52 protein-coding genes, 1 tRNA gene and 2 pseudogenes (2 of these 55 only partly in view) are annotated in these 57115 nt (G+C 62.2%); 24 read left to right on the top strand and 31 right to left on the bottom strand.

Annotation, left to right across the window (positions count from 1 at the left end):
* From FSO04_RS07060 to FSO04_RS07035, 6 genes are all read right to left on the bottom strand, one after another.
* Positions 1–282 carry the start of an FUSC family protein gene (locus FSO04_RS07060; RefSeq protein ID WP_171925008.1) on the bottom strand. Its footprint begins 843 nt before the window's first position, so the window shows 282 of its 1125 coding nt (coding positions 1–282); its start codon is at positions 280–282; its stop codon lies off the left edge, out of view.
* A 124-nt stretch (positions 283–406) separates the two neighbouring features.
* Complete coding sequence (gene mctP, locus FSO04_RS07055; protein ID WP_154558996.1) at positions 407–1957, bottom strand: monocarboxylate uptake permease MctP; 1551 nt, start codon at positions 1955–1957, stop codon at positions 407–409.
* Positions 1954–2196, bottom strand: a complete 243-nt coding sequence (locus FSO04_RS07050) for a DUF3311 domain-containing protein (protein ID WP_154558995.1) — start codon at positions 2194–2196, stop codon at positions 1954–1956. The genes mctP and FSO04_RS07050 overlap by 4 nt, the downstream gene beginning before the upstream one ends.
* Before the next feature lie 395 nt (positions 2197–2591).
* Positions 2592–3515: a class I SAM-dependent methyltransferase gene (locus FSO04_RS07045; protein ID WP_154558994.1), complete on the bottom strand. Its 924-nt coding sequence runs from the start codon at positions 3513–3515 to the stop codon at positions 2592–2594.
* The gene (locus FSO04_RS07040) at positions 3512–3985 is read right to left on the bottom strand and encodes a DNA-deoxyinosine glycosylase (RefSeq protein WP_154558993.1); all 474 of its coding nucleotides are present in this window, start codon (positions 3983–3985) and stop codon (positions 3512–3514) included. The genes FSO04_RS07045 and FSO04_RS07040 overlap by 4 nt, the downstream gene beginning before the upstream one ends.
* Entirely contained in the window at positions 3985–4743 is a 759-nt protein-coding gene (locus FSO04_RS07035; RefSeq protein WP_154558992.1) for a chorismate--pyruvate lyase family protein, read from the bottom strand. Before FSO04_RS07035 ends, FSO04_RS07040 begins: the two co-directional genes overlap by 1 nt.
* Positions 4744–4985: 242 nt before the next feature.
* Between FSO04_RS07035 and FSO04_RS07030 the strand changes: the two genes are divergently transcribed.
* A complete protein-coding gene (locus FSO04_RS07030) occupies positions 4986–5492 on the top strand; it encodes an OmpA family protein (protein ID WP_154558991.1) in 507 nt (168 codons plus the stop codon).
* Between the two features lie 124 nt (positions 5493–5616).
* On the opposite strand, the gene FSO04_RS07025 is transcribed toward FSO04_RS07030, so the two are convergent.
* The 3 genes from FSO04_RS07025 to FSO04_RS07015 all read right to left on the bottom strand — a co-directional run bounded on the left by FSO04_RS07025 (position 5617) and on the right by FSO04_RS07015 (position 11216).
* Positions 5617–7413 carry a hypothetical protein gene (locus FSO04_RS07025; protein ID WP_154558990.1) on the bottom strand — a complete coding sequence of 599 codons (1797 nt, stop codon included), beginning with the start codon at positions 7411–7413 and terminating at the stop codon, positions 5617–5619.
* A 288-nt stretch (positions 7414–7701) separates the two neighbouring features.
* Positions 7702–9600 carry a molecular chaperone HtpG gene (htpG, locus tag FSO04_RS07020; protein ID WP_154558989.1) on the bottom strand — a complete coding sequence of 633 codons (1899 nt, stop codon included), beginning with the start codon at positions 9598–9600 and terminating at the stop codon, positions 7702–7704.
* Positions 9601–9761: 161 nt separating this feature from the next.
* Positions 9762–11216: an aminotransferase-like domain-containing protein gene (locus FSO04_RS07015; protein WP_154558988.1), complete on the bottom strand. Its 1455-nt coding sequence runs from the start codon at positions 11214–11216 to the stop codon at positions 9762–9764.
* Between the two features lie 277 nt (positions 11217–11493).
* Between FSO04_RS07015 and FSO04_RS07010 the strand changes: the two genes are divergently transcribed.
* The 7 genes and pseudogenes from FSO04_RS07010 to FSO04_RS06985 all read left to right on the top strand — a co-directional run bounded on the left by FSO04_RS07010 (position 11494) and on the right by FSO04_RS06985 (position 18655).
* Positions 11494–12183: a VOC family protein gene (locus FSO04_RS07010; protein ID WP_154558987.1), complete on the top strand. Its 690-nt coding sequence runs from the start codon at positions 11494–11496 to the stop codon at positions 12181–12183.
* A gap of 75 nt (positions 12184–12258) precedes the next feature.
* Positions 12259–13455, top strand: a complete 1197-nt coding sequence (locus tag FSO04_RS07005; RefSeq protein ID WP_154558986.1) for an aminotransferase-like domain-containing protein — start codon at positions 12259–12261, stop codon at positions 13453–13455.
* Between the two features lie 53 nt (positions 13456–13508).
* Positions 13509–13973 carry a RidA family protein gene (locus tag FSO04_RS07000; protein ID WP_154558985.1) on the top strand — a complete coding sequence of 155 codons (465 nt, stop codon included), beginning with the start codon at positions 13509–13511 and terminating at the stop codon, positions 13971–13973.
* A 181-nt stretch (positions 13974–14154) separates the two neighbouring features.
* Positions 14155–14229: pseudogene (locus FSO04_RS48705) on the top strand (PhzF family phenazine biosynthesis protein); the annotation flags it as partial.
* A gap of 3 nt (positions 14230–14232) precedes the next feature.
* Positions 14233–14382 (top strand): annotated as a pseudogene (locus FSO04_RS06995) (PhzF family phenazine biosynthesis protein); the annotation flags it as partial.
* A gap of 469 nt (positions 14383–14851) precedes the next feature.
* A complete protein-coding gene (locus FSO04_RS06990; protein WP_154558984.1) occupies positions 14852–17224 on the top strand; it encodes a bifunctional diguanylate cyclase/phosphodiesterase in 2373 nt (790 codons plus the stop codon).
* 222 nt (positions 17225–17446) lie between these two features.
* A complete protein-coding gene (locus FSO04_RS06985) occupies positions 17447–18655 on the top strand; it encodes a chromate transporter (RefSeq protein WP_154558983.1) in 1209 nt (402 codons plus the stop codon).
* 9 nt (positions 18656–18664) lie between these two features.
* Here FSO04_RS06985 and FSO04_RS06980 read toward each other — a convergent pair whose 3' ends face one another.
* The 5 genes from FSO04_RS06980 to FSO04_RS06955 form a co-directional block, all read right to left on the bottom strand.
* On the bottom strand, positions 18665–19123 hold the full coding sequence (locus FSO04_RS06980; protein ID WP_028196844.1) for a CopD family protein: 459 nt from the start codon (positions 19121–19123) through the stop codon (positions 18665–18667).
* Between the two features lie 299 nt (positions 19124–19422).
* On the bottom strand, positions 19423–21747 hold the full coding sequence (gene parC, locus FSO04_RS06975; RefSeq protein WP_154558982.1) for a DNA topoisomerase IV subunit A: 2325 nt from the start codon (positions 21745–21747) through the stop codon (positions 19423–19425).
* Positions 21748–21814: 67 nt separating this feature from the next.
* Entirely contained in the window at positions 21815–23800 is a 1986-nt protein-coding gene (locus FSO04_RS06970; protein ID WP_154558981.1) for a DNA topoisomerase IV subunit B, read from the bottom strand.
* 441 nt (positions 23801–24241) lie between these two features.
* On the bottom strand, positions 24242–26170 hold the full coding sequence (locus FSO04_RS06960) for an ATP-binding cassette domain-containing protein (RefSeq protein ID WP_154558979.1): 1929 nt from the start codon (positions 26168–26170) through the stop codon (positions 24242–24244).
* 238 nt (positions 26171–26408) lie between these two features.
* Positions 26409–26810: a DUF4399 domain-containing protein gene (locus FSO04_RS06955; RefSeq protein ID WP_154558978.1), complete on the bottom strand. Its 402-nt coding sequence runs from the start codon at positions 26808–26810 to the stop codon at positions 26409–26411.
* Between the two features lie 325 nt (positions 26811–27135).
* On the opposite strand from FSO04_RS06955, the gene FSO04_RS06950 reads away from it, so the two are divergent.
* A complete protein-coding gene (locus FSO04_RS06950) occupies positions 27136–27327 on the top strand; it encodes a rubredoxin (RefSeq protein WP_097391768.1) in 192 nt (63 codons plus the stop codon).
* A gap of 1190 nt (positions 27328–28517) precedes the next feature.
* On the opposite strand, the gene FSO04_RS06945 is transcribed toward FSO04_RS06950, so the two are convergent.
* Genes FSO04_RS06945 through FSO04_RS06935 form a run of 3 tightly spaced genes read right to left on the bottom strand, consistent with a single transcriptional unit; the run spans position 28518 to position 31206 of the window.
* A complete protein-coding gene (locus tag FSO04_RS06945) occupies positions 28518–29900 on the bottom strand; it encodes an MATE family efflux transporter (RefSeq protein WP_154558976.1) in 1383 nt (460 codons plus the stop codon).
* An 18-nt stretch (positions 29901–29918) separates the two neighbouring features.
* The gene (locus FSO04_RS06940; protein ID WP_154558975.1) at positions 29919–30275 is read right to left on the bottom strand and encodes a YciI family protein; all 357 of its coding nucleotides are present in this window, start codon (positions 30273–30275) and stop codon (positions 29919–29921) included.
* 25 nt (positions 30276–30300) lie between these two features.
* Positions 30301–31206, bottom strand: a complete 906-nt coding sequence (locus FSO04_RS06935; protein WP_154558974.1) for an NmrA family NAD(P)-binding protein — start codon at positions 31204–31206, stop codon at positions 30301–30303.
* Here FSO04_RS06935 and FSO04_RS06930 point away from each other — a divergent pair.
* Positions 31114–31881, top strand: coding sequence for a PadR family transcriptional regulator (locus FSO04_RS06930; protein WP_233464763.1), 768 nt, complete (start codon positions 31114–31116; stop codon positions 31879–31881). The two genes, FSO04_RS06935 and FSO04_RS06930, sit on opposite strands and share 93 nt — an antisense overlap.
* A 469-nt stretch (positions 31882–32350) precedes the next feature.
* On the opposite strand, the gene FSO04_RS06925 is transcribed toward FSO04_RS06930, so the two are convergent.
* Together FSO04_RS06925 and FSO04_RS06920 are read right to left on the bottom strand one after the other, a co-directional pair.
* A complete protein-coding gene (locus FSO04_RS06925) occupies positions 32351–32524 on the bottom strand; it encodes a hypothetical protein (RefSeq protein WP_171925007.1) in 174 nt (57 codons plus the stop codon).
* A 92-nt stretch (positions 32525–32616) separates the two neighbouring features.
* Positions 32617–32979, bottom strand: a complete 363-nt coding sequence (locus tag FSO04_RS06920) for a hypothetical protein (RefSeq protein WP_325063515.1) — start codon at positions 32977–32979, stop codon at positions 32617–32619.
* A 347-nt stretch (positions 32980–33326) separates the two neighbouring features.
* On the opposite strand from FSO04_RS06920, the gene FSO04_RS06915 reads away from it, so the two are divergent.
* Positions 33327–33401: transfer RNA gene (locus FSO04_RS06915), tRNA-Arg, on the top strand.
* Between the two features lie 308 nt (positions 33402–33709).
* Here FSO04_RS06915 and FSO04_RS06910 read toward each other — a convergent pair.
* Positions 33710–34579 (bottom strand): LysR family transcriptional regulator, encoded by an 870-nt coding sequence (locus FSO04_RS06910; RefSeq protein ID WP_154558972.1) that lies wholly within the window; start codon positions 34577–34579, stop codon positions 33710–33712.
* A 93-nt stretch (positions 34580–34672) separates the two neighbouring features.
* Here FSO04_RS06910 and FSO04_RS06905 point away from each other — a divergent pair, with 93 nt between their 5' ends.
* From FSO04_RS06905 to FSO04_RS06895, 3 genes are all read left to right on the top strand, one after another.
* The gene (locus tag FSO04_RS06905) at positions 34673–35458 is read left to right on the top strand and encodes an SDR family NAD(P)-dependent oxidoreductase (protein ID WP_154558971.1); all 786 of its coding nucleotides are present in this window, start codon (positions 34673–34675) and stop codon (positions 35456–35458) included.
* Between the two features lie 196 nt (positions 35459–35654).
* Positions 35655–36038: a VOC family protein gene (locus FSO04_RS06900; RefSeq protein ID WP_154558970.1), complete on the top strand. Its 384-nt coding sequence runs from the start codon at positions 35655–35657 to the stop codon at positions 36036–36038.
* A gap of 250 nt (positions 36039–36288) precedes the next feature.
* Positions 36289–36498 carry a hypothetical protein gene (locus FSO04_RS06895; protein WP_154558969.1) on the top strand — a complete coding sequence of 70 codons (210 nt, stop codon included), beginning with the start codon at positions 36289–36291 and terminating at the stop codon, positions 36496–36498.
* Positions 36499–36546: 48 nt separating this feature from the next.
* Here FSO04_RS06895 and FSO04_RS06890 read toward each other — a convergent pair whose 3' ends face one another.
* The 3 genes from FSO04_RS06890 to FSO04_RS06880 all read right to left on the bottom strand — a co-directional run bounded on the left by FSO04_RS06890 (position 36547) and on the right by FSO04_RS06880 (position 38125).
* Entirely contained in the window at positions 36547–37254 is a 708-nt protein-coding gene (locus FSO04_RS06890; protein ID WP_154558968.1) for a glutathione S-transferase N-terminal domain-containing protein, read from the bottom strand.
* A gap of 230 nt (positions 37255–37484) precedes the next feature.
* Complete coding sequence (locus FSO04_RS06885; RefSeq protein ID WP_154558967.1) at positions 37485–37706, bottom strand: hypothetical protein; 222 nt, start codon at positions 37704–37706, stop codon at positions 37485–37487.
* 227 nt (positions 37707–37933) lie between these two features.
* Positions 37934–38125 carry a CsbD family protein gene (locus FSO04_RS06880; protein WP_154558966.1) on the bottom strand — a complete coding sequence of 64 codons (192 nt, stop codon included), beginning with the start codon at positions 38123–38125 and terminating at the stop codon, positions 37934–37936.
* Positions 38126–38302: 177 nt separating this feature from the next.
* On the opposite strand from FSO04_RS06880, the gene FSO04_RS06875 reads away from it, so the two are divergent.
* From FSO04_RS06875 to FSO04_RS06860, 5 genes are all read left to right on the top strand, one after another.
* Positions 38303–38626 carry a hypothetical protein gene (locus tag FSO04_RS06875; protein ID WP_154558965.1) on the top strand — a complete coding sequence of 108 codons (324 nt, stop codon included), beginning with the start codon at positions 38303–38305 and terminating at the stop codon, positions 38624–38626.
* 276 nt (positions 38627–38902) lie between these two features.
* A complete protein-coding gene (gene dcm / locus FSO04_RS46875; RefSeq protein ID WP_171925006.1) occupies positions 38903–40186 on the top strand; it encodes a DNA (cytosine-5-)-methyltransferase in 1284 nt (427 codons plus the stop codon).
* Between the two features lie 30 nt (positions 40187–40216).
* Entirely contained in the window at positions 40217–40663 is a 447-nt protein-coding gene (locus FSO04_RS46870; RefSeq protein WP_171925005.1) for a very short patch repair endonuclease, read from the top strand.
* 195 nt (positions 40664–40858) lie between these two features.
* Positions 40859–41362 (top strand): YbhB/YbcL family Raf kinase inhibitor-like protein, encoded by a 504-nt coding sequence (locus FSO04_RS06865; RefSeq protein ID WP_154558964.1) that lies wholly within the window; start codon positions 40859–40861, stop codon positions 41360–41362.
* Positions 41363–41500: 138 nt separating this feature from the next.
* Positions 41501–42943, top strand: coding sequence for an MFS transporter (locus FSO04_RS06860; RefSeq protein WP_154558963.1), 1443 nt, complete (start codon positions 41501–41503; stop codon positions 42941–42943).
* Between the two features lie 46 nt (positions 42944–42989).
* On the opposite strand, the gene otsA is transcribed toward FSO04_RS06860, so the two are convergent.
* The 5 genes from otsA to FSO04_RS06840 all read right to left on the bottom strand — a co-directional run bounded on the left by otsA (position 42990) and on the right by FSO04_RS06840 (position 47589).
* Complete coding sequence (gene otsA, locus FSO04_RS06855) at positions 42990–44420, bottom strand: alpha,alpha-trehalose-phosphate synthase (UDP-forming) (protein WP_154558962.1); 1431 nt, start codon at positions 44418–44420, stop codon at positions 42990–42992.
* 211 nt (positions 44421–44631) lie between these two features.
* The gene (locus FSO04_RS06850; protein WP_154558961.1) at positions 44632–44841 is read right to left on the bottom strand and encodes a hypothetical protein; all 210 of its coding nucleotides are present in this window, start codon (positions 44839–44841) and stop codon (positions 44632–44634) included.
* 153 nt (positions 44842–44994) lie between these two features.
* The gene (locus FSO04_RS47410; protein WP_166618154.1) at positions 44995–45219 is read right to left on the bottom strand and encodes a hypothetical protein; all 225 of its coding nucleotides are present in this window, start codon (positions 45217–45219) and stop codon (positions 44995–44997) included.
* A 376-nt stretch (positions 45220–45595) separates the two neighbouring features.
* Positions 45596–46996: a sigma-54-dependent transcriptional regulator gene (locus tag FSO04_RS06845; protein WP_154558960.1), complete on the bottom strand. Its 1401-nt coding sequence runs from the start codon at positions 46994–46996 to the stop codon at positions 45596–45598.
* A 314-nt stretch (positions 46997–47310) separates the two neighbouring features.
* Complete coding sequence (locus FSO04_RS06840; protein WP_154558959.1) at positions 47311–47589, bottom strand: hypothetical protein; 279 nt, start codon at positions 47587–47589, stop codon at positions 47311–47313.
* Between the two features lie 470 nt (positions 47590–48059).
* On the opposite strand from FSO04_RS06840, the gene FSO04_RS06835 reads away from it, so the two are divergent.
* The 3 genes from FSO04_RS06835 to FSO04_RS06825 all read left to right on the top strand — a co-directional run bounded on the left by FSO04_RS06835 (position 48060) and on the right by FSO04_RS06825 (position 50726).
* Positions 48060–49121: a sigma-54 interaction domain-containing protein gene (locus FSO04_RS06835; protein ID WP_154558958.1), complete on the top strand. Its 1062-nt coding sequence runs from the start codon at positions 48060–48062 to the stop codon at positions 49119–49121.
* 391 nt (positions 49122–49512) lie between these two features.
* Positions 49513–50109, top strand: coding sequence for a hypothetical protein (locus tag FSO04_RS06830; RefSeq protein ID WP_171925004.1), 597 nt, complete (start codon positions 49513–49515; stop codon positions 50107–50109).
* A gap of 8 nt (positions 50110–50117) precedes the next feature.
* Positions 50118–50726 (top strand): hypothetical protein, encoded by a 609-nt coding sequence (locus FSO04_RS06825; protein WP_233464762.1) that lies wholly within the window; start codon positions 50118–50120, stop codon positions 50724–50726.
* Between the two features lie 61 nt (positions 50727–50787).
* On the opposite strand, the gene FSO04_RS06820 is transcribed toward FSO04_RS06825, so the two are convergent.
* A complete protein-coding gene (locus FSO04_RS06820; RefSeq protein WP_093643836.1) occupies positions 50788–52134 on the bottom strand; it encodes an ABC transporter ATP-binding protein in 1347 nt (448 codons plus the stop codon).
* Positions 52135–52153: 19 nt separating this feature from the next.
* A complete protein-coding gene (locus FSO04_RS06815) occupies positions 52154–53905 on the bottom strand; it encodes an ABC transporter permease (protein ID WP_154558957.1) in 1752 nt (583 codons plus the stop codon).
* Positions 53906–54627: 722 nt separating this feature from the next.
* Here FSO04_RS06815 and FSO04_RS06810 point away from each other — a divergent pair.
* Together FSO04_RS06810 and FSO04_RS06805 are read left to right on the top strand one after the other, a co-directional pair.
* Positions 54628–56319, top strand: coding sequence for a sensor domain-containing diguanylate cyclase (locus FSO04_RS06810; RefSeq protein WP_154558956.1), 1692 nt, complete (start codon positions 54628–54630; stop codon positions 56317–56319).
* Between the two features lie 185 nt (positions 56320–56504).
* Entirely contained in the window at positions 56505–56771 is a 267-nt protein-coding gene (locus FSO04_RS06805) for a hypothetical protein (protein ID WP_054035057.1), read from the top strand.
* 136 nt (positions 56772–56907) lie between these two features.
* On the opposite strand, the gene FSO04_RS06800 is transcribed toward FSO04_RS06805, so the two are convergent.
* A protein-coding gene (locus FSO04_RS06800) for an ATP-binding protein (protein ID WP_154558955.1) crosses the window boundary here: on the bottom strand, positions 56908–57115 show its 3' portion. The gene runs 1112 nt beyond the window's last position; the window shows 208 of its 1320 coding nt (coding positions 1113–1320); the start codon falls outside the window, past its right edge; it ends in the stop codon at positions 56908–56910.

The following is a 57115-nucleotide window of genomic DNA, read 5'->3' as shown; positions in this document are numbered from 1 at the left end:
GCCGAGCAGCGTTCCCGCCGCCCGGTCGGCAGCCTTCTTGCGGATATTGCCGTGATGTTGCAAGCCGCCGATCACCACCAGCAGGGTCACCGACGACCAGATGCCGTGAGGAATGTTGATACCGGTGGTCGCGAGAATCGACACCAGCATCGCGACGCCGACGCGCAGGCTATGCAGCACCTTCGCGTGGCGATAGCGGTAGTACGGCGACGTGATCGTGCGCACCATGCGGCTAATGGCCGAGCGGCGGACAACTACACGGGGGGAATCGGCAGAAGCCATGGCTCGCGCGAAGGACGCTTTGAAGGACGGTTCCGCTATCGTGCCCTGGAGTGCTCCGGAAAGACAAACGCCCGCAAACTTTTGTCTGCGGGCGTTGCTTTTCCGGCGAACTGGAACGGCTGACTTAGCCTTCGACCACGTCCAGATAATCTTCGGGACGGGTACGGTCCTCGGCGCGCTGCATGCCGAACATGCGCACCAGCAGGCTCACCACGACCGACACCACCAGGTTGACGATCAGCGACCACACCGCCGCGTAGCCCGGAATCGCCATGCCGAACAGGTGAATCGTGAAGATCGAACTCGCCAGCTTCAGCGAAATCGCCATCCACGTGCCGGTTGCGATGCCGACCGCCCAGCCGATCAGGAGGCCGCGGTAGTCGAGCACACGCGTGTAGAGACCCAGCACGATCGCCGGCAGTGTCTGGATGATCCAGATGCCGCCCAGCAGTTGCAGCTGAATCGCGTACGTGAGCGGCAGACCGAGAATGAACGCGACGGCGCCGACCTTGACGATCAGCGACACCAACTTCGCGACGTTGGTCTCCTGCTCATGCGACATATTGCGGTTCACGAACTCCTTGTGGATGTTGCGCGTGTACAGGTTCGCTGCCGCAATCGACATGATTGCCGCCGGCACCAGCGCGCCGATACCGATCGCCGCGAAGGCCACGCCGACGAACCACGACGGGAAGAAGTGCAGGAACAGCGCCGGCACCGCGAAGTTCGGGCCGAACGCCTTGAAGTACGGCGCGAATTCCGGCATGTCCTTCACGCCCGAAGCCAGAGCCATGAAGCCCAGCAGCGCGAGCAGACCGAGCACCAGCGAGTAGGCCGGCAGCATCGCCATGTTGCGGCGGATCGTGTTACCCGATTTCGACGACAGCACCGCGGTGATCGAGTGCGGATACAGGAACAGCGCGAGCGCCGAGCCCACCGCAAGCGTCGCGTACGCGCTGTAGCCGTTCAGGCTCGACACGTCCGGTGCCTTCAGCAGCAGCTTGGCCGGCGGCACCACGCTGAAGATATGACCGAAGCCGCCCAGTTGCGGCGGAATCACGATGACCGCGGCAAAGATCACGACATAGATCAGCACGTCCTTGACGACCGCGATCATGGCCGGCGCGCGCAGGCCCGACGTGTACGTGTAAGCCGCCAGAATCGCGAACGCGATGATCAGCGGCAGATCGCCGACGAAGCCCTTGGTGTCGAAACCCAGCGCGCCGATCACCACTTCGATACCGACCAGTTGCAGCGCGATGTACGGCATCGTCGCGACAATGCCGGTCACGGCGATCGCCAGTGCCAACATGCGGCTGCCATAGCGAGCCGAGACGAAGTCGGCCGATGTCACATAACCCTGACGTTTGGCGATGCTCCACAGTTTCGGGAACACGACGAACGCGAACGGATAGATCAGGATCGTGTACGGCAGCGCGAAGAAACCCGTTGCGCCCGCACCGAACACCAGGGCCGGCACGGCGATGAAGGTGTAAGCGGTGTACAGGTCGCCGCCCAGCAGGAACCACGTGACGATGGTGCCGAAGCGCCGGCCGCCGAGGCCCCACTCTTCCAGATGGGCCAGGTCGCCCTTGCGCCAGTGGGCCGCGACAAAGCCGAGAATGGTGACGCCAATAAAAAACAGGACGAAGACGAAAGTTGCGGTGGCGTTCATTGTTGTGCGCCCCCTTGCGAGCTGCCCGTCGAGCGGGTCTTGGTCTTGAAGTACACGAGCGCCGTGATGATCGCGCTGATCAACACCCACAGCAGTTGGTACCAGTAGAAGAACGGAAAATCGAACAGTTGCGGTTCGACCTTGTTATATGACGGCACCCAGATCATTGCGATCCAGGGCAACAGCAGCAACCAGAGCCAGTGCTTGCTGGCCTTGTTCGCGTCGGCGTCGTGAGCCATGACGTCTCCTCTTCCCTATTATTGAAATGTTGGCCCGTGTGTGGACGGGTGGTGGATGTCCCGTCGCAGGTAGGCCACGGGTACCCCGAAAGCTTCGAAAGAGTATAGGAGCCGAGAACGTCCGGTCAAGCAGGGACGACCCGAGGCGCAAATGTGCTGCTGGGACGCGCCGGGCGGCGGTTTAGCAGAGATGAGGGCTGGGCGCGAGGCGGCTGGACGCGGGGGCTGGGTCGCCGATCGTCGACATGCGTGCTGGGTATCCACGGAATCGAACCGGCCGTGCAATGTACTGGAGAAGCGGTTGGGAAACCGTCGTACCAGCGCAACGGGAAGCCTGGGTCGAACCTGCCTCAAGCGGCCTCAAGCGGCCTCAAGCGGCCCGACCCATTCTCACATCAGATCGAGAACGAACTGCCATTCTGTCCGGTCGATTCCTGCAGACCCTTGATCCACTTGCGCGCCGGCAAGCCAAGTTCCGCTTCGATCAGCTTCGCACGCGCTTGCAGCGTCGTGAACGGCACGTCGAGCGCCGGGCCCGAGAACGCGATGGCGATGCGGTTGCCGTCATGCACTTCCGGCAGCGCGACCACGCGGCCGTCGAAAGCTTCGTTCAGGCGCTTCATGTTGCGCACGAAGCTCGGATGGTCCCCAAACAGGTTCACCGTCACCACGCCCGCCTCGGTCAGGCACGCGCGCACCGCGCGGTAGAAGCCGACGCTGTCGAGCACCGGGCCACGCGCGGTGGCATCGTAGACGTCGATCTGCAACGCGCCGATCGTGCCGTGGTTGGCGCGGTCGTTGACGAAGTCCCACGCGTCCATTTCGTGCACGGTCAGACGGACGTCGTCGTGCGGCAGTTCGAACATCGTGCGCGCGGCCACGACCACGGCCGGGTTCAATTCGACTGCTTCGACTTTGGCGCGCTTCAGGAAGCGGTGTGCGAACTTGGTCAGTGCGGCGGCACCAAGACCGAGCTGGACGATCCGCTTGGGCGTTTCGATGAACAGCAACCAGGCCATCATCTGCTGCGCGTATTCGAGTTCGATGTGATCCGGCTTACGCAGACGCATTGCGCCTTGCACCCATTCCGTGCCGAAGTGCAGGAAGCGCACGCCACCCTCTTCCGAGAACGTAACCGGTGCGAAACGCGGCTTGCGCGGCGCTTCGATTTGCGGCGCGTCGTGTAGATCGTCGTCGTGCAGCACGCGCTTTTTATTGCGCACTGCTTTCTGTTTGCTCAGCGTGGTGTCGCCGGCGTCAGCGTCTTTGTTGCGGAAAGCACGGGCTTCAGCCGAGGCGCGCCTGATCAATTTCGTCATGTAAGGATGTCGCGCCAGAGACGCAATTTTTGGTCGAACGAGAGCATAGCATTCGCCGGACTCGACGAAGGCAATACGAGGGTGACGTAGCCCGCTTCGCCGATCACCGGCGCAAAGCGGCCTGCCGTCTTGCCGTTGAAGCAGACTTTCTTCAACAGCGGCGCGTGGGCGCGGAGCGTTGCAAAATCGTTGGGGTTGGCATTGCGGATCGCGGCGTCGAGACTGCCTTCGCGCTCGCAGGCGGCGAGCACGTCCCACACGCCGATGCCGTGCGATAGCAAACGCGGTAGCCGTTCTTCATAGGCGAGTTCGGGAAGCGGTTCGTCGAGCACCGTGCCGAGCAAACGCCAGAACTGGTTGCGCGGATGCGCGTAATACTGTGTAGCGGCCAGCGACGCTTCGCCAGGAAAGCTGCCGAGAATCAGCGTGTGTGTATCCGCCGCGACGACGGGAGGAAAGCCGCGCAGCATCAGCGCTTTTCCTTACGGTCCGATGTCGGCGCGTGCCCGGATTCATTTGCATCCCGTTCGGAAAGGTGTTCTTGCTCCGCACGCGGCGCACCATGAGCGCGCGACGCCGTATGCTCGAGCGGCCGGCCATGTTCACGCACATGAGTACGCTGCGGCGCGTGAACGTGGGGGGAGGCTGAATACGCAGACGGTGTGCTGGCCGAAGACGCCAGACGCGCCCATAGCGCCGGCAACATGCACTCGGTGACCATCAAGGGCGCGCCGTGGCGCTCGAACACCGAGCGACGCGCAACCAGCGTATGCGGCCTCACGCCACCGATCTCAATCGCGGCCAACCGGTACAACGGATGACGCGCCGTCAGCCTGCGGCTCACCAGCGACGATCGCGCGACACTGCTGTCGCTGTACAGCAACTCGGCGAGCGGCCGCGTACGCAACCTTCGCGTGGCCTGCCATACGCCGACGCTCGCGGCCAGCGGCGCGACGCTGTGCGCCGCGACAAACGGCACGCCGTCGACCGACAACACCACCTCCCGAACCCACACCGGCGCACGCGGCGCGAGGCCGAGCGCGGCGTGTTCGTCGGCCCACGGTAGCGCGACGGCTTCGCGCGTCACGCGCACCGCAACCGCGCCGAGCGTGCGCAGATGCGCGGTCAGCGATCCACCGCGGGTCAACCAGTCTTTCTGGGCGGCGCTAAAACCGGGCAAGGGCGCGACACGCCAGTGGGCGTCGGCGGCATCGAAACGGATAGGCATGGTGTCGGATTATAACGGCGCAGTTGTCAGAGGATCGCGAGTCCCTCACCTGCCGTCCCGTCGGGAATGTCAGTCGATCTCCATGCCGGACGGAACCGCCTCAATCAGTGTATCGATTTCAGACAGTTCCGATTCTCCTGGTCCAGCGACGCGCGATACAACCTTCGTGCTTTAACAAGTCGACGGTCCGCCCGCGATCGAAGGGCGTGCCATGTGATCGGATATTGAAGGAGAAAAAAAACATGAAAACGTTCCTGGGCGCTTCTGCATGCGCAATGTCTGTCGTGCTGATGGCGGGTTGCGCGGCGCCGCTGAACCGCGACAAAGAAACATCGTTGAATAAGGCTGTCGGCATCGAGGTGACGCCGGTTGCCAATGGTGTCTCAGTCAAGCTGCCCGAAGCCGCGCTGTTCGAGTTCGGTAAATCCGAAGTGCGTGGTGATGCAGCGGCCGTCATCAATCGTTCAGCCGTTCTGCTCAAGCGCAGCAAGAAGCCGGTGCTGGTTGAAGGTTACACCGACAATGTCGGCACGCTCGACTATAACCAGCAGCTTTCCGAATCGCGCGCCACGGCGGTAGGTTATGCGCTCGTGGCGCGCGGCGTGGCGTTGGACCGGATCAGGACGAAGGGCTACGCGTACAACAACCCCGTCGCCAGCAACGATACAGCCGAAGGGCGCGCGCTGAACCGGCGCACCGAGATCGTGGTGCGCGGCGAAACGATGGATACGCTGATGGGGCAGAAGTAGGTGTTCGTCATCTGATGTGAGGATCGTAGAAACGCCCGCGTCATGCGGGCGTCTTTACGTCTGCGGTCTTTTAGATGCGACTTTGCAGTTTCAGCGCGACTCTCGCGAGCAACTATCGAGCGCTCTACATCGCCTGCAGACGAGCCGCCACGCGCTCAACCACCGGCTCCCACGCGCCCGGCCGCGGCTGCCGGAACAGATCAACCGAGTCGTACCACGGTTGCGTCTCCTCATTGCCCCACGTCCAGTGCGACACGTGATCGAGCATCGCCAGCACCGGGCGCCCCAGCGCGCCGCCCAGATGCAAAGGTGCACTGTCGATGGTGAGCACCGCATCGAGCGCGCTCACGTGCGCGGCCACGTCGTCGAAACCGGCCTGATAGTGCGCAGTCAGATCGCACACGCGATACCCCTCTCCGCTCAGCGCCGCCACATCGGCGTCACGGCCCGGCGTCAGCGGATGGAACACGATATTGGGTAGCGCGAGCACGGGAGCCAGCGTCGCAAGCGGAATCGACCGCTTCGCGTCGCGGCGATGCGTCGGGCTGCCCGACCAAACGAGGCCGATATGCAATCGCGCCGCCTCCCCACTCCACGCGCAGATCCGCTCGCGCCATGCCGCCACGCGACTTGCATCGGCAGTTAGATAGGCACCGCCGCGCACCTGGTCAGGCTGCAAGCCAAGCACCGACGGCACGCTCATGATCGGCAGCCCAAAGTGAGGCTTGCCGAGCGGTCCGTCCTCGATGGACACGCAATCCACGTAAAAGCGCGCAAACAGCGGCTGTAACGCCCGGCGCACTGCGAGCACCAGCCGACCGCCCTCGTCGCGTACGCGCGCTGCCAGTTCGTGCACGAAGCGCACCATCTGAATATCGTCGCCGTTGCCCTGTTCGCTGTGCACGATCAAGGTCTTGCCGCCCAGCGATTGACCCTGCCAGCGCGGACACAGCCGTTCCATCACCGTCACGATGTTGTTCGACTCTCGATCGTCGCGCGTCAGACGCGCCGCGAAGTGTGGCCATGCGCTCGACCAGTCGCCTCGCCGCAACTTCAGATCAGCAAGATCGACGGCCGCTTGCGATGCCGACGGGTCGAGCGTGAGCGCTGCATGCAGCGCCGCTTCGCTTTCTGCAAAACGCGCCTGTTCGGCCAGATACATGCCGATCGCGCCCAGTACGTGGGCATTGCCGGGCGCGGCGACATCGACAGCGCGCATGGTTGCCTCGGCCGCGGCGGCGTCGTTGCACTGCCATTGCGCATGGCTCAGTTGCCAGGCGATTTCTGCATCGGCGGGATGGCGTGTCAGCACCTCACGACAAACGCGTTCCACCGTGGGCCAATCGCGGATCTCGCGGAAAGCCAGCACGAGCTGCAACGGCAACGCGGGGTGGATCGCCGGATCGAGCACATAGGCCCGCAACAGCGCCGCGCGACGCTCGGCTCGCGCGCTTGCATCCGGCGACGTCGCAAGCGCAATCGCCAACCACCAGGGGGCGCGGGCATCCTGTGGTTCGTGTTGCTCGTACGCGCGCAACATGTGTGCCGCCGCCGAATGCGCGCCACAGCGATCGATCAACCAGACGATCCATTCGAGCGTCGCTGCCGACGGCTGGGCGCTTACCGCCAACTCGCTGTTGCGCTGCGCAGCGTCAGCGCGGCCGAGTGCGTCGGCGAACAGGGCTAACCGGGCGTAACGCGCGCCGTTCGTTGCCGACTGCATCTGCGGTTGCGATGCACTGTGGTACGCCGCTTCAAAACGCCCTGCGCTCGCGCACAGGTCCGCGTGCAATTGCGGCGTGACACCCTCTGCAATGAGTTCGAGGGCCCGTCGCTCAGCAGCGTCGAAACCTTGCTCGCGCAAGATCGACCACAGGAGATGCACGGGATCGGCGGGGGTTGGTAGTGCGGAATCGGACATGGGAATACAGAAAGTTATCGCGGCGCGTCAATGCGCAATTGCAGAAATGAGATCGGATGCGTGAACGGCCGGGAGACTGCAAATAGTCCCTTAAGCATCCAAATTTCGATCGCGCAAGCATAAGACAGAACCACGTTTTCACATCTCACAAATCAATCTCGATTTAGCGCGTTGAATGGGTTTGATTGGTTAAAGGAGGGCAAAAAAAATGCGCTGCCAAGGCAGCGCATTTTTTCAATCACAAGCGTCAAAACGACGCCGGTCCAGACTCAATTCAAACTCGAAAACTCAACCAGCACGCGCCAGCAACAACGCGTTGGTACGCTTCACGAAGCTGGCAGGATCTTCCAGCGCACCGCCTTCAGCAAGCAGCGCCTGATCGAACAACAGATGACACCAGTCGTCGAAATTCGCGCTGTCCGCATGCAAGCCCTTCACCAGTGCATGCTCCGGATTCACTTCGAGAATCGGGTGGAACGACGGCGCTTCCTGACCCGCCGCCTTCAGCATACGTTGCAGATAGCCGCTCATTTCGCCATCGTCGGCCACGAGGCAGGACGGCGAATCGGTCAGACGGAACGTCAAACGCACGTCCTTGGCCTTGTCCTTCAACGCTTCTTTCATCTTGTCGACGAGCGGCTTGAACTCTTCGCCGACCTTCTCCTGCGCCTGCTTTTCTTCGTCATTCAGCGCGCCCAGATCGAGATCGCCGCGCGCGACGCTTTGCAGCGGCTTGCCGTCGAATTCATTCAGGAACGACAGCATCCATTCATCGACGCGATCGGTCAGCAGCAGCACTTCCACGCCCTTCTTGCGGAACACTTCGAGATGCGGGCTGTGGGTCGCGGCCTGCCAGGTGTCGGCGGTCACGTAGTAGATCTTCGTTTGCTCGGGCTTCATCCGCGCGACGTAATCGGCGAGCGAGACATTTTGTTCCGGCGATTCCGTATGCGTCGACGCGAAACGCACCAGCTTCGCAATACGCTCGCGATTGGCGAAATCTTCGCCGATGCCTTCCTTCAGCACCTGACCGAATTCCTTCCAGAAGCCGGCGTACTTTTCCTTATCAGCGTCGTTTTCGGCGTTCGCCAATTCTTCGAGCATCGACAGCGAACGCTTGGTCACGCCTTCGCGGATCGCCTTCACGTCGCGGCTTTCCTGCAGAATTTCGCGCGACACGTTCAACGGCAGATCAGCCGAATCGACCACGCCCTTCACGAAACGCAGATAGCCCGGCAGCAGTTGTTCTGCGTCGTCCATGATGAATACACGTTTCACGTACAGCTTCAGACCGGCGCGATGATCACGGTTGAACATGTCGAACGGTGCATGCGTCGGCACGTACAGCAGTTGCGTGTATTCGCTGCGGCCTTCAACGCGATTATGCGTCCACGTCAGCGGATCCTGATGATCGTGCGAGAGATGCTGGTAAAACTGCTTGTACTGTTCTTCCGTGATGTCGTTCTTCGAACGGGTCCACAGCGCGCTCGCCTGGTTGACGGTCTCGTCTTCGTCCTTCGTGACCATCTCGCTCTTTTCAGCGTCCCACTCTTCCTTCGCCATCACGATGGGCAGCGCGACGTGGTCCGAGTACTTCTGGATGATCGACTTCAGACGATGCAACGACAGCAGCTCGTCTTCATCGGCGCGCAGATGCAGCGTGATGGTCGTGCCGCGCGCGGCGTGTTCGATCTGCTCGACCGCGAAATCGCCCTCGCCTGCGCTTTCCCAGCGCACGCCTTCCGAGGCCGGCAAACCGGCACGGCGCGTTTCGACCGTGATCTTGTCCGCGACGATGAAGCCCGAGTAAAAGCCCACGCCAAACTGGCCGATCAGCGCCGCATCTTTCTGCTGGTCGCCGGAGAGCTTGCCGAAGAATTCCTTGGTGCCCGAGCGCGCGATCGTGCCGAGATGCGAGATCGTCTCGTCGCGGCTCATCCCGATGCCGTTGTCGTCGATGGTGACGGTGCGTGCGGTCTTGTCGTACGAGACGCGAATCCGCAGATTCGGATCGTTTTCGTACAGTCCGCTATTTTCGATCGCTTCAAAGCGCAGCTTGTCGGCCGCGTCGGACGCGTTCGAAATCAGCTCGCGCAGAAAGATTTCCTTGTTGCTGTACAGCGAATGGATCATCAGGTGCAGAAGTTGTTTAACTTCTGCCTGAAAGCTCATGGTTTCTTGTGCCATGGTCGGACTTCCTCTCTGTTACGAATGGGGTTCTAGTCAGGCGTGGCGCACGGCCGCGAGCCGCTTGGGGCCCGCTTGGGCCTCTCTTTGGCCGCCGGGACCGTGCCGCCGGATGGCCGGATTGCCGTGTCGCCGCTAAGTTGGGGCAAGCCGGCGCGGTTTCAAGAGGCGCGCCGGGCGATGCTGTCGAGATAGCGGCACAGGAACGTCGACAGCTCCGGATCGCCGCAGTTGGCGATATTGAAGCGCATCCACGTGGTGGGCGATTGCTGCGGAGAAAACAGGCTACCCGGCGTCAGCAGAAAGCCTTCTTCGTGGCCGGCGGCCGCGAGCGCGCTCGCATCGACGCCCGTGTCGGCCCACAGGAACATGCCCGCCGCGGGCGTCAGAAACAGCTTCATACCGGTCTTCTCGAGCATCCGCACGGATTTTTCGCGCACGCCGTCGAGCCGCGCGCGCAGCCGCTCGACGTGCCGGCGGTAATGGCCCTCAGTGAGAATCTTGTAGAGCACGCGCTCGTTCAGTTCGGGGCTCGTCATGCCGACCAGCATTTTCTGATCGCTGACGGCCGTGGCGACTTCGGGCGCGCAGGCGATAAAACCCACGCGCAGATTGGGCGCGAGCGTCTTCGAAAAGCTGCCCAGGTAGATCACGCGCTTCAACTGGTCGAGGCTGGCGAGACGCGTGCCAGGATAGCTCGGCGGGCACAGATCACCATAAATATCGTCTTCGACGACGATGAAATCGTACGCTTCGGCCAGACGCAGAATGCGGAATGCCTGCGCGGCCGTGAGCGAGGTGCCGGTGGGGTTCTGCAGCACCGAATTGATCACCAGCATTTTCGGCCGCCAGGTCTCGACCAGCGACTCGAGCGCGTCGAGGTCCGGCCCATCGGGCGTGTACGGCATGCCGACCAGCCGCGCGCCCTGCGACGCGAAGCGCCCGAACATCTGAAACCAGGCCGGATCGCCGACGATCACCGCATCGCCCGGCTTCACGTAAATCCGCGAAATCAGGTCGATCGCCTGGGTGATGCCGGAGACCATCACGATCTGATCCGGCGAAGCACCGATTTCCAGCTCCTCCAGCCGCGTCTGCAACTGCTGGCGGAGCGGCAAAAAGCCCTGTGGCGTACCGATGCCGAGCATCTGCGCGCCGCTTTGCCGGCCTAGCGTGCGCAGCGCGTTGGTAATCAGATCGCCGTCGAGCCAGCGGCCCGGCAAGTAGCCGAGGCCTGGACTGCGCTCGGGACGTGCGCCGGTATGCAGCATGTTGCGCAGCAGCCAGACGACATCGATCGTGGCCGGCGCGGGCGCCGCTGCGGCGATCGTGCGGATCTCGGCCGTCGGCGTAGCGCCCAATCGTTCGCGCACAAAGAAGCCAGAACCGCGCCGCGACTCCAGGTAGCCCTGCGCCACCAGCCGCTCATACGCCTCGACCACGGTGAAGCGCGATACGCCCTTGTCCAGCGCCAGCTTGCGGATCGACGGCATGCGCATGCCGGGACGAAACACGCGCTCCTCGATGCGGCGGCGCGCCCACTGGACGAGTTGCTCGACCAGCGTCAGCGACGTCGTATCGTGAGGCGTGGGAATCTGGGTAAGCGGGACGGACATGACGGGCTCCAACTGTACCGAACGGTATCGAGTCGATTGTACCGTTACTGTGCCGGTCGCCGCCGCTACATTCAAGGCTACATTTAAGATAAGCATCGGATGATGAGGCGGCCCGGGTTGCATTCCGCCGCTCACGAGCGAGTTCGGGCACCCCGCCCAAACGCCATCCGCCTGGCCCGCCGCCCCGGCAAACGGTTATGCTTACGACCCCGGCAACGCTGCTGCCGCACCCGGCGCGCGTTCCGGCTTACCGCAGAAACCGTTTTCCTGATCCGCCATGACTGCCCATTCGCTCCGTCTCGATCACCTCGTGATTTCCGCCCGTACCCTCGACGAGGGCACGCAGTACGTTGCCGACACGCTGGGCGTCGCTCCGGCCGGCGGTGGCGCGCATCCGCTGATGCGCACGCACAATCGTCTGCTGAATCTGTGGGGCGGCGTGTATCTGGAAGTGATTGCGGTCGACCCGCAGGCGGCAGAACCAGCGGATGGCGCCGCGCCTCGTGCCCGCCTGTTCGCCCTCGACGACCCGGCGACGCAAGCGCGGCTCGAAAAGGGCCCGTACCTGTCGCACTGGGTTGCCCGAGTCGACCGGCCAAAGCAACTCGCGGCATGGCAAACGCAGTATCCCCAGCGCATTGCACCGATCGTACCGATGACGCGCGGCGATTTCACCTGGGGTCTGTCGGTGCCTGACGATGGCGCCTTCCCCGCGTGGCAAGGCGCCGGCGACGGGGTATTGCCGTCGCTGATCCAGTGGGACACGCCGCGGCACCCGTCGGCGGTCCTGCCGGAAACGGACATCGCGCTGAAAGCTTTGAAAGCAGCCCATCCGCAGGCCGACACGATCGCTGCGCAATTGCACTGGCTGGGTGCGGCGCACCTGATCGCACTCGAGCCCACGGAAGGCGCGCCGGCACTTGTCGCCGAGTTTGAAACACCCGAGGGTCTACGGACCCTTAAATAAGCAGCGCGCGCGGGTCGTCAACTCGCGCGATAATCGAAGTTTTGACCGGTTCCAGAGATACCAGCAGAGGAGACCATGGACCAAAGCGACTTGAAAGCCCCCACGTGGCAACTGTCCGAACGCGCACGCAAGCTCACGAGCTCGGCGATCCGCGAGATCCTGAAGGTCACGGAACGGCCCGAAGTCATTTCGTTCGCGGGCGGCCTGCCCTCGCCGGCGACCTTCCCGGCCGAGCGCATGCGCGAAGCATCCGACCGCATTCTGCGCGACGCGCCCGCCGCGGCGTTGCAGTACAGCGCGACCGAAGGCTATCTGCCGCTGCGTGAATGGATCGCGCAGCGCTATTCGGTGAACGGCGCGCAGATTCGTCCTTCGCAGGTACTGATCACGACCGGCTCGCAGCAAGCGCTCGACCTGCTCGGCAAAGTGCTGGTGTGCCCGGACAGCCCCGTGCTGGTCGAAACGCCGACTTACCTCGGCGCGCTGCAATCCTTCTCGATGTACGAGCCGCGCTACGTGCAGGTGCCGACCGACGAGCAAGGCCTGATTCCCGAAGCGCTCACATCCGAGCTGACGGCCGGCGCACGCCTCCTGTACGCACAACCCAACTTCCAGAATCCGACGGGCCGCCGCCTGCCGGTCGAACGCCGTCGTGCATTGGCCGCGTTCGCGAAGACCGCACCGTTCCCGGTAATCGAAGACGATCCCTACGGCGCGCTCGACTACGCGGGTGAACCGCTGCCCACCATGCTGTCGATGGCGCCGGATCACATCGTCCATCTCGGCTCGTTCTCGAAAGTGCTGGCGCCGGGCCTGCGGGTCGGCTACATCATTGCGCCCGAAGAGTTGATCTTCAAGCTCGTGCAGGCCAAGCAAGCCACCGATCTGCACACGCCGAGCTTCACGCAACGCATCGTGTACGAAGTAATCAAGGACGGCTTCCTCGACACGCACGTGCCGACCATTCGCGAACTGTATCGCGATCAATGCGCGGCGATGCTCGCCTCGCTCGAACGCTACATGCCGGAAGGCGTAAGCTGGAACCGTCCGGAAGGCGGCATGTTCGTGTGGGTGAATCTGCCCGCGCAGATCGACAGCATGAAGCTGCTCGAAGAAGCCGTCGCGCAGAATGTCGCGTTCGTGCCGGGCGGTCCGTTCTTTGCGAGCGAAGCGCAGCACAATACGCTGCGCCTGTCGTTCGTCACGGTGCCGCCGGCCAAGATCGACGAAGGCGTGTCGCGTCTCGCGGCGCTGATCCGCGCGAAGGTCTAAGCCGTCTCGACCAACCCGCGCCACCGAACTCAACTACTGACTAAGGACACACCATGGCTCAATCAAATGTGTACGACAAGCTTAAGGAACTGGGCATCGAACTGCCGAGCGCAGGCGCTCCGGCAGCCGCCTATGTGATGAGCGCGCAAAGCGGCAACACGGTGTACCTGTCGGGTCACATCGCGAAGAAAGACGGCAAGGTGTGGGCCGGCAAGCTCGGCGCCACCCTCACCACCGAAGAAGGCAAGGCCGCCGCGCGGTCCATCGCGATCGACCTGCTCGCCACGCTGCATACGCATGTGGGCGACCTGAACCGCGTCACGCGCATCGTCAAGCTGATGAGCCTCGTCAACTCGACGCTCGAGTTTACCGAGCAGCATCTGGTGACCAACGGCGCCTCCGAACTGATCGCGGACGTGTTCGGCGAGCGCGGTAAACATGCGCGTTCGGCGTTCGGCGTGGCGCAGATTCCGCTCGGCGCATGCGTCGAGATCGAGATGATCGCCGAAGTCGAATAACAATCGCCAACAGGTTCGGCCGCCGGTTCGCCCGGCCGGTCGTTCCAAGCGTACTGAACGCGTCGCGAGGTGTCTGTCACCTGCGGCGCGTTTTGCATTTGTGGTGAGGTAGATCGTTCCTTTGCCACCAGGTAGAATCCGCGAAGCCCATCAATCTGCTGGATTCGCCGGACTGCGCCCGATGACCGCCCACACCGTTCGTTTCAAACAAGTCGACGTGTTCACGTCGGTGCCGTTCAAAGGCAATCCGCTTGCAGAGTTGCGGCCCGGCTCGCACTACACGGCCCGCCAGGGCACCGTGCTGGGCCGTGCCGGCAACGTTTCGGTGCACTACGACGATGCAGCCGGTAAAACGTGGATCGGTGGGCCGTCGGTGACGATCGTCGACGGCACGTTCCGGTTGCCATGAACGGCGCAGCGCTCGATTGCAGGTTGACGCGCGCCGGCCTGCCGCTGAACGCCGGCCGTGTTTCGCCGCTTCAGGCCACGCTTAACAACAGAATGCCGCACCGTTTGCGCGATTAATGCGCCATGCATGACGAGAGGCTTGGCACACCTGAATTCCATATCCCGATGAAATATTCGAAAACAAGTGCCAGGCCGCAGCCCCAAGGCTGGCTGCGCCGGCTGCGAATTCAGCCGGCCAAGACGGCCTGTTGCGCCCGCGTATACCCGATGCGCGGACCCTTCCTTAATCCAGTGGCATTAAGTAATATCGAAACGTACCCGATGACCTGCGGATGGTCAGGCACGACGCCACGCTCCCTTCCCCTGCGCAGCAGTCCCGGCACCTTGGTCACCATGCAGCCACCCATGAAATTAGCGCAGTCAATGCTCGCGCAGTTGCAACCGGCCGGCACCAGGGAACGGGCCGCCCGATGAGCCAGTTCCGCTTCTCCGACCAGCGCGAAGCCAAACCCCGCCGCGACCCTGCTGTGTCGCGCCGCCGTGCCTTGCTCGCCATTCCGGCGCTCGGCGTGCTGGTGCTGATCCTGCTTTGGGCCGTGATCTTCGCGCGCCTGTCGGTTGAGAAAGAAGCCACGAATCGCGAGGCGATGGCCTCTGCCGCGATTCTCTCCGCGGCGCTGGAGCAGCACACGGTCAAGGCGATTCACCAGGTCGACCAGATCACCCGCTTCGTCAAATACGAGTTCGAAAAAACGCCGAATCATTTTGATCTCGCCAGCACGGTGGAAAAAGGCGTGGTGCAAAGCGAGACGCTGGTGCAGGTGTCGCTGATCGACGAGCACGGCACGCTGATCGCCAACACGGCCGAACCCAATCCCAAACGCATCGATCTGTCGGACCGCGAACACTTCAAGGTCCACGAACACGAAAACGACGACCAGTTGTATATCAGCAAGCCGGTGCTCGGCCGCGTATCCCGCCACTGGACCTTGCAGATGACGCGGCGTCTGAATCATCCCGACGGCTCGTTCGCGGGCGTCGTGGTGGTCTCCGAAGATCCGAGCTATTTCACCAGCGACTTCTACAACAACGCGGCCATTGGCCGCGAAGGCGTGATCGCGGTGATCTCGGACAACGGCACGGTGTTGGCGCGCCGCACCGGTAGCGTCGACACCGCCAGCGGCTCATTCTCGGCGAGCGGCTCGTACCCGACCTCGGAGCATGTGTCAGGCACCTACGTCGATTCCATCGACAACATCACGCGTATCGTCTCGTACCGGCATATCGACGGCTATCCGCTCGGCGTGCTGGTGGGCCTGTCGCAAGCCGAGGAATTCACCGATTACAACCACACGCGCAACGTCTACCTCCTGATGGCGGGCTTCATCTCGCTCGCGATGCTGAGCTTCTTCGCAGTGGCCACCGGTTTGATCGGCAAGCTGCTCGGGCGCGAGCGCGAGATGACGCATCTGGTCGAGTACGATCTGCTGACCGGTTTGCGCAATCGCTATGCGACGCTGCAAACATTGCGGCACGACGTGGCGCAGCATTCCAATCTCGGGCGCCTCGCGATTCTCTTCATCGACCTGGACAACTTCAAGACCGTCAACGACACGCTAGGCCACAACGCCGGCGACATCGTGCTGCAAATGACGGCCTCGCGCCTCGCCACCGCGGTCGGCGACGGCGGCGCCTTGAGTCGCATCGGCGGTGACGAGTTCGTCGTGGTGATCAAGGGCGACGACGTCGAGAAGCGCGCCGTCACACTCGCCGAAGCGGCAGCCGAAGCGTTCGCCAAACCTTTCGAAGTGCGCGGCAGTTCGTTCGTGCTGCACGCGAGCATCGGCATCGCGCTCTACTCGGTCGCCAACGAGAGCGAGATCGACCTTCTGAAAAAAGCCGACCTCGCGATGTACAGCGCGAAGGACGCGGGCAAGAACTGCTATCAGTTCTATTCGCCGCAGTTGTCGCATCGCGCGGACCATTTGATGAAGTGGGAACAGCAGTTGCGCGTCGCGCTCACCGAAGGCCAGTTGTTCCTCGCCTATCAGCCGAAGATCGATCTGACGCGCCGCTGTATCACCGGTTTCGAAGCACTGGTGCGCTGGAACCATCCGCAACACGGTTTGATTCCGGCCAACGAATTCATTCCGGTCGCCGAATCGACCGGGTTGATCGTGCCCATCGGCGACTTCGTGATCGAGACCGCGTGCCGTCAACTGGCGTTGTGGCAGCAACAGGGCTACGACACGCTCTCGCTCGCGGTGAACATCTCCGCGGTGCAGTTCTGGCGCGGCGATCTGTACGAAACCATCTCGCACGCGATCGAGGAAAGCGGCATCTCCGCGCGCCGCCTCGAACTCGAAATCACCGAGACGGCGATGATGGAATATCCCGAACTCGTGTCGGAGAAAATCTTCGCGTTGAAGCGCCTCGGCGTGCGCATCGCGCTCGACGACTTCGGCACAGGCTATTCGTCGCTGTCCTACCTGAACCGCTTCTCGGTCGACACGCTGAAGGTGGACCGTTCGTTCGTCCAGGCGATTCCCGGTGACCGTAGTGTCTGCGTGATGGTCACCGCGATCGTCAATCTGGCGCGTTCGCTCGGACTCACGGTGGTGGTCGAAGGCACTGAGACCGAAGAGCAGATTGCGTGGCTCGCCGCGCTCGGCCATATCGAGGCGCAGGGTTTCCTGTTCTCGCGTCCGGTGCCGGTCGAAGCGATTCCGGCGCTGCTCGAACGCTTCGGCGTATGCGGCATGAAGGGTCACCGCGCTGTGCATGATGTCGACAGCACTCGCAGCGTGTCCAGCACCAGCACGAGCACGAGCACCAATAGCTGAATGCTGCCCGGCGGTGGCGCGCGTGTCACGCACAAGCGCGCCGTATGCAGCCTATAAGCGTAGGTGCGGCACCTCCCGCGCTTATCCAACCGCTGCATCGCAAAACCGGCTACATTCACGCTGTACTGCGTCACAGCGCGATGCTGTCTGCTGGCCGCGCCAATACACACAAAACGATGATCTCAGAGGGCGGGCCGCCCGCGTGCGGGGGCCCGCGTCGCCATGCAGTCGATCACGAGCCAGAATGCCGCCAGGCGAGGAAAACGGGAACCGCTATGGACGCTGTTCCGGGTCGTGTTCGGCCTGTCGGCGCTGTCGTGGGGCGGTCTCGCGCTGATGGCGCAACTCGAAAACCACTACGTGGAACGCGAGGGTCGGCTCTCGCGCGTGGCGTTTTCCGATCTGATCGCGCTCGCCTGGATGGTGCCTGGGCCGGTGGGCTGCAATGTCGCCGTGCAACTGGGACATGCGCTGCGGGGACGCGCCGGCGCCTGGGTGGCGGGCGTTGCAAGCGTGCTGCCCTTTTTCGTGCTGATGACGCTATTCGCGATCTTCTATCGCACGCCGCTCGTGCACGCCGCCGCTTCCCAAACCTTGCTCAATCACTTCAGCGTGGTGCTGGCCACGCTGATCGCGATCACCTGGTACAAACAGACGCGCGCGCTGGTGCGCGGCAAACTCGAATGGATCGCGGCGGGGATCGGTTGCGTGGCGCTCTTCTATGCACGCAGTCCCGCGGCCTATGTGGTGATGCTCGGCGCAGCCTTCGGCACCGGTTGGCTGGTCAGCCCGGTTCGCAATTCTCGCATCGTGGTGTCGATCGGTCGAGGCGACTGGCACATGCTGGCCGCATTGAGCGTGTTGCTGGTGTTGTTCGCCCTGCCGTTGCCGCATCGCTATGAACTGGCACTGCTATGGCCGCGGCTGGCCGGTGCGGGCATGACCTTGTTCGGTGGCGGCTTCTCGGCGTTGCCGGTACTTAAGACATTGTTCGTCACGCCGGCGATCGGCGTGTCGGATAACGACTTCACCTTGGCGTTTTCGCTCTCCCCGTTGTCGCCCGGACCGCTGTTGAATGTGGTGCCGTTCTTCGGATATCTGGTGGATGGCTGGGTGGGCGCGCTGATTGCTACGCTCGCGCTTTTTGTGCCATCGGGCTGCCTCGTCGTGCTGGCGCAACGGCATCTGCATCAGTTGAAGGCCAATCCGCGTTTCGAGCACGGCATGCGGATCTTGCGCGCGGTCACCACCGCGTTTCTGGCGGTGGCCGTGCTGCGCATCGCAGTGCATGTGCCGTTCCAACCCGTGTATCTGGTGACGGCGCTGTTCTCCGGCATGTGCTTCGCAAAGCTCAAGGTGCCGGTGTATGTGGTGTACGGGACCGTGGCGGTCGTGTTTGGGTTGTGGCTTGCCTACGGCGCCATGCAGTAGGCGGGCGCGTCAGAACCCGCGCGACAACACCGCCACACCGATCGTCACCACACCCAGCACGATGTTCACCAGCACGAGACGCCGGATCGTACCGACCGCCTGCGCGCCATCCGGCCACTTCTGCGCCTGCACCGCACGGCGAATGCGCGGGAACACGGCAAAACGAATGTGCCCGAAGATCAGCATCATCACGATGCCGAGGCCAGCCATGGCATGCAACGGCCACGTGGCGTGACCACCGCCGAATTGCATCAGCAGGAAGCCGCCAGTGAGGAGAATCACCAGCACGGCTGCGGCGACCCAGTTGAAGAAGCGGCCGAACACCGATTCCCACAAAGGCAAGCGCAGTTGCGGCGAAAGATCGGCAATGGCCGGGCGCAGACAGAAATGCGCGAACACCATCCCACCCACCCACACGGCGACTGCGAGCAGATGCAAAAAGAGTGCGAGTTCGACAGCCTTGTTCATTTTGTTTTCCTCTCCCGATGACGCCACACCGCTTATGACGAGTGATATTGGTAGCGGCTATTGAGCGCATTCGACCGCGCGCTATGCGTGCAGTTCCATGTACTGGCAGCGTCTTAACATTCTTTGTAGTTGTTATTGCAGCACGTCCGATACCGCGACGGCGCTGCACCCCGGATTTTTGCTGCGCGCGGCGTGTGCTTCAAGGTGCGCGTTGTTGCTGTTTGCGCTTTAAAGCACACGCCTCGTTCATGCCTTGCTCTACCTACTTCTATCTACCACCTGCCAACTACTAGCTACGATTACGCAGCGAGTACCGGACGCATACCGTCGAGCTTCATCTTGCTCTCAGGCGTGCGCCCCTTGCGCGCCCGCTTGCCGATATGCGGCGTGAGCGTGGCGCCGCTCAGCTTCTCTTCGTCGACACGGCCACCGCGACGCGTGCCGATCAACACCACGCCCGCCTTGTTGATGGACAGCGCCTGCACCAGCGTTTCGTTGTCGTCGAGCGCCATCAGCGTAACACCGCGTCCGCCACCCGAGAGTGTCTTCATTTCGTCGAGGCCGAACACCAGCAGGCGTCCACCCGAAGACAGACATGCGATGTGCGTCGCATCCGGCAACATCGGCATCGGCGCGAGCGGCGCGGCACCCGCGTCGATCGTCATGAACGACTTGCCCGCCTTCACGCGGCTCACCATATCGCCGACCTTGGCGACAAAGCCGAAGCCGTTGCTCGACGCAAGCAGCAATGCCTGATCCGCGGACGCCGCGTAGTAATGCATCAGGTGGCTGCCCGATTCGAGTTCGATCAGCGACGTGACCGGCACGCCATCGCCCCGCCCGCCCGGCAGCATCGCAACCGCCACCGAATAGACGCGGCCATTGCTGCCCCACGCAACCAGCGTATCCGGCGTGCGGCACTGGAACGCCGCGTAGAGCCCGTCGCCAGCCTTGAACGTAAAGCCGGCCACATCCAGGCCGTAGCCCTTCAGCGCGCGGACCCAGCCCTTCTGCGACACCACCACGGTCACCGGCTCGTCGACCACGCGCGCTTCGAACGTCGCGCGCTTTTCCTGCTGGATCAGCGTGCGGCGCTCGTCGCCGTATTGCTTCGCGTCGCCTTCGATTTCCTTGATGAGCAAACGCTTCATCGCGGATTCGCTGCCGAGCAGTTCTTCGAGCTTGGCCTTCTCGTCGCGCAGTTCGGACAGTTCCTTCTCGATCTTGATCTTCTCGAGCCGTGCCAACTGACGCAAGCGGATTTCGAGAATATCTTCGGTCTGCCGGTCCGACAAGCCGAATGCGGCCATCAACGCGACCTTCGGCTCATCCGATTCGCGGATGATGCGGATGACTTCGTCGATATTCAAAAAGACGATCATCCGGCCTTCGAGAATATGAATCCGGTCGTCGACCTTGCTCAAACGATGACGCGTGCGGCGCGTGACCGTCGCGAAGCGGAACGCGATCCACTCGTGGATGATTTCGCTCAAGCCCTTCTGACGCGGCCGGCCATCGCCACCCACCATCACCATATTGAGCGACGCGTTCGACTCGAGGCTCGTATGCGCGAGCAGCGAATTGACGAACTCGGTTTGATCAATGCGGCTCGACTTCGGCTCGAACACGAGACGCACCGGCGAGTCCCGGCCCGACTCGTCGCGCACGGCGTCGAGCAGCGCGAGCATGGTCTGCTTGGTTTGCAACTGTTCAGGCGTGAGCGCCTTCTTGCCGAGCTTGATCTTCGGGTTGGTCTGCTCTTCGATTTCTTCGAGCACCTTCTGCGCGGCCGTGTTCGGCGGCAATTCGGTGATCACGAGCTGCCACTGGCCGCGCGCGAGCTCCTCGATCTTCCAGCGGGCGCGCACCTTCAGGCTGCCGCGGCCACTTTCGTAGGCCGCGGAAATCTCGGCGTCGCTCGAAATGATCTGGCCGCCGCCCGGGAAGTCCGGCCCGGCGATGTGTTGCATCAACTCGGCGTGCTCGATCTTCGGATTACGGATCATCGCCACCGCCGCCGCTGCGACTTCGCGCAGATTGTGCGATGGGATTTCCGTGGCGAGACCCACCGCAATGCCGGATGCGCCGTTCAGCAACACGAACGGCAAGCGCGCGGGCAACAGCCTCGGCTCTTCGAATTCGCCGTCGTAGTTCTTCATGAAGTCGACCGTGCCCTGGTCGATCTCGTCGAGCAGCAGCTTCGCGATCGGCGTCAGGCGCGCTTCGGTGTAGCGCATGGCCGCTGCGCCGTCGCCGTCGCGCGAACCGAAGTTGCCCTGGCCGTCGATCAGCGGGTAGCGCATCGAAAAGTCTTGCGCGAGACGCACCAGTGCGTCGTACGCCGACTGGTCGCCGTGCGGGTGGTACTTACCCAGCACGTCGCCGACCACGCGCGCCGACTTGACGGGCTTCGCGTTGTCGCCGAGGCCCATGTCGTTCATGGCGAACAGGATGCGGCGCTGCACCGGTTTCTGGCCGTCGCATACGTCAGGCAGCGCGCGCCCCTTGACCACGCTCACCGCGTAGTCGAGGTACTGGCGTTCCGCGTAGTTGCCGAGCGTCAGGAAGTCGCCTTCCGGGGGCGGCGGCTCGGTGAAAAGGTCGAGAGTGTTATCGTCGTCCATCTAGATTCCGTATCCGTGTTTGGCGTGAAGTTTCGTGCGAAGGCAGAGCGTTGTTAAGAACGCTCGCTCAGATATCCGCTTCTACTTCGTTGCCCTTTTCTTCCAGCCAACTGCGCCGCGACGCCGCTTCGCCCTTGCCCATCAGCATCGTCATACGCGCGACCGTGGCGTCATAGTCGAGTTCGCCGAGTGCCACCGGCGTCAGGCGCCGCGTGTCGGGGTTCATCGTGGTATCCCACAACTGCTCCGCGCTCATTTCGCCCAAGCCTTTGAAACGGCTGATGGACCACTGCGTGTCGCGTACGCCGTCTTTGCGCAGCTTGTCGAGGATCGCTTCGAGTTCGCCTTCGTCGAGTGCATAGAGCTTCTGCGCCGGCTTCTTGCCGCGCGCGGGGGCATCGACCCGGAACAGCGGCGGACGCGCCACGCACACATGCCCGCGTTCGATCAGTTGCGGGAAATGCTTGAAGAACAGCGTGAGCAGCAACACCTGGATGTGCGAACCGTCAACGTCAGCGTCCGACAAGATGCAGATCTTGCCGTAACGCAGATTCGACAGATCGACCTTGTCGTCCGGGCTATGCGGATCGACGCCGATCGCCACCGAAATGTCGTGCACTTCGTTGTTGGCGAACAGGCGGTCGCGCTCCGTTTCCCACGTGTTCAGCACCTTGCCGCGCAGCGGCAGGATCGCCTGATATTCCTTGTCGCGGCCCATCTTTGCCGAGCCACCCGCCGAGTCACCCTCCACGAGGAACAGTTCGTTGCGGCCGATTTCCGTCGATTCGCAATCGGTCAGCTTGCCCGGCAGCACTGCCACGCCCGAGCTCTTGCGTTTCTCGACCTTCTGGCCGGCACGCGTACGCGCCTGGGCCTGTTTGATGACGAGGTCCGCGAGCTTCTTGCCGAGCTCGACGTGCTGGTTCAGCCACAGCTCCAAAGCCGGCCGCGAGAACGACGACACCAGCTTCACCGCATCACGGCTATTCAGGCGCTCCTTGATCTGCCCTTGGAATTGCGGATCGAGCACCTTTGCCGACAGCACGAACGACACGCGCGCAAACACGTCTTCCGCCAGCAGCTTCACGCCCTTCGGCTGCAGGTTATGCAACTCGACAAAGCTCTTCACCGCCTGGAACAGACCGTCACGCAAACCGGATTCGTGCGTGCCGCCCGCAGGCGTCGGAATCAGATTGACGTACGACTCGCGCATCAGCGTGCCTTCTTCGCTCCACGCGACGACCCACGCCGCGCCCTCACCTTCGGCAAACGTCTCTTCGCTCGCACGCGAGTTTTCGACATAGCGCTCGCCTTCGAACAGCGGGATCAGCAGATCGCTGCCGTTCATGCCTTCGAGCAGATAGCCGCGCAGACCGTCTTCGTATTTCCAGGTTTGCGTTTCGCCGGTCTTCTCGTTGATGAGCGTAACTTCGACGCCCGGCAACAGCACCGCTTTCGAGCGCAGTAGACGCTGCAATTCGCCGAGCGGCAGGTTCGGCGAATCGAAGTACTTCGGATTGGCCCATGCGGTAACGCGCGTGCCGGACTTCTTGTCTGCCTTTGTTGCAGGTCGCACTTCGAGTTGCTTCGCAACGTCGCCATTGGCAAAGCCCAATTCGGCGATTTTGCCGTCGCGCCACACGGTGACGTCGAGGCGGGTGGACAGCGCGTTGGTGACCGACACGCCGACGCCGTGCAGGCCGCCCGAGAACGTGTAGGCGCCGCCGGCGGCTTTATCGAACTTGCCGCCCGCGTGCAGGCGCGTGAAAACGATTTCGACGACCGGCACGCCTTCTTCCGGATGCAGGCCGAACGGAATGCCACGGCCGTCGTCTTCGACCGAGACCGAATGGTCCGTATGCAGCGTGACCGTGATTTGCCGGCCGTGGCCGCCAAGGGCCTCGTCCGACGCGTTGTCGATAACTTCCTGAATAATGTGCAGCGGATTTTCGGTGCGGGTGTACATCCCGGGCCGTTGCTTGACCGGCTCCAGGCCCTTCAACACCTTGATCGACGCTTCGCTATACGCGGCGTTTGGCTTTTTCGTAGACATGGTTGACTCGGGTGCGTCGGTTCATCGTTGTCCACAGGTCCTGTGGACAGGTCCGTGGACAATGCGTTGAGTTTTCAAAAAAAGCGAAACGAAACAACGGGGTTAGGTGGGGTGCCCGCAGTGCGGGCAACGTGTTTTATCGCCTGGCTTCCCATGGGCGCGCTCGACGGCGGCTCGATGCGGGCTCCACAGCCCGGCAACGGCCAGCCGGTGCGAACGCCGGGGGAAGCCTGTTCGCGGGGTATTTTACTGATTTCGATACGGGCGGCAATTCACGTGGTGCTGGATTGGCCGTTTGGATAAGGGGCGACGCACGGCTTCGGCCAACTATGCGACCGCGATGAGACCACTACGGGACCGTGAAAATTACGATGGGCCCGCTGCGCAGCCACGCCCCCCGCATGAATTCGGCGCAACCTCGGATCACGCCGTCCCCGCACATCACTTCCGCTTGTTTTCCAGCTCGTCCCAGCGTTCCAGTGCGATCAGCAGTTCCTCGTCGATCGCGGCGTAGCGCTCGGTCAGGCGCGTGCCTTCCTGAGCGTCTTTCGCGAAGACCGAACCGTCTTCGAGTTGGGCGCCGATGGTTTTCTGCTCCGCTTCCAGCGCAGCGATCTGCGCCGGCAGCGCTTCAAGCTCGCGCTGTTCCTTGAACGACATCTTCGCGGCGCGCTGCGTATTACGGCCAGCCGGCACGCCAGCGTCCTTCGACGCCACTTCCTTCGCTGCCTCTTTCTGCGCTTCCTGCGCCATCTGCTGCGAGCGGTCGCGCTGAATCTGCCAGTCGGTAAAGCCGCCGACGTACTCGCGCCACTTGCCAGCGCCTTCCGAAGCGATCACCGAAGTCGCGACGTTATCCAGAAACGCGCGATCGTGGCTGACCAGCAGCACGGTGCCGTCGTATTCGGTCAGCAGTTCTTCGAGCAGTTCGAGCGTCGGGATGTCGAGGTCGTTGGTCGGTTCGTCGAGCACCAGCACGTTGGCCGGCCGCGCGAACAGACGCGCCAGCAGCAGGCGATTGCGCTCGCCGCCCGACAGCGACTTGACCGGCGAACGCGCGCGTTCCGGCGCGAACAGGAAGTCACCGAGATAGCTCATCACGTGCTTCTTCTGGCCGTTGACTTCGACCCACTCGCTACCCGGGCTGATCGTATCGGCCAGGCTCTTGTCCAGATCGAGCTGCGCGCGCATCTGGTCGAAGTACGCGACCTGCAGATTGGTGCCGATGCGCACCGTGCCTTCGTCCGGCGGCAACTCGCCGAGGATCATCTTCAGCAACGTGGTCTTGCCCGCACCGTTCGGACCGACGAAGCCGATCTTGTCGCCGCGCATGACCGTGGCCGTGAAGGTATCGACCACCGTACGCGAACCGTAGCGTTTGGTGACGTCGGTCAGTTCGGCAACGATCTTGCCGGACTTCTCACCTTGGCCCACGTCGAGCTTGACGTTGCCCTGCACGTTGCGGCGCTCGGCGCGTTCATTGCGCATCTGCACAAGCCGCGCGATCCGGCCGACGCTGCGCGTACGGCGCGCTTCCACGCCCTTGCGAATCCACACTTCTTCCTGGGCAAGCAGCTTGTCGAACTTGGCCGCTTCCACTTGCTCGACTTCAAGCTGCTGCGCCTTCCTGGTCTGATAGGCGCTGAAATTGCCCGGATACGACAGCAGACGCCCGCGATCCAGTTCGACGATGCGCGTGGCGACACGATCGAGAAACGCGCGATCGTGAGTAATGAAGAGCAGGCCCGCGCGCAACGAGACCAGCAGTTCCTCGAGCCAGCGGATGCCGTCAAAGTCGAGGTGGTTGGTCGGCTCATCGAGCAGCAACACGTCCGGCTGCACAACCAGCGCGCGCGCCAGCGCGACGCGCTTTTGCATCCCGCCCGACAGCGAACCGACTCGCGCCTCGCCATTCAGACCGATCTGCTGCAGCGTGGTGGCCACGCGCGTGCTCCAGTTCCAGGCGTCCGAATGGTCGAGCGCCGACTGCAGCGTGTTCATGCGCGACATCAGCGCGTCGTGCTCCGGGCCTTCCGGCTCGTCTGCGAGCTGATTGGCGACCGCGTCGTATTGATCCAGCAACTCGCGGGCGTGGGTCAGACCGGCAGCGACCGCTTCGAACACTGTGTCATCCGTATCGAACTCCGGCTCTTGCGGCACATAGACCGACGTCAGGCCCTGTTGGCGCGTGACGAGGCCGTCGTCCGGCTTGGTCAGATCGGCGACGATTTTCAGCAGCGACGACTTGCCCGCGCCGTTACGGCCGATCAGCCCAACGCGCTCGCCCGCTTCGAGAGAGAAATCCGCGTGATCGAGCAACGCGACGTGACCGAACGCCAGTTGGGCCCCGGTAATGGTGTAAAGCGACATGGAGAATTGGAGAAGACAGCGATGAGTCGGAACTGCTCATTGTACCGGGCGCGCGGGCAGGTGCCTGTATGCCGGAAGAGATAGGCCGAATGACCGGCTTGCAAAATGGGGAGGAACCGTACGCAAGCCCTATGCAGACCGGATCCGACTGCGTTCAAGCCCTGCGCAAGCCAGGAGATAAAACAGAAAAATACGGCCGGACGGCGCTCGCGCTCGTCCAACCGCCTCACCTGTCACGTTACTTCACGTGCACCGTGATGGTTTTGCTCATCTCCGGCCCGTACGAACGATGCGCGCCGTCGCCGAATTGCAGCGCCAGCGTATGGTCGCCCGGCGGCAGCGTCAGATCGGTTTCGGTCTGGCCTTTGCCGAAGTGGAGCGATTTGTCGGTGGCGGGAATCACTTCGCCCTTGGGAAGCGGCTTACCGTCGATCAGCAGATGATGATGGCCCGTGCCTTCCGTCATCGTGCCGGCTGGCGCGATCTTCATGCCGTCGACACCGAACACCACGTGCACCGGATTGGTGACGGTCGCGCCGTCCGCCGGCTGCACGAAAGACACGCCTGCGGCCTGCGCCGCGCCCGATACCGCGAGCAACCCGGCCAGCACCGTTCCGGCCAACCATTTGTTTTTGAACATCGTTTTTCTCCTTTTTGGGAAACAAGAGTCATGCGCGGGCCACGCAGGCGTCGATCGTGGCGCGAGTCGCCTGAGGCCGATCGTCGCAATGCATGCCAGGCGCCCGGCGCGCCTGTCCAAACGACTAGCTGCGGATCAAAGCATACACGCTGTGTATGACGGGTCCGTCACGCGGGCCCGGACACGTCTCAAGCGCTTTGCGACGATGCCGCATGGGTAAATATCTGTCCAATTGACAAATTCCGGTAATATTGCGAGTCGCCGCCATGCCCAAAAAAGGGGCAGACTGGGCGGATCAATGCACCGAACCAAAGAAGAGTACGTCGTGAGCGAAGTAATTGAACTGATTGAATATAAGAGCTGGGTCTGCCTGATTTGCGGCTGGATCTACAACGAAGAAGAAGGCCTTCCCGAAGAAGGCATCGCCCCGGGCACGCGCTTCGCCGCGATTCCGGACGACTGGCGCTGCCCGCTGTGCGATGTAGGCAAGGCGGAGTTTGCGGTGGTGGAATTCTGAGCGAGCTCGATTGAGCCGGGGGCGCGCTGCTTGATGTAGTGCGCCGGGCGGTTCGCGCGGCCCAGTGGGTGATGCCCGCTGGGCCGTTTGCTTTGTGGGACGGGCTTTGCAGCCCTCCTCGTGGATAGGCGTGTTTGATATCCTCCGCGCTCGCTGGCGAATTTGGACTCGCCTGGTCCCTGCCCGGATTGTTCGTCGGCGGGATTGCAGCGATTATTTTGGTTGGGCCCTCTGCCCGTAGTTCAGGGGTGGAATGACAGGCGCAACGCCCGTCAGATAGGGATTGCTACCATTGCTGTAGCAAAATCTGTGGCACGCGAAACTTCCCCTCCTAGCCCATTGCGCTGACTATCGCGCAGTCCCTGCTCGCGCGTTCATCCGACGACAATCGGCCACACGTCGCCATTCGCCCGTACCGCCCGCCGGACGTTCAGAGGTCTGCTCCACTCTGCAAGCAGTCGTCGGACTTCAGAAGGTGAGGGTTGCGCGATCTCCGCTAACGATCGGTGCCGCCTGGGTCGCGACCGCAACATCGTCGGCTTCCCGCAAACACTTGGGCTGTGCGACGGATTGTCCAGGTCGCCGCCTGCACGTGAGGATTAGCTGGCACAAGACGCGCATTCTTTTCTTGCCGCACCGTGCCGGGCTTCAATGGCCTTGATACTGTCTGCAAAGACTTTTTCCAGAACGTGTCTGACGATGGTTCCGAGCACGAACCTGAGCACCCGTCCCTTGATGTTCTTGCCTTCGCGAACAACGACCGCGTCCAGCGCAGTCGTCCCGTAGGGCAGACGCGTAAATGTGTAGGTATGGCCCGACCTCCCCACACGTTGGAGTCGGTTGTCTTCATTACGACACAGTCGGGGTCGGACCAGTCGTAGTGCAGGCGTTCCCAGATACCGCCCGAGCCCTCTGTGACGTCGGCCTCAAAGGGGTCACGCCGATGAACCTTGGGGTATTCATCGGCGCTATTGCCAAAGAGCTTCGAGCGATCAGGTCCGAAGTCCGTGAGGCCGGCGACAAACTGCTCGGGCTTCAAAACGGTCTTGTAGCAGAAGTGGATCGTCGACGTGATGAGTTTCTTCGTTTGAATAAGCAGACAGCAAGCCGATGTGTTCGGCTTACCTACCGGGTATATTTGTAGAAGCCACGCGCGTGAGAGTTGAGGCGTCGCAGACTCCAACTGATGCCTAACGATCCCAGCGGGTCCGCAGGAATCCAAGCAGGCTAATGGTCGCCGCCGCGACGATGCTGACTGCCACTATCGCGAAAGCTGTGTGCAGGCTCGCGTAACCCTGCAGGACCAGCACCATCGCGGCCAGCGCAAATACGAAACGCACCACGCTTGCGGTCATCGGCCAGAAAATGCGGCGTGCCCCCTGACCTGCGAAGTAGAGTTCGAAAATCACGCCGATCACCGCATAGAAAGGCGCGACCACATGCAGATACCGTGCGCCGACCGCCATAGCGGCGCTATCGCTGGTAAAGAGGCCCATCCAGGGCAGCGGAAAGAGCGAGACAACGAGTCCGACCAGGCCAACCACGCTGGCAACGAACAGTACGTTCACGATCGCCGCGCGTCGCGCACGCGCCACGTTGCCTGCGCCCAGGTTCGTGCCCACCAGCGTGATCGCGGCAGTGCCGAATCCGAACATCACCGGTATCAGCAGCATGTCGAGGCGGGATGCAATGCCGTAACCGGCGATGGCGGCAACGCTCACGGCACCGGCCGCAGCGGTCAGCGCGGTGACTGACATGGCCGACATGACGGCATTGATCGCCGATAGCAAGCCGACGCCGAGAATCGCACTGAAATGCTTGCGCTGCAGTCGATAGCGGCGCAGGCGCAACGTCGACGAGGGCGAACGCATGTAGACGACCACCACGCCCAGCGCGGCAATATTGCACAGGACCTGGGCGACGCCGGCGCCTGCCACACCCATGCGCGGCGCACCCAGCCAGCCGTTGATCAGCATCGGTGACAGTATCAGGCCGGCGACCGCGCCGCCCAGTATGATCATCGCCGGCACCTTGACGTTGCCGGCGCCGCGCAGCGATGCCTGCAGCAGCAACAATATCCAGAACGGGATCGCGCCTCCGAACAGGATGTTCGAGTAGAGCACGGCCTGGTTCAACGATGGCCCGCTGCCGCCAAGACTGCGGTACAGCACCGGGCCGGCCAGCAGCAGCACAAGGGCGAACATTCCGCCTGCTACGACGGCGATGACCACCGCATGCCAGGCCAGGCTTTCCGCCTCGTCCTGGCGGCGGGCGCCGGTGGCTCGGGCAATAGCCGACGACACGCCGCCGCCGATGCCGGCACTCGCTACCGTGGTCATCATTATCATGACGGGAACCACCAGCGATGTTGCGGCGATCGCTTTAAGGCCCAGTGAGCTGACAAAATAGGTCTCGGCAACACCTAGCAAGGTCGTCATGAACAGCACGGCGACTGTCGGCAAGGCAAGGCGGATCAAGTTTGACAACAGCGGACCATGGAGCAGTTCGTTGGCCGGCAGGTTGGCAGGCTGAGAAGAAATCTTCTCAGCCTGATTGGCAAGAGTAGCGGGCATGATCTTATTTATCGGCACCTAGGCGCGGGTGATCGGCAGGACCGGGATCACTTCCGTGAATCCGGCCGATGAACTGGGGCTAAGTTCGGCCCAATTCAAAGCCTCTGCCAGCGTCTCGACATTGATCACCACAAAGCCGCCAAACAGTGCGTGCGCGTCCGGGGATGGGCCATCCTGGACCTGGCGCTGGCCGTCCCGCATCCGCACCGTGCTGGCGTTACGCGGATCGAGTTGCGTGCCGGCCCGCATGACGCCGGCGGCCGCGAGGGCGCCCATGTACTGTTTCCACGCGAGCGAGACTTGCTGGGCTTTGAGCAGATCGGCGTAGGTTTCATAGACGTTTGGCGGCTGTTGAAAAGCGAGAACGAATTCCATCGTTGTTTCCCGTTAGAAAGGAGGATCAGTCGGCGGTGAACGCGGCCGCGTGGCGGCGAGCGAATTCGGCGGCGGAAATCGGCGCGCGGCCGACCAACTGCTGGAAGTTGTCGGTCATGCGGTCGTAGCGGTTGTTGCGATGCAGCTGGGCCATGATGACCAGGTGTGCGACCAGATGCGCCGGCTGTTGGAGCTCCCGCAGCTTCGCTTCCCAGATCTGCGGCGGCACATTGACGTATTGGATTGTGCGGCCCAGAGCGCTGCTGAATTCCTGTGCGAGCTCAGTCATCGTCAGCGACTGGGGGCCGGTCAATTCGTAGACCTTGCCGATATGCGGCTGTGGGTTGGCCAGCACAGCAGCGGCGGCAGCCCCCACGTCGGCGGCGGCGATCGGCGAGGTCCTGCCATCAGCGAACGGCAGGCGGACGGCGTTGTCGTCGCGGATGCCCTTGGCCGCCGGCAGGAACAAGCCTTCGAAGAAAGCAGTTGGGCGCAGGTAGACCACCGGCAGGCCGGACCAACGCAGCATCTGCTCTGCGAGCCAGTGCTGCTTCTGTTGCGGGCTGCCGGTGGTCTCTGTCTCGCTCATCTGCGACAGCGTCATCTGCGACAGATTGACGAAGGCCTTCACACCCAGGCTTTTGGCTGTGACCGCGACGGTGGCGGCTGCTTCCAGGTATTCGGGCGAAACCGACATCGTGAAATACACCACTGAGCAGCCTTGCATGGCTGCGCGCACGGCGACGATGTCGAGCATGTCGGCGACCACGACTTCGGCGCCCATATCACGCAGGCTGTCGGCGCGCGCGTCCAGCTTGCGCACCATGGCGCGTACGCGATGGCCTTGTTCCAGCAGGTTGGCGATGGCCGCGCGCGCGGTCGAACCGACGCTGCCAGCGGCGCCGGTGACGAGAATAGTTTCTTGGGACATGGCCTTCCTGATAACATCGAGTATGTAGGAAAATACATAGTGACACGTCGTTTTTACTATGTCAAAAAAAACATAGTCATTCCGTGTGCGCGTTGGCGCAATCCAGGAGCAATGCGAGTGAGTGATCTGAAGGAAACCGCGGCAGGCAAGGAAAAGCCGCTGAAATACGTTCTTCTTGCCGGTATCTATAACGAGCCGCGTTCCGGCTATGAACTGACCAAATGGCTGCAGATGGTGGGCCAGCATTGCTGGTCGGTTGAGCACAGCTCGGTTTACCCCGCTTTGCGCGAACTGGAAAAGGATGAACTCATCCAGTCGGAGCGCCTGCCGGGAACGCGCGGGCCGGACCGCTCGATCTACAGCATGACCGCTGCTGGGCTCGATAAGCTGAGGGCGTGGGTGGCTAACGGTTCGCCGCGCCCCGCCATCAAGGACGAACAGATACTGCGGGTGTTGTGCTTCGATTTGCTGCCGCGCGATACAGCGTTGCAGCAAATCCGCGAGGTGCGTGCGGACCACCAGGTCCAACTTGAATTCTTTCTCGCAAGACAGGCCATGCTGACCGAGCGTCAGCTTGGACCGCTGCTGGTGGCGCGCCGCGGGGTGCTGGCGGAACAGGCCTATATCGCGTGGTGTGACGAGGTGGCGGACATGATTGCTCGCAGGCCAGCCTGATGTACGGCCAAATTCGGGCCGGGCGCGCGGCTTGAATTTACCCAATAGAGGTACCGCGCGAGGTACCGAGCGGAGTAGGCACCGCAATCACCAACGCCGAGATGACTGCTGCGTAACCGGTCTGCAACTTCAAAGCGCCTCCGGCGTACCTATCTTCGGTTAGAAACGCCCGCAACCCGGACGCGGTCAAGTTCAAGGCCGATGCGCGGCGCCGACGCGGGCAGCGGGAGTAGATTGCACGCACACGGACTGATCCACGGACGTTTCGGCCTATCGGTTTCTGATGGGCCATTTTTTTGTTGATCCATTCCGCCAATACTTTGTCCTGCGCCGCAACCTGTTTCCTGCAGACTTTCTATAGCCCTATATTCACGTCACCTCGGACTATTTGAGGGCGAGTTTGTGGCGAACTCACATTCCCTTAAAAAGTCTTTCAGCCTGCCGGCTGGTCCGCTGGCGGGCTTCTTTTTCACTTCTTCAAACCCACGCACGCGACCACCAGCGCCTCAAGCTGACCCTCCCATTGCTTGCGCTGCAGATGATCCCGCCAGAGCCGGTCGACGGCCAAACCGTTTGGCGCGGCCAGCAATTCCGCATCGGACAGGAACACAGGCGTCGGCGGAACGGAATCGATGCACGGCACAGGCACCTGCACCTTCGCCTCAACGGTCTCCGTGTGGACGACAGCGGCACTTCACAAGCTGGTCCGAGACAAGATTGTCTCGTCGACGCTCGCTATTGACGAGATTCGCACGCACGGTGGCGATCAGGCGCTTGAGCGTCTTCAGAGCCCTTGGCATCACAGGCCTGCTTGAAGTACTTGCTCGCGGTGCCCTTGTCGAACCGGAAAATGTAGTCGTTCCTGTGCGGCGGCGCCTTCGGATCTGCCTTGCGCTTTTCGGTGTATTCCGGCGGCACCGGGTAACGCGGTTGCCGCATGATGACTTCGAACGCGTCGCCGATCAGCGGAATCCACTCGTTGTTGCCGATCTTCTGCCGGGGATGCTTGCGATCGCGCATCAGCGCGAGGTGATGCGCGGGCTGTGCGGTATTTCCTGACGAGCTCGCCGACCTTGACGGTGGCGGCGTCGACCGCATTCTGGCCGTTCTCGATCTCTACTTCTTTCTCCCGCGCCCGGGCTTCGGCGGCACCTTTCGTTTTGAACGTTTTTGCTATACTCTGCCCTCGCTTGCGCACCTGGGCACGCCAGCGACTGCCGACTGGCAGGATTGAAGCCATGTTTTACCCCGCTCGGAAACTGTAGCAGTGCCAGATCTCTTTTCAGCGCTACAGGGTCAATTTGTAGCAGAGGCTGCTATAAACTGGGGTTCACAGGCTGTCACGGCGCTTCATTTAGGAAGAAGCAGAAATGCCGGAAACGCCCACGGGATACGGCTGAAGCCAACAGGAGCAAGGCGCCAGTCGTCCCATTGAAAACATCTATCTCCCCGTAGTTCAATGGATAGAACAAGTGCCTCCTAAGCGCTAGATACAGGTTCGATTCCTGTCGGGGGGACCAATCAGCAACATCCAGACACCTCAAAAATCCCCGCCCGGCAATTGCCTGGCGGGGATTTTTTTAGCCACCTTCATTTCCCACGTCCGCTGAATACAGAACGGCTGAAGCCAAATCTCCGTCTGCCTTTCGCACCGACCGGACCACCTGATCGTATCCGCGGAATCTATGCGACCGGAGTCCGCGGCAGATGACAGCCTGTGGTCGTCCGACTTTGCAACGATAGGACCTTCGTCGCACGGGACGAACGCCTCAGTTGAAACGGTAATTGCATAAGTCCAACGATAAAAATTGACCGTGCAACTACTGAGCTACCAGTTCCGTGCTGCATCGAGAAGAAGTTGACGACTCACATCGACCCGGTCGACTCCGGCGCTCCCTTTGCCGCGAGCTATGTAGAGGGATATTCGAGCCTTGGTTCTGGCATTTCGACCGATCAACTGACCCGTTTGCAGCATGTCGCTGCACAAGCACTCGGGAACGACTGACAGTCCGGTTCCTGCAGCGGCAGCGTCGAGCGCTGCCTGATAGTCCGGGACGGTGACCGAGGGGAGGTCCGGATTCCGCCCGAATGCCACGCGCCAGTAGTTGGTCAGCGCAGGTAGCGGACCTTGGACTTCGATGAGCGGCACCCCACCTGGCGCACCTGTCCGGAGCAATCGCTCGCGCCAGCGTGGCGCACAAACCAGTATTAAGGAGCCTTCGTACAGGAGATCGTATTCGACTGCCTTGTGAGGAATTCGCGCCGGTGTCACGGCAAGATCCAGTTCCCCGTCGACCAGAGCCTTCATCAGGACAGGGGGCGGTGCCGAGCGCAAGTCGAGACGGATTCCATACTGCGGCAGGGTCGCGAGGCCAGAGAAGATCAGCTTTGCGAAGCCGCTGGTTGATCCTGCATGGATGATGCCCTCCAGCGATGCATTTTTACTGCCTGCTGAATCTACGACTCTTTGCAACGCGTCCAGGTGGGGTCCCACCTGGCGCTCCAGTTCGGTGGCGGCCGGTGTCGACGCCAGGCCGCGCGGCAGGCGCTCGAACAGCTTGCACTGCAGATGATTTTCCAGAACCTTGATGTGTCGCGACACAGCGGGTTGAGTCAGATGGAGTGCGTCGGCAGCTTTCGAAATCGAGTTGTGCCGGTAGACGCTGAGAAAGCTTCGAAGGTAAAGCAGTTGAGACATAAAAATATTTATGTATAGACCGAAAACACATGATTTGTTTTTAGTCTACATCCGCTTTAGAGTCCGATCAACGCTACCAGGAGGCATGCCACCATGGCCACACCACCGTCAGTCATCCCCACGTTTCCCGATCTTCAGGGAAAGGTTGCCGTCGTCACCGGCGGCTCACGTGGAATCGGAGCCGCAACGTGCCTGGCACTTGCGAAGAACGGCGTGAAAGTTGCCGTCAACGGTCGCGACGAAACGGCGATTCTGTCGACCGTGCACGCCGTGCGCGCCGCGGGAGGGAAAGCGATTGCTGCGCCCGCGAACTGTGCCCAACTGTCTTCGGTTGAGGAGATGCGGGTACGTGTCGACGCTGAACTTGGCGCACCTGATTTCGTCGTGGCATTCGCCGGCGGCGGCACCGGTCGGCCGGTGCCGTTTGAGCAGATCACAGAGCAAGACTGGCGCTCAAGTATTGACAACAATCTGACGTCTACATTTTTCACTTTGAAATGCTTCTTGCCCGCAATGATTGCGCGCGGTTCCGGATGCATTGTCAACATGGCGTCTGCAGGTGGCAGGATTGCCGCCGGCGCACCCGCTGGCTATGGCGCCGCCAAGGCCGGGGTCATCATGCTCACACGTCATCTGGCGCATGAGGTCGGCCGGCACGGCATCCGGGTCAACTGCGTTTCGCCATCGGCGGTCCTCACGGAGCGAACCCGGCAGGCCATCACGGACGAACACGAGCGACAGATGATCCCCGCTTTCCCGCTGGGTCGGCTGGGTGATCCAGAAGATGTCGTCGCTGCGACTCTTTTCCTGCTGTCCATGGCCTCATCCTGGATCACCGGCGTGACCCTGGATGTAGCAGGCGGGCGCGTCATGTCGTGAATGATCACGCGGAGGACGGCCGGCGGCCTGGCGTCCACTCCGGAAGTTCGTCGAGGTACAGGTCCGGCCGTCACGCCGGTCGTAGTTGGATTTCACTTGAATGCTATCGGGCTTCGGCTATGTTGCATCCATAGCGAGACAAGAGTCCTTTCCTGGCCAGAACGGACATTCGGTCGCAACCAGTGAGGGTCGCAAAATGAGCGTACAGCTAAACCATACTATCGTCTGGTGCCGCGACAAGCGGAAATCGACACGGTTCCTCATGGACATCCTGCAGGTGCCGAGCCCTATCGAGTTTGGGCAGATGCTGGTCGTTCAGCTCGCAAATGGCGTCTCGCTCGACTTCTTCGAAAGCGACAGCGAGATTTCCAGTCAGCACTACGCATTTCTGATCAGTGAAGAGGAATTCGACGAGGTCTTCTCTCGTATTCGTGACCGAGGTCTTCAGTACTGGGCAGACCCCGGCAAACGACGTGCCGGCGAAACCTATCAGCACAACGGTGGCCGGGGAGTGTATTTCGACGATCTTGACGGTCATTTGCTTGAAGTCATGACCCGCCCTTATCAAATTGGTGCCTAGCAGATCGGCGTTCAACTGGATGGCACCCGCACTTCGTGGCAGGTGTCGGCACTGGTGGGCCGAGCGCGCTCCACGTTGAATGGCTGATTTCTGGCCGCTCCGGGCAATATCGATGGTCCCTTGTGGGTCGACTTCAGCCGGTCGGTGACAACCGGACTCGCCTGATCGTACCCACGGAATCGATGCAACATATAAAAAAGCATCGAACTCCAACACCTAAAGTATTCCCAGCGGACGCCGAAAATCAGGCATGGAAAACGACGACCGCCTCCGCCCTGGCCACCCTCTATATGAAGAAGCGATGGCGCTCGAATTGACCGTGCGCACACTGCGCCACGCACAGGGCAAGAAGAATCCCGAAGACGTTCTCTATGCCTCACCCGAGTGGGACGTTGTCAGCGAGGAGTTCGTGCGCGATCTGTACCGAGCAATGGGTGGCAACCCGGCCGAGCTGCCTTGATCGACCTTGGGTCAGTGTAGTCATCGCAGCACAAACCGCTCTCACCCATCACGCAGGCCGCTTCGGAATATCCAATCCCCTTGCCACCGCCGGACGCGCAACGAACGCCGCCAGCACCCGCTTCACATTCGAAAAGTCGTCCATCCCGACCAGATCCCCGGCTTCGTAGAACCCGATCAGATTACGCACCCACGGGAAAGTCGCGATATCGGCGATTGAGTACTTATCGCCCAGGATCCAGTCGCGCCCTTCGAGCTGCTGATCCAGCACCGCTAGCAGCCGCTTCGACTCGGCGATATAACGATCGCGCGGGCGTTTGTCTTCGTATTCCTTGCCGGCGAACTTGTGGAAGAAACCCACCTGGCCAAACATCGGGCCGATGCCGCCCATCTGGAACATCACCCACTGGATCGCTTCATAACGGCCAGTGGCATCCTGCGGAATCAATTTGCCTGCCTTGTCCGCCAGGTAGATCAGAATCGCGCCGGATTCGAACAGCGGCAGCGGCTTGCCGTCGGGGCCGTTCGGATCGATGATCGCCGGAATCTTGTTGTTCGGATTCAACGACAGAAACGCCGCGGACATCTGGTCGTTCGTATCGAAGCGCACGAGGTGCGGTTCATAGGCCAGACCAGTCTCTTCGAGCATGATCGACACCTTCACGCCATTGGGCGTCGGCAGCGAATATAGCTGAATCCGGTCCGGATGCTCGGCAGGCCATTTCTTCGTGATCGGGAAGGTGGAGAGATCGGTCATGGTGATGGTATAACCCTTGTGCGAGAGCTGCGGCTGAAAATGGGGCCCGGGATTCAGCGATCGACCAGAAGACCGAAAGGAGAGACCCGAACACGCGACCGCCAAATATAAACCGACTCGGCACAACGCGTGCGTGAGCGCCTCAATGCATGTCGCCTCGAATCACTCCAACGCGAACATTGCCACGCGACGCTTTTCCCCACCGCCCAACCGCACGAAGGCACTCAGACTCACCACAAATCCTTGGTGGCCGTACCGGCGCGCAGGTCATACCCTTCGCGCCACAAGGCCGCGCCGACCGTCAGCAACAGCGTCTTCTGCTCGCCATCATGTTGGTCCCACGTCGCTGCCAGCCAGGTGGCGAAACTCGCACAGGTGGTTTCGAGGTCGACGGGTGCTTTGCCCTCCAGGTACTGCCGCTCGAACATCGCAAGCACTTTTTCGGGTATCATAAGCGCCTCCTCCGTGTTGGATGCGCCAAGTCTAAAGGCGGCGCACAGCGCGCGGAGCGTCCGCGGCGCCGAACCCGGGTTACTCCCAGGCGAAAACGGCGTCGCGCCTCGCGCCCGGCGGCCAAGCCCTGGCGTCCGACAGCCACAGCCCGGCACCCACCCACGCCTCATCAAAACAAAAAAGGCGCCGAAGCGCCTTTTCCCGTCAAACGACACCGCAAGCCGAATTACGGCGCGTTGCGCTTTGCATTGTCCTTGGCGTCTTCCTTAGCGTCGCCATAGGCCTTTTGCACCTTGCCGGCGCCTTGTTGAAGGTCGCCTTTAAGCTCCTTACCCGGGTTGTTGGTGGCCTTGCCGACGACTTCGTTAACCTTGCCCTTGATCTGCTCACCTACACCCTTTACCTGGTCCTTGTTCATGTTTGGCTCCGATATCTGGAATGCCGGCGCGTCATTACGCCAGTATCCCGATTCAGCAACGGGTGTGCCCGCGCCCGCCGCCAGCCCGTTTTGGTCGATGGAGCCAGCCGTGAAAAATATTTCAAAAAAGCCCTAAAGTCCGGCTGGGGCCGGCCGTAAAGGTGCCATGGAGGGGATATGGAACGCACACTCACTACGCTGACGGGGTCATCCCACGCGGCGCTGGTCGACCAGGATGTCGCGCATATTGGGCGCGTGATGCGGCCGTCTTTACAAGGCGATCTGGGTGGACCGATTCTGCCGGTTACCTACTGGCGCAAGCGTCTGTACCATTTGCTCGACACCGGCCATCTGTCCCACGCGCAACTGTGCGCGGTCGATAGCCTCCTGCTGCAATTGGACCAGTTCGAAACCGAACCCCCGCCAGTATGGATTGCGCCGGCCGCGGCAACCGCCGCCCCGTTCCAGCCGCTACAAGTCGCCGCCGGCCGTCGTATCTGATCTGACGCGCTGCAAGTCTTGATGGCCGGTCTTCCGCGCCGGTCAGCCCTACTCTTCCCAGCTAAAAAAAGGCCGCGAACCCTGTCGCGGCCTGAACACGTCGCAACGCGGGGATTTCGCGTCACGCTGTAAGCCTACACGTCCAACTGTGACATTCGCATTTAGGCAAAAAAGGTCTTTGCACTACCGGAAATTTTCTGCTCACACTTAGTGAAAATAGGAAAAAGGGACGACCTTAGGTCATAATGTCCGCAAAAATTCCCAGCAAGGACCTCCGTGACCCTCGCCGCACCGCTCGACCTGCTCAGACAGGCGCGCGCCCGCTTCACTCAACGCGAAATCGCCGCGCACGTCGGTAAGGACATCAAGACGGTACGTCGCTGGGAAAAAGGCGAAACACCGTGCCCGTCGATGCTCGAACCGGCCTTGCGCGATCTGCTGCACAGTAGCGGCCGGACAAAGGCCGGCGCGGGCACCGGCGACGCCCAATTCCGCTTCATCGATCTGTTTGCCGGCATCGGCGGCATTCGCATGGGTTTCGAGGCGCACGGCGGCGACTGTGTCTTCACGAGCGAGTGGAACGATTTTTCCACCAAGACCTATCGCGAGAACTACCCTGCCGGCGGCGACCACGCGCTGATCGGCGACATCGTCTCCTTTCCCGCCGAAGAAGTGCCGAGCCATGACGTGCTGCTCGGCGGCTTTCCGTGCCAGCCGTTCTCGATTGCCGGCGTCAGCAAGAAAAACGCGCTGGGCCGCCCGCACGGCTTCGAATGTACGACGCAAGGCACGCTGTTTTTCGACGTCGCGCGGATCATCGCGGCAAAGCGCCCCGCCGCATTCCTGCTGGAGAACGTGAAAAATCTGCTCTCGCACGACAAAGGCCGCACCTTCGACGTGATCCTGCAGACCCTGCGCGACGAGCTCGGTTACGAAGTGCACTACCGCGTGGTGGACGGTCAGCATTTCACGCCGCAGCATCGGGAGCGCATCATCATCGTCGGCTTTCGCGGCAAGACGTCGTTTTCCTGGGACGATCTGCGTTTGCCGGAAAGCGGGCCGCGCCTCGGCTCGATCTTGCATCGCACGGACGGCAGCGAACCCGTGCTGCCGTGGGACCACGATCGTTTCTTCGACCACGCGAGCAAACGCGTGCAACCGAAGTACACGCTCACCCCGAATCTCTGGACCTATCTGCAAAACTACGCGGCGAAGCATCGCGCGGCGGGCAATGGCTTCGGCTTCGGCATGGCTTATCCCGACAGCGTCACGCGCACACTCTCCGCGCGTTATCACAAGGACGGGTCGGAGATTCTGGTCTATCAAGGCGAGCAGTTGCGACCGCGGCGCCTCACGCCGCGTGAATGTGCACGGCTGATGGGCTTTCCCGATACCTTCAGGATTCCGGTCAGCGACACGCAGGCTTACCGGCAATTCGGCAACAGTGTCGTCATGCCGGTGATGCGGGAAGTGGCGCGCATCATGCTGCCGCATGTGCAAACCCTGCTCGCCGAGGAGATGCACAATGGTTCGAAGCAAGCCCTTTCGCTCTATTCCTGAGCGCCCCGATCCGCTACCCGGACGCTAACGATGGTCGATATCGTCGACAGCGCAACGCGTAGCCGGATGATGTCCGGCATTCGCGGCCGCAATACGAAGCCGGAGATCCTGATCCGCAGCCTGCTGCATGGCCGGGGCTTTCGCTTCCGTTTAGACGCGCGCGATCTGCCGGGCCGGCCGGATATCGTGCTGCCGCGCTATCGCGCCGTCGTGCTGGTGCACGGTTGTTTCTGGCACGGTCACGATTGCCATCTGTTCAAATGGCCGCAAACCCGGCCCGAGTTCTGGCGCGACAAGATCGGCCGCAATCGCAGCAATGACGACAAGGTTCGCGCGGCGCTGCTCGCCAGCGGCTGGCGCGTCGGAGTGGTATGGGAATGCGCTTTGCGTGGCGCGAATCGCGATATCGAGGGCGTGTTGCAGCGGCTCGTCGAGTGGTTGAAGAGCGACGCGCCGAGCTTTGAGGAACGTAGCTGAAAGCTGCTTGTAGCCTGCCCTGTTGGAGGGAACTCAAGAGCCGCTGGTGATACACTCGATTGGCTAGCTCGGGGCATTTTTTGCGTGCCGATGCTCCAGAAATCAGGCAGCAACTGGCCGGCAGCTCAATGGCAAGCCGGTAGCAAAAACAGCACGCTCCGACCATCCCAGAACCACCAAGAAGGGAGGCACACGATGGCTGATTTCCGTCTCTGGTCCGACGATTTCCCCACCAACGGCTTTATGCCGAAAGCCCACGAATACCACGACAAGGCCTTCGGCGTAGACGGCGAGAATATTTCGCCCGCGTTGCAGTGGGATGCGCCGCCGGGCGATACCCAAAGCTTCGCACTCACCGTTCACGATCCGGACGCGCCTACCGGCAGCGGCTTCTGGCACTGGGTCGTCGTCAACATTCCGGCTGATGCCCGATCGCTGCCGCGCAACGCCGGCAAAACCGATGGCTCGCTGCTGCCGCAAGGTGCGCTGCAGTTGCGCAACGACTACGGCACGGTCGGCTTCGGTGGCGCGGCGCCGCCGCGTGGCGACAAGACGCATCGCTACATATTCCGCCTGCATGCGCTGAAGGTGCCGCATCTGCCGATCAACGCGGAGACCACCAACGCGGTCGCGCGCTTCATGACACATCTGAACGAACTCGACTCGACCACCCACACCGGTCTGTACGAACTCAAGTAACGCGTGAGACGCGATGCCGGGACGCTATCGCAGCGCCGGCATCGTCAATGAGTGCCGTCTTGTCTTTTCGGGGCGACACGCAGCGCGCGTGGCTCATCATAGGATCGATGCGCCGCCCCATTCCAAATCAAAAGAACGATGCACGCACAACCATCGCGCAAGGACGGTTCGATGCCGGCCGATGCCGCCTCCGCCGCTCCACTCGCCGCAGGCACACCGCTCGCGGACAGCACCGAACAAGGCTTGCCGATTCCGCAACGCTATTGGGCGATGCTGGTTATCGCCCTCGCCCTCACCCTGGCAGTGCTCGATAGCGCGATCGCCAACGTGGCGCTGCCGACCATCGCGCGCAATCTGCATGCAAGCGCGGCCGGCTCGATCTGGGTCGTCAACGCGTACCAACTCGCCATCACCATTTCACTGCTGCCGCTTGCGTCACTTGGCGATCGCATCGGCTACCGGCGCATCTATCTGGCCGGGCTGATCCTGTTCACGGTGGCGTCGTTCGGTTGCGCGTTGTCCACTTCGCTGCCGACGCTCGCGCTCGCCCGCGTGGTCCAAGGCTTCGGCGCAGCGGGCGTCATGAGTGTGAACACGGCGCTCGTGCGCATGATCTATCCGCCTACGCAGCTTGGACGCGGCGTTGCGATCAACGCGATGGTCGTTGCGATATCGTCCGCGGTCGGGCCGACGGTCGCCTCCGGCGTGCTCGCCATCGCCTCGTGGCCGTGGTTGTTCGCGATCAATGTGCCGATCGGGATCGCGGCGATTGTCGGCGGCTTCAAGGCGCTGCCGATGAATCCCGGCCACGAGTCTCCGTACGACTATCTGAGCGCGGTGATGAACGCGTTCGTGTTCGGTCTGCTGATCTTTGCAATCGACGGTCTCGGTCACGGCGAGCACATCGGCTGGGTCGTCGCTGAGGCGCTCGTTGCGGTTGTGATCGGCTACTTCTTCGTGCGCCGTCAATTGACTCAACCCGCGCCCCTGCTGCCGATCGATTTGCTGAGAATTCCGGTGTTCGCCCTGTCGATCGGCACCTCGGTGTGTTCGTTCTGCGCGCAGATGCTGGCCTTCGTGTCGTTGCCGTTTCTGTTGCAGGACACGCTGGGTTTGTCGCAGGTAGAAACCGGTTTGCTGATGACGCCGTGGCCGGCGGTAATCATCATCGCCGCGCCGATTGCCGGCGTGCTGTCGGACAAGGTGTCGTCCGGTTGGCTGGGCGGGGTCGGACTCGTTGCGATGACGGTGGGCCTGCTGCTGCTCGCCACCCTCGGCGCGCATCCCGAGCCCATGCAGATCGCGTGGCGCATGGCGCTGTGCGGCGCAGGCTTCGGGATCTTCCAGTCGCCGAACAATCGGACCATGTTGTCCGCCGCGCCGCGAGAGCGCAGCGGCGGTGCGAGCGGGATGCTCGGCACTGCGCGCCTGACCGGACAAACCCTCGGCGCGGCACTGGTCGCGCTGATCTTCGGTATCGCGCCGCAAAATGGGCCGACTATCGTGCTGTATGTGGCGGCCTGCTTTTCAGCGGTCGCCGCCGTGGTCAGCATGATGCGCGTGGTAAAGAGTTCGACGTGACCGGCACGCGCGGTCCCTGAAGGCGCCCGCGCCGCCGTTGATACGACTACGACGACGATGCCGTCACGTCAGCGAGCTTTACCGCTTTGGCCGTCACCGAAGAGGCGGTCGCAACGTTGCGCAGATCGCCCAGGAACGTATCGCGCCACACCGACAGATTGTTCTCGCGCATCGGCGCCATCATGTCCGCGTGACGCGCCTGACGCTCGGCGAGCGGCATCGACAGCGCACGCTCCAGCGCCTCGGCCATCTGCGACAGGTCGAATGGATTGACGACCAGCGCCCCCGGCAGTTGCTCAGCCGCACCGGCAAATTGCGACAACACGAGTACGCCCGGATCGGCGGGATCCTGCGATGCGACGTACTCCTTCGCGACCAGGTTCATCCCGTCACGCAGCGGCGTCACATAGCCGACCTGCGATTGACGGAACAGCGCCATCAGCAGATTGCGCTCGTACTTGCGGTTCAGGTATTGAATCGGCGTCCAGTCGAGTTGCGCGAAACGGCCATTGATGCGGCCGGCTTCGCCCTCCAGCGTCTGACGAATGCGCTGGTAGGTTGTCACGTCCGCGCGCGTCGGCGGCGCGATCTGCACCAGCGAAACGCGTCCGTGCCACCCCGGAGCATTCAGCAGCAGCCGTTCGAATGCCTGGAAGCGCTCCACCAGACCCTTCGAATAATCGAGCCGGTCGACGCTCATGATCAGCTTGCGCCCGCGCATGCCGTCACGCAGGCTGCGCACCGGCTTGCGGTCGGTGAACTGCTCGGCGGCCTTGGCGATCGCGTCCGGATAGATGCCGATCGGGTACGCGGCCACTTTCAGGAAGCGGTTGTAGGCGTGCACCATGCCGTCTTCGCTCGAGGTGCCGTGCTGGCCGCGCTCGATAAAATCGACGAACGACTGGCGATCCGCTTCGGTCTGGAAACCGACCACGTCGTAGCTGCACATCGCCTTGACCAATTCTTCGTGCGGCGGAATCGTACGGAGTACTTCCGGCACCGGAAACGGAATATGCAGGAAGAAGCCGATGGGATTCTTCACGCCGAGCTCGCGCAGGCAGCGCGCGAACGGCAGCAGGTGATAGTCGTGCACCCAGATGATGTCGTCGGGTTTAAGCAGCTCCTTGAGCTGCTTGGCGAGCGTCGCGTTGACGCGCTGATAGCCCGCGTATTCCTGCCGGTCGTAGCGCGACAGGTCGTTGCGATAGTGGAACGTCGGCCACAGTGTCGTGTTGGAAAAGCCGCGATAGTACTGGTCATAGTCGCGCTTGGTGAGGCCCACCGTCGCGTACGTCACATTGCCCTGCTTTTCGATCACCGGCGCGGACGGCTCGCTTACCGTTTCACCACTCCAGCCGAACCAGACTCCGCCGGTTTCCTTCAACGCGTCCAGCACGCCGATCGCGAGGCCACCTGCTGCGGGGCGGCCTTCCTGGGTCGGCGCCACACGATTCGATACCACGATCAGTCTGCTCATTGGTGCTCCACCTAGTCAGTTGCTTCGTTGCATGCGGATATGTGCCAAAAAGGTGCATGCAAGTCGCGTGCCGTTTTATGAGATGCCGGAAATAAAAATGTATGTAAATGTGACAAACGAGCAGAAACGCGCGGCATCAGAGCACCGCGAGGAAATTTTTTCTGCTTTGCGTGACGAAACCGGAACCCTTCTTACCGGCCGTCAGCCGGGCTCATGCGTCCTGTTCCGAACCGAGATCGCGCTGGTACTCCAGCCCTTCCCGACGCACGCCGCCCTGGTTGTGCTCGCCGTCTGGCGGCGCATCGGGCGCGACGCGGTTCTGCGCGGCCGGGTCCGGCGACTCCGGCGGGGCGCTCTTGCTGCCTGGCCGGGAGTCGCGTTTCGAGTGGCGCGCGGAACGTCGCAGTGCTGGATGTCTCATGATTGATGCCTCCGGGGGAAGCCCGCCGCCATCGTGAGCGGCGTCAATTCAGTGTAGGGTTCACGACGGTAAATTGCCGGTAAAAGATGCGCCGGCTTTGTAACAAGTACATAAATTCGCTGCGTTGGACTGTGGTGCAGCGCACAGAACATGTCAGAGTTGCATGCTGGAGGCTAGCAACGGCGGACACCGACTGGCTTGTGGCGTTTGCGTGGGCTGCGACGGCGGATCGCCGATCGGCGGCGCAACCGGTTCGATGGGGTCCGGAGTCGGACTTGGAACGGTGTCGGGCTCACCAGGATTCGGCGGCTCGTTGGGCTCAGGACGATGAGCGTGCATCGGGAGGGGGAGCGGGGAAGCGGCGGCGTATTCCGGCATATCGGTTACCTCGGTTGTTCCTGCGTTCCATCGAACCGCAGCAAGCCCCATGCCGAATTAAAGGGAGGAAAAAAACCGACGGATGGTTCGAAGACCTACGCTTCGGCGCGCGCAGCGCCGCCGGAAGAATGACGCCCGTGTCACAAGCGCATGCCGGTGCACGAACCCAGATTCCAGATGCACCACTACCCTAAGCAAACCACGGTGCCCACTTAGCAGGAGCGGTTTGAGCCGCTTTCTTTGCTTATCTTTCTTTGCGGCGGCAAAGAAAGTAAGTGCCGCCCCGCACAGGGGCAACACTAATAGACCACTACCAATTCAAGGAAAGGCCAACACCCTAAGAACACTGACAATAAGCGCCGAACAGGCAAAAACCTCAAGCGCCAGCGCCCCCGACAACTCGCGATTCATCCGCAACCTCCCCCTCATCCCGCGCATCATTCCCATACTCAACAAGCCGGTTATAAAGCGTCTTCAAACTAATCCCAAGAATCTCAGCAGCCCGCGTCTTGACGCCACCACATTGCTCAAGCGTAGCCAGAATCAACTGCCGGTCCGCCTCAGCAAGCGAAGTCCCAAACGGAATCGTAATCGCCGTACCAGCCGCAGGCTTCGACAAGGTAATCTGCAACGGCACGGTAGCCGTACTATCCGAATCAGTCCCCGACATAATGTGCGCCCGCTGCACATAGTTCTTCAGCTCGCGCACATTGCCCGGCCACGGATACGACATCAACATATCCTTCACTGCAGCCGGAAAATGCTTCTTCGTGCTGTGCCGCTCGTTGAGTTCATCAAGAAACGCCTGCGCGAGCAAATCAACATCCTTACCCCGATCGCGCAGCGGCGGCAGACTGATCGGAAACACGTTCAGACGGTGGTACAAATCGAGCCGCAACTTGCCTTCCAGCACCGCCTGCTCAGGATCCCGATTAGTCGCCGCAATCAGCCGCACATCCGTTTCGATTTCCTTGGTCGTACCAACCCGCATGAACATGCCGGTTTCCAGCACCCGCAGCAACTTCACCTGCAACTCGATCGGCATTTCGGTGATTTCGTCGAGGAACAGCGTGCCGCCGTTCGCACGTTCGAAATAGCCCTTGTGCTGGCGATCCGCACCGGTGAACGAACCGCGCTCGTGCCCGAACATTTCCGATTCGATCAGGTTCGGCGAGATCGCACCGCAGTTCACTGCGAGGAACGCATGCTTACGGCGCAAGCTGAGCTGGTGCAGCGTCTGGGCGGCGACTTCCTTGCCGGTGCCTGACTCGCCCATCAGCATGACGGAGGCCGCCGTCGGCGCAACGCGGCCGATCTGGTCGTAAACCTCCTGCATAGCCGGCGAGTTGCCGAGCATCAAACCAAAGCGGCCCATGCGGCGCAACTCGCCGCGCAACGTGCCGATTTCCGCCTTCAGGTCGCCGGCGCGCGGCAAGCGCGAAAGGATCGCCTTCACGCGCTGCATGTTGATCGGCTTCACCAGGTAGTCGGTGGCGCCCATCTTCAACGCGTTGACCGCCGACTCCACCGTGGCGTGGCCGGTAATCACGATCACCTCCACACCGGAGCGCGGATCAAGATCTTCAAACAGATCGACTCCACTGCCGTCGGGCAGCTTCAGGTCGGTAAAGACGACGTCCGGCATCTGCCGGACCAGTTGAATGCGCGCTTCGCGCAAATCGCCCGCAGTAGCGGTAGTCAAACCGTCTTCCCCGATGATGGCGGAAAGCGCCTCGCGGGTACCGGCATCGTCATCGACAATCAGTACGTGTGGCATCGCGTCTCGAAAGCCCGAAAGCGTGAATGGGGGAACATGCTAAACCGCATAGTGGGAAGCCGTTCAGCAGCTTGCCGGTGCGCCGCGTGCACGTTCTGATGTGAGCACACGCTAACGTTCCGCGACAGTGCCGAACCCCTGACTTGATTCAATATCGCAACAATCAGCGAGAAAACCACCCGTCATTGCGCGGCATTGTTGTCTATTTATCTATTATACGGCTTTATCGAGACAAATTTGAAACGCGTGCCAGGTGCCGCTTGTCGAAGCGGCACGCCGGCGCAGCGGCGCACGCAAGGTCAACATCGTGGCCCTCAGCCACGCGGAAACGGCCATGCGTCGCCCTGGCGGTTCGGATGTGCCGAGCCGTTTGCGCCATGCGCGGTGTCAGGCGTAGACGGACCAGTCCTCGCCGCGCTCACGCTGCCGGACGGCGCAGCCGACGTCGCTACCGTGCCGCCCTCGTCTTCCCAGCGGCTCAGTTCACGCGCCGCCTGAGCCTGCGCGGCACGGTTCCGCTGCATATGGCGCACAGCCAGAAACCCACCGAGGGCCACCAGCGCGCCGAAGATGCCAATTTTAGGTCGTGCCATCGTGAACTCTCCTTGCTATCGTCAAGCGGATCGGCGTCGCGCACTGCGCGTTAGTGAGCGCCGAGAGCGCCAAGCCGGAAGCCGGCCGCCCGCGGCATACCGATCGAGCGCCACGGTTGCGCCACACGTAGCGCTTCGCGTCCTGTTTCCGGCACGAGCGGCCCATTGAAGAACCGCGTCCGCCGCTGACGCGCTTTGAGCAGAGCCGCCCAAAAACACACGTATGTCGAGTCCACGGCGCAAACGTCGTGCCCGGTAAATTCACCACTCTCATTCTATGCCGGTACGGGCTCAGGCACTTCTGACCGGGCGTGCACCGGCCTATTTCGCCGACCGTCACATGGATTGCCGGAAGCGGCGTCAAAGTGGTTAAATCAAATTTCTGTGAGATAGTGGCCGCACGGGTCCGTCTTGCCCCAAGGCCTGCGCGCCGCAACACCGCTCCCCCATTTGCACAGGACTCCCCGTTTATGGCGTCAATCTCGCTGGACTCGCCCACCGTCTCCGCCGGCGGCAATGCTTCGGCACAGGCGAAGCAGCGCGTCGCGGACGGCATCGCGGGACTGAAATCGTACGGGCTGCTATATGGCTCGTCGCCGGTGATGCTCGATCTGTACGAACAGATCGAACGCGTCGCCAGCACCGACGCGACCGCGCTGATCATCGGCGAATCCGGCACGGGCAAGGAACTGATCGCCCGCACGATTCACGATCAAAGCAGCCGCAAGGACGCACCGTTCGTCGCCGTGAACTGCGGTGCGATTCCGGACGAACTCATCGAAGCCGAATTGTTCGGCCACGAAAAAGGCAGCTTCACCGGCGCGGTCCAGGCCCGCGTCGGCTACTTCGAACATGCGAACGGCGGCACGCTGTTTCTCGACGAAATCACTGAAATGGCGCCGGTGCGCCAGGTCAAGCTCTTGCGCGCGCTCGAGACCGGCACGTTTTTTCGGGTCGGCGGCAACGAATTGATTAGTGGTGACGTACGCGTGATCGCAGCGACGAATCGCGACCCCGCGGTAGCGGTGAAGGAAAACGGTCTGCGTGAAGACCTGATGTACCGGCTCGCGGTTTTCCCGTTGCGCGCGCCGCCCTTGCGCGAGCGTGAAAACGATCGCGAACTGCTCGCGCAACACTTCCTCGCCTTGCTGAATCAGCAGGAAAGCACGAGCAAGAGTTTTAGCAAACGGTCGATCGAAACACTGCGAACCTGGTCGTGGCCGGGCAACGTGCGCGAGTTGAAGAACGCGGTGTATCGGGCGTTCATTCTCGCGGAGAAGACGGTCGAGCTGCCACATCCGCATCTCGCATCGCGCGTGAAAAAGCCCGTGACGCAGGGCGATGCAATGAGCGTGTGGATCGGCACACCGCTCGCCGATGCGCAAAAGCAGATCATTCTCGGCACGCTCAAGTATTGCGGCGGCGACAAACGGCGGGCTGCCAAAGCACTCGGCGTGAGTCTGAAAACGCTCTACAACCGCCTGAGCGCATACGGCGGTGACGAAGGCTCGGACGAAGAAACCGAGCAATAAGCCGTGCCAGGCGCTCAAGCGGTTCGTTCGCGTGAGCAGGTGTTTTCTGTGTGCTCGCCGTCTGCTTTTTGCGCGCTCCCTGTGCGCGTGCTGTGCAGGCCCCTCTCTGCTGCAACGGCACTTTTTGCGCACCTGTCATCTCATAATTAATCCCTTCGCACCACCAATCAAATCGGCTTCTTCCCAGCAGAAACCGATTTGACTCGCACCATCTTTTGCAATTGCTTGCACTTTCCCACTGCCAATTACAAATGGCATCCTGCAAAATGCGGCAGCGCACGGCGCAACGATAAGGAAGACGTGCCTTTCGCTCACGCACCGTCGGCACACGCGAAACACATGTGTGAACGGTCCGTGTGCGAAAGGCACTTGCAGGAGCAGAGACAGGGAAATGCAAAAAAGTATGGTGTGGGTCGAATGGGCAAAGCGAACAGCCAACGCGTCCAAAGCGGCAACATGTGGACGTCCGAATACAACTGCGCTCGTCGCATTAGCCGTGGCGATCACGTCGGCGTTGAGCGGCTGTAGTTCGCTCTACTCGGAAGGCGCCACCGCCGGCGCCGGTATCGCGGGCGCCGCGCTCGCGGCCAAGGTCACCAGCAATGCGGCAGTCGCTACCGGCATCGGTCTCGGCGCGCTGGCCGCGGCCCGCGCCGGCGTGCAGTACTCGGAACGCGTGGTCCACAAGAATACGCAGGACGGCATCGCCAAAATCGCCGGGCCGCTCGACGTCGGCGCAATCGCACCGTGGAGCGTGACTCACTCCGTGCCGATCGAAGACGACGAACACGGCCGCGTCACCGTGAGCCGCACGATCAGCGCCGGCGCACTCGACTGCAAGGAAATCGTCTTCTCGGTCGATCAGACCGCCACCAAGAATGTGCCGGCGAGCAGCGCGTTCTACGTCGCGTCGATCTGCCGCGACGGCGACAACTGGAAATGGGCGTCGGCCGAACCCGCTACCGAACGCTGGGGCGCGCTGCAATGAAGGCGCTGATGCTTCCACGCCCCTGGAATGAACACGCACTGTCTGAGCCAGCGCTCGTCGATGACGCGCGTACCGCGCTGGTTCCACGCACGCCTGCGGCGGCGCTCTCCGGCAACCGGCTGCGGCTCGTGCTGGCCGGTGCGATCTGCGTCGGCGCCAGTCTGCTGACGAGCGGCTGCTCGTCCGTCGGCGCGGCGAGCGGTGCCGCGGCCGGTGTCGCGTCAGGCCTCGTGACCTCCAACCCGGCAGTCGGCATCGGCGTCGGCATCGCCGTGCAGGCCGCGACCGACGAAGCTGTCGGCCGCTACATGCGCACCATGCACACCGATCAGCAGAACTTGATCGCCGCGCTGGCGGGTGCCATGCCGGTCGGCGAGACGCGGCCCTGGGCGGTCAAGCACACGCTGCCGATCGAGAACGGCCACGGCCAGGTGCGCGTGACGCGCGCGTTCAGCTCGGCGCTCGCGCTGTGCAAGGATTTCGTGTTCTCGGTTCAGGACGGCGACGGCCCGAACGCGCACGAAGACTGGTACACGGCGAGCGCGTGCCGGCAGGACAAGGGCTGGAAGTGGGCGTCGGCGGAACCGGCAGTCGAGCGCTGGGGCGCTCTGCAATAAAAAACGGCAGGGTCTCCCCTGCCGTTTTTTGCCTGAAGCGTCTTAATCGACTCAACCGGGTTTAAGACTCCACGTCTTCCAGACTGAAAATTTCCGTCTGGTCGTTGTACGAGAAGATCTCGCCATAACGGCCCCAGTTGATCACTGCGTCGAGCGTCTCTTCCGCGGCGCTGTCCGACAGAAAATCCTCCAGCTCCTGCTCGAAACGCACGCGCGGCGCACGATGCCCCGGCCGTTCGTTCAACACCTTCTTGATTCGCGCGGCGAGCGGCACGTGGCGCAGCAGATGTTCCGCGAACATCATCTTCCGCTCCTGGGTGCCGAACTCGGAGAACACGCGCGCCGGCGGCGTCAGGAAAATATCCCCTTCGCGGATGTCGGCAAAGCCCAAGTGCTGCAGCACTTCGGCGACCGGGAACAGATCGTCCACCTCAAGGTGCAGCGAACGGGCGATTTCCGGCATGTCGGCACGGCCGTGGTACGGTGCGGCGGCCAGCGTTTCGATCAGACCGGCCATCAGGTTGGTCGACACGTGCGGCAGCCAGCTATGCAGCTCGAGGCCCTTCTTGGTCTTTTCGTCAGTCTGACGCGCGGTCATCTTCGCGTAAATGTCGTCGACCAGCCGGCGAAACGCCGGGTCCAGACGGTTACGCGGATGCTTGAACGGCACCTTGATCTCGGCGATCACACGGCCCGGATTCGACGACAGCACCAGAATCCGGTCGCACATGAACACCGCTTCCTCGATGTTGTGCGTGACGATCAGCACGGCCTTGATCGGCATGCGGCCTTGCGTCCACAGGTCGAGCAGGTCGGTACGCAGCGTTTCGGCGGTCAGCACGTCGAGCGCGGAGAACGGCTCGTCCATGAGAAGCAGTGTGGGGTCGACCACCAGCGCGCGCGCAAAGCCGACGCGCTGACGCATGCCGCCCGACAACTCGCGCGGATACGCGTTTTCGAAACCGTCGAGACCGATCAGGTCGATCGCCGCCAGCGCGCGCGTACGGCGATCACTCGCGCCGACGCCTTGTGCTTCGAGTCCCGCTTCCACGTTTTGCAGCACGGTCAGCCACGGGAACAGCGCGAAGGTCTGGAACACCATCGCCACACCCTTGGCCGGGCCGTCGAGCGGCTTGCCCATATACGTGACTTCGCCGTCGGTCGGCTCGATCAGACCGGCGATGATGCGCAACAGCGTCGATTTACCCGAGCCCGATCGGCCCAGCAACCCGACGATCTCCCCTTCGCGCAACGACAGATTCGCGTCGTCGAGGACGAGCAGCTCGCCCTGCGACTTGTTGAACCCGCGGCACACGTCCTTGACGCGCAGGATCTCTTCACCGAGGCGCGGCGGCATCGGCGGGGTCTGGATCGGCGCGGCGGTCATAGCAGCTTTAGGATTTTGCATCGCGTTTAGCCTTTAATTCTCAATCTAGCCGGAGCTTCGCTTCAGCGTAGGCGAACATCGGACGCCACAGCAGGCGGTTGAACAGGGTCACGAACAGGGACATCACGGCGATGCCCACAATGATCTTCGGATAGTCGCCTGCTGCGGTGGTCTGCGCGATGTAAGCGCCCAAGCCATGCGCGGCAACCTTGGTGTCGCCCCACTGAACGAATTCCGCGACGATGCTGGCGTTCCACGCGCCGCCCGACGCGGTGATCGCGCCAGTCACGTAATAAGGGAAAATGCCCGGCAGCATCGCCTGACGCCACCATTGCCAGCCGCGAATATGGAAGTTCTTGGCCGCTTCCCGGTAGTCGTTCGGATACGAACTCGCACCGGCAATCACGTTGAACAGGATATACCACTGTGTGCCGAGCACGATCAGCGGCGACAGCCAGATGTCCGGGTTCAGATGAAAGCGCACGATGGCGATGACGAACACCGGGAACAGCAGGTTCGCCGGGAACGCGGCGAGGAACTGCGCAATCGGCTGCACCTTCTCGGCCAGCGCCGGCCGCAGGCCGATCAGCACGCCGATCGGCACCCAGATCACCGAAGCGATCGCGATCAGCACCACCACCCGCAGCAGCGTAATCAGCCCCAGTACGAGCACGTGCCAGACTTCGTCGAGCGACACGCCGGTTCGCACGTACGCGATCACGCGGTACACCACATAGACCGTGGCGAGCAACACCACGGCCGCCCAGACAATGTCGCCGATGCGCGAAGTCTTCTCGCGCTGCGGAATCTGGAAACGCGGGCCGCCAAACGCAGGCAACGTGAAGTTGACGCGCGCGGCCTTGGCGAACATCCAGCCGAGCGGCACCAGCAGACGGTGAATCAGATGGGTGCGGCGGATCAGGTCGAGCAGCCACGATTCCGGCGCATTGCCTGAGCTGGTGGTTTCCATGCGGAATTTATCGGCCCACGCAACCAACGGGCGGAACATGAACTGGTCGTACGCAAGAATCACGACCGTCATGGCAAGGATCACCCAGCCGATTGCGTGCAGATTCTTGTCGGAAATCGCCTGCGCGAGATAAGCGCCGATCCCCGGCAGGGTGATCGTATTGTTGCCGACTGTGATGGCTTCGGACGCGACCACGAAAAACCAGCCGCCCGACATCGACATCATCATGTTCCAGATGAGGCCCGGCATCGAGAACGGCACTTCGAGTTTCCAGAAGCGCTGCCATGAAGTCAGATGAAAGCCGCGCGACACTTCGTCCAGATCGCGCGGCACCGTGCGCAGCGACTGGTAGAAGCTGAACGTCATATTCCACGCCTGGCTCGTGAAGATCGCGAAGATCGCCGCCAGCTCGGCGCCGAGCACGCGGCCCGGGAACAGCGCGAGGAAGAACGTGACCGTAAACGAAATGTAGCCAAGCACCGGCACCGACTGCAGGATGTCGAGAATCGGCACCAGCACCATGCCCGCGCGGCGGCTCTTGGCAGCCAGAGTGCCGTACACCAGCGTGAAGGTCAGCGAGGCGACCATCGCCGCCAGCATGCGCAGCGTGGTGCGCATGGCGTACTCGGGCAGATTCGACGCGTCGAGCGAGATCGCCTGAGTCTTGAGCGTCGACATCGGCGCCAGCGTCTCGTGAAAGCCGATCGCCGCCATCGCAATGATGCAGATGATCAGCGGAAAGGCGACGAAGTCCCAGCGATTGGGTAACACCCGCCATGCCGAGGCATTGGCGGTGCGCTTCAGGTTGAAGCTGAAATCCATCAGACGCTCTCCCTATTCATACAGGTATTCAAACGCACGCAGGGGGCCGCGGCTTCGGCGCGGCAGTCTGTAGATCGGTCCAGGCAGCGGAAATCAGGCATGGCAAAACGCATGTGCGCGGTAAATCGTTAGCGTTGGAGACACGTGGACCGGTGACGGACAGGTCCGTGGGCAAGCCCGCCCGGGACCGCAACCGTCAAGCCGGGCTCCTGTCGCCGCAGGCGCCGCCCGAAGGCTGGCGGGCTTTCCTTGTTTTGGACGGCACGACACTACACCATCCTATGTTTCAGGCACAACCTTTCACGGCAAATAGCAACAAATAGCGTCGAATGCCCCGGCGACCGCCTCCGGCCAGCGAGCGTGAGCATGTGCAGCGGTCCACCTACTGTCGTGCGCCAGCCACTTTCCCAGCAATCGCGATTGCTGCGCGGACCGGTTTCAAACACCTGTTAAACCCGCGCAGCCATTCAGAAAGCTGATGCGCTGCCGTTAAGAACCTGATGGGCAAAGCGGACGTACTTCGCATTCCCGCAATAACGGTGGCGTCAGGCCCCATGACGGTTAAAATCAAGAAACGGCACGTCTCTTTGCGGTTTTGCCGGCCCACAACGCGGCCCACACCGAGGGCGTATCGCCAGCCGCTTCCACAGGGGCGAAACAGCGCCGGGGCGCTGCCACGAATGAGCCAGTTGCATGTCACAGCCAGACGAATCAGAGGGTCGATGAACAGGACAACCTTGCGCCAGGCAACCGGACCGATCAGCTTCGTGCTGATCGTGCTCGTTTGCTGGTTCGTGGCCGGCATGGTCGCGGACCGGATGGTACAGCAAGAGCTGGACGCGGCTTTGCGCACGCAACGCCAGATGTCCACGTCGATCGTCGACAACATGGCGGAGGTGATCGCCAGCGACCTCGCCATGTCTCGGGCCATCCCCGCAACCATGGCCGAAATGGACGTGGTCCAGCACGCGCTGGTGCAATCGCAGAATTATGCCGCGAACGGCGCAGCGGCGGAACCCGCTCTGCGCGCCGCGTTGCTAAAAGACCAGCAGATGCTGGCCGTGAGCAATTTCCTGCACGACGCGCAAGGTTTCTCCGGGCTCGACCAGGTCTGGCTCGTCAACGCCAACGGCATCTGCGTCGCATCCAGCAACTCCGTCAATCGACCGCTTGCCGCGGAGCACTCCTTCGTCGGCGCCGATATGCGCACGCGCGGCTACCTGACGAATGCCCTGCTCGGCGCGTTTTCGGAAGCCTATGGCGTCGGCCGCCAGAGCGGCGAGCCGGGCATCTTCATCGCGGCGCCGGTGTACGCCGACGGTCTGCTGGTCGGGGTGGTGGTGGCCAAGGTGGGGATCGCGCGGCTGCGCCACTGGGTCGCGCATGCCGGTACCTTCGTCGCCGATGAAAACGGCGTCATCATCATGGCGCACAACAGCGCACTCGAAGGCCACGCGCTACCGAACTCGCACGTCACGCAGATGGGCGCCGCCGAGCGCCTGACCATCTATCGCCGCGAAATCCTCCCCGACATCCAGATTCAGGTCAACACGCGGGTGCGCGAACAGGCGCCCTGGGTGCCCTCAGGTGTCGCCGAACAGCTGTTCGGCATGAGCGAGCAGCCGGCGCCATCGCTGTACCAGGCACGCAGCGGCCTGAACTCGGGGCTGTCGGCGCATCTGGTCGATCCGCTCGCGGCCTGGCCCGAACTGCTGCGCAATCACAAGCGCGACCATCTGCTGGTGTTTCTGACGCTGGCCGGCACCGTCGCGCTCGCGTGGGTCATCACCGTGTCGTACGTGCGCGAGCGGCGCCACCATCGCGCCACGCGCGACCTTGCAGAACAATTGCAATCGGCCAACACGCTGCTCTCGGCTGAGGCGCGCCACGATGCGCTGACCGGCGCGCTGTCGCGGCGCTACTTCCTCGACCTGCTGCGCCACGAGATCGAACGCGCGCATGCGGGCAACGAGCCGCTGTGCATGGCGATCGCCGACCTCGACCACTTCAAGCAGATCAACGACCGCTTCGGCCACGCCGCCGGCGACCGCGCGCTCGAACATTTCGTCGACACCTGCCGGGCCGAACTGCGCGGCACCGATGCAATCGGCCGGCTGGGCGGTGAAGAATTCGGCTTGCTGCTGCCGGCCACGAATCTGGCCGGCGGCCGCGAAGTCGTCGAACGCTTGCGCCTGCGTCTGAAGGCAATTCCTTCGCCGAAGTTGCCGGCCTCGGTGGGTTTGAGCGTGAGCATCGGCATCACCGAACTCTCGTCCGACGATCTGCCCGAGCGCATCATGAGCCGCGCCGACACGGCGCTTTATGCGGCAAAGACGGGCGGCCGCGACCGCACCGAAGCCCTTCCGCCCGACGACACCGCGCCGCCCGCGCGGACGGTGGTCAACGCCTGGTGACGCCTGCTAACGCCAGGTATTGCGCCGGTCGTCTCCGAATTAAATTCGCGCCGTCGTGCCGTCGGCGCTCCGATGCGTGCTGTCGCTGATGCAAAGCAAGTCTCGGCCTCGGGCGTCCCGTAACGAAGCAGGTATCATCAACCCTGACATTGAGGTTGCCGCTACCGCTCTAACGGGAGATTCGCATGAAGGGAAATTTGGTCATCGTCTGTCGCGATCAGGATGCTGACGCATTCGACCATCTGCTGGCCGAATATGGCGCGTTCCAGACGCGCTTGTCGTCGACCGCGTGGTATCTGAAGCTGGAGGTCGCGCCGGAACTGATTCAGGAAGAGATACTCACGCGTCTCGGCAAGTACACCACGCACTACATCTTCGAAGCCGAAACGGTAACGTGGAATACGGTGGATGGTGACGCGGCAAATGCGTTGAACACGCTGTTTTCAGACTAGCGCAAAGTTTGCCGGACTCGCATTGCAGACAGCGCATCCGGCATTGCGACCCAGACGCCGCATTCCGAACCTCGCGTTCGGACATCACATTGCGACATATATATAGTGGGGCAGGCGCTTGCCGCCCTTGCCCCGCTCAACCCCAGGCGTTTTCCGAAGCCGCCACGACACGCGGCACCACATCGAAGGGAAAGCTCATCGAGACCCGCAAGCCACGGCCGTCGTGATTGCCGATTTCCCACTCCCCACCCGCACGCCGCACCAGACGTTCGACGATCGCAAGCCCCAGCCCGCTATGCCCATTGCCGCCGCGTGCCGGGTCGAGCCGAACGAACGGCCGGCTG

The sequence above is a fragment of the Paraburkholderia madseniana genome, assembly GCF_009690905.1.
GTDB lineage: Bacteria > Pseudomonadota > Gammaproteobacteria > Burkholderiales > Burkholderiaceae > Paraburkholderia > Paraburkholderia madseniana.
Note: the sequence above shows the minus strand (reverse complement) of the source record. Positions and strands in the feature narration are given on the sequence as shown.

Coding starts and splice junctions, on each gene's coding strand:
- FSO04_RS06920 (WP_325063515.1), bottom strand. CDS start 32,979: ATGCGGTCGACGCCGCCACCGTCAAGGTCGGCGAGCTCGTCAGGAAAT.
- FSO04_RS06940 (WP_154558975.1), bottom strand. CDS start 30,275: ATGGAATTCGTTCTCGCTTTTCAACAGCCGCCAAACGTCTATGAAACC.
- FSO04_RS06930 (WP_233464763.1), top strand. CDS start 31,114: ATGGCCTTGTTCCAGCAGGTTGGCGATGGCCGCGCGCGCGGTCGAACC.
- FSO04_RS07015 (WP_154558988.1), bottom strand. CDS start 11,216: ATGTCCGTCCCGCTTACCCAGATTCCCACGCCTCACGATACGACGTCG.
- FSO04_RS06905 (WP_154558971.1), top strand. CDS start 34,673: ATGGCCACACCACCGTCAGTCATCCCCACGTTTCCCGATCTTCAGGGA.
- FSO04_RS07030 (WP_154558991.1), top strand. CDS start 4,986: ATGAAAACGTTCCTGGGCGCTTCTGCATGCGCAATGTCTGTCGTGCTG.
- FSO04_RS06860 (WP_154558963.1), top strand. CDS start 41,501: ATGCACGCACAACCATCGCGCAAGGACGGTTCGATGCCGGCCGATGCC.
- FSO04_RS06840 (WP_154558959.1), bottom strand. CDS start 47,589: ATGGCACGACCTAAAATTGGCATCTTCGGCGCGCTGGTGGCCCTCGGT.
- FSO04_RS07025 (WP_154558990.1), bottom strand. CDS start 7,413: ATGTCCGATTCCGCACTACCAACCCCCGCCGATCCCGTGCATCTCCTG.
- FSO04_RS06935 (WP_154558974.1), bottom strand. CDS start 31,206: ATGTCCCAAGAAACTATTCTCGTCACCGGCGCCGCTGGCAGCGTCGGT.
- FSO04_RS06985 (WP_154558983.1), top strand. CDS start 17,447: ATGCAGTCGATCACGAGCCAGAATGCCGCCAGGCGAGGAAAACGGGAA.
- FSO04_RS07005 (WP_154558986.1), top strand. CDS start 12,259: ATGGACCAAAGCGACTTGAAAGCCCCCACGTGGCAACTGTCCGAACGC.
- mctP (WP_154558996.1), bottom strand. CDS start 1,957: ATGAACGCCACCGCAACTTTCGTCTTCGTCCTGTTTTTTATTGGCGTC.
- parC (WP_154558982.1), bottom strand. CDS start 21,747: ATGGACGACGATAACACTCTCGACCTTTTCACCGAGCCGCCGCCCCCG.
- FSO04_RS06885 (WP_154558967.1), bottom strand. CDS start 37,706: ATGATACCCGAAAAAGTGCTTGCGATGTTCGAGCGGCAGTACCTGGAG.
- FSO04_RS07040 (WP_154558993.1), bottom strand. CDS start 3,985: ATGCTGCGCGGCTTTCCTCCCGTCGTCGCGGCGGATACACACACGCTG.
- FSO04_RS06960 (WP_154558979.1), bottom strand. CDS start 26,170: ATGTCGCTTTACACCATTACCGGGGCCCAACTGGCGTTCGGTCACGTC.
- FSO04_RS06890 (WP_154558968.1), bottom strand. CDS start 37,254: ATGACCGATCTCTCCACCTTCCCGATCACGAAGAAATGGCCTGCCGAG.
- FSO04_RS47410 (WP_166618154.1), bottom strand. CDS start 45,219: ATGCCGGAATACGCCGCCGCTTCCCCGCTCCCCCTCCCGATGCACGCT.
- FSO04_RS07050 (WP_154558995.1), bottom strand. CDS start 2,196: ATGGCTCACGACGCCGACGCGAACAAGGCCAGCAAGCACTGGCTCTGG.
- FSO04_RS06900 (WP_154558970.1), top strand. CDS start 35,655: ATGAGCGTACAGCTAAACCATACTATCGTCTGGTGCCGCGACAAGCGG.
- FSO04_RS06990 (WP_154558984.1), top strand. CDS start 14,852: ATGAGCCAGTTCCGCTTCTCCGACCAGCGCGAAGCCAAACCCCGCCGC.
- FSO04_RS46870 (WP_171925005.1), top strand. CDS start 40,217: ATGGTCGATATCGTCGACAGCGCAACGCGTAGCCGGATGATGTCCGGC.
- FSO04_RS07045 (WP_154558994.1), bottom strand. CDS start 3,515: ATGACGAAATTGATCAGGCGCGCCTCGGCTGAAGCCCGTGCTTTCCGC.
- FSO04_RS06845 (WP_154558960.1), bottom strand. CDS start 46,996: ATGCCACACGTACTGATTGTCGATGACGATGCCGGTACCCGCGAGGCG.
- FSO04_RS06945 (WP_154558976.1), bottom strand. CDS start 29,900: ATGCCCGCTACTCTTGCCAATCAGGCTGAGAAGATTTCTTCTCAGCCT.
- FSO04_RS07035 (WP_154558992.1), bottom strand. CDS start 4,743: ATGCCTATCCGTTTCGATGCCGCCGACGCCCACTGGCGTGTCGCGCCC.
- htpG (WP_154558989.1), bottom strand. CDS start 9,600: ATGGCACAAGAAACCATGAGCTTTCAGGCAGAAGTTAAACAACTTCTG.
- FSO04_RS06865 (WP_154558964.1), top strand. CDS start 40,859: ATGGCTGATTTCCGTCTCTGGTCCGACGATTTCCCCACCAACGGCTTT.
- FSO04_RS06815 (WP_154558957.1), bottom strand. CDS start 53,905: ATGGATTTCAGCTTCAACCTGAAGCGCACCGCCAATGCCTCGGCATGG.
- FSO04_RS07010 (WP_154558987.1), top strand. CDS start 11,494: ATGACTGCCCATTCGCTCCGTCTCGATCACCTCGTGATTTCCGCCCGT.
- FSO04_RS06825 (WP_233464762.1), top strand. CDS start 50,118: ATGCTTCCACGCCCCTGGAATGAACACGCACTGTCTGAGCCAGCGCTC.
- FSO04_RS06880 (WP_154558966.1), bottom strand. CDS start 38,125: ATGAACAAGGACCAGGTAAAGGGTGTAGGTGAGCAGATCAAGGGCAAG.
- FSO04_RS06850 (WP_154558961.1), bottom strand. CDS start 44,841: ATGAGACATCCAGCACTGCGACGTTCCGCGCGCCACTCGAAACGCGAC.
- FSO04_RS06895 (WP_154558969.1), top strand. CDS start 36,289: ATGGAAAACGACGACCGCCTCCGCCCTGGCCACCCTCTATATGAAGAA.
- FSO04_RS07000 (WP_154558985.1), top strand. CDS start 13,509: ATGGCTCAATCAAATGTGTACGACAAGCTTAAGGAACTGGGCATCGAA.
- FSO04_RS06830 (WP_171925004.1), top strand. CDS start 49,513: ATGCAAAAAAGTATGGTGTGGGTCGAATGGGCAAAGCGAACAGCCAAC.
- FSO04_RS06910 (WP_154558972.1), bottom strand. CDS start 34,579: ATGTCTCAACTGCTTTACCTTCGAAGCTTTCTCAGCGTCTACCGGCAC.
- FSO04_RS06875 (WP_154558965.1), top strand. CDS start 38,303: ATGGAACGCACACTCACTACGCTGACGGGGTCATCCCACGCGGCGCTG.
- FSO04_RS06980 (WP_028196844.1), bottom strand. CDS start 19,123: ATGAACAAGGCTGTCGAACTCGCACTCTTTTTGCATCTGCTCGCAGTC.
- FSO04_RS06820 (WP_093643836.1), bottom strand. CDS start 52,134: ATGCAAAATCCTAAAGCTGCTATGACCGCCGCGCCGATCCAGACCCCG.
- FSO04_RS06835 (WP_154558958.1), top strand. CDS start 48,060: ATGGCGTCAATCTCGCTGGACTCGCCCACCGTCTCCGCCGGCGGCAAT.
- otsA (WP_154558962.1), bottom strand. CDS start 44,420: ATGAGCAGACTGATCGTGGTATCGAATCGTGTGGCGCCGACCCAGGAA.
- FSO04_RS06810 (WP_154558956.1), top strand. CDS start 54,628: ATGAACAGGACAACCTTGCGCCAGGCAACCGGACCGATCAGCTTCGTG.
- FSO04_RS06955 (WP_154558978.1), bottom strand. CDS start 26,810: ATGTTCAAAAACAAATGGTTGGCCGGAACGGTGCTGGCCGGGTTGCTC.
- FSO04_RS06805 (WP_054035057.1), top strand. CDS start 56,505: ATGAAGGGAAATTTGGTCATCGTCTGTCGCGATCAGGATGCTGACGCA.
- FSO04_RS06970 (WP_154558981.1), bottom strand. CDS start 23,800: ATGTCTACGAAAAAGCCAAACGCCGCGTATAGCGAAGCGTCGATCAAG.